Source organism: Mesorhizobium sp. M2A.F.Ca.ET.043.02.1.1 (genome assembly GCF_003952405.1).
Classification (GTDB): domain Bacteria; phylum Pseudomonadota; class Alphaproteobacteria; order Rhizobiales; family Rhizobiaceae; genus Mesorhizobium.
This window is the reverse complement of the sequence record NZ_CP034445.1, coordinates 2,420,930-2,477,529: the sequence shown is the minus strand read 5'-3', so window position 1 is coordinate 2,477,529 and position 56,600 is coordinate 2,420,930. Positions and strand designations below refer to the sequence as shown.

The window sequence follows — 56,600 nt, the reverse complement described above, 5'->3', positions numbered from 1 at the left end:
GGAGTTATCATGGCTGACCTGAAACTTGGAAAACTTCCGGACCGAACAGCTTCGAAGATCACCATTACCGTCAGCGCGGAGCTGAGCCAAACACTCAAGGAGTATGCTGCACTTTACCGTCAGACCTATGGTCAGTCTGAAACCGTGGCAGAACTCATCCCTTTCATGCTGGCGGCGTTTCTGGAAGGCGACCGAGCCTTTGCCAGGGCCAGAAAAGAACGTCTGCCGACGGAGCTTGCCGGAAAATCGTGACTCCTCCGCTAGGGCAGCTGGAACATTGCCTAGCTGTCGCGACCTACCTGCTCCTCGCGAAGCATAGGATCAAACCCCTTGGAATGTAGGTATGCGCAAGAGAGGATGTGGAAGGAGATACCGCGCAACAGCCTAAGTTTGCATTTTCGATTTGATGCGGTAGTCGCCTATGAGCGGTCAAAACGAACGCAGCTGGTTCGCCGATCGACCAAACGGCGAGCGCACTGTGCTTTGCTCAGACCGCCACCGAGTGCCTCGCCGTTCCCCCTTTGAAATATGTATCGAACTTGGCCGCGATGGTTCGAATGAAGGGGCGACTTTCAGTCCGTACGAGGAAACTGTCACCATCGAATTCAAGCGCTCGGGCAGGATCGTGGAGTGCGATGGACCTCGAGCGATGAAGGAGCTGCTCGCCGGCTTTGCCGAACCGCTCCACCAGATCGACTGCCGAGAAGGCAAAATCACACATCAGCCGCTCGATGATCCAGCCACGGACGCGATCGTCGTCGGAAAGGGCAACGCCGCGGACGGCAGCCAACCCGCCATCCGCAACCATGCGCCCGTACCCGGCAGTCGAAGCCATGTTTTGCACGTAGCCTTGGCGAAAACGACCGATGGACGAAGGGCCAAGTCCGATCAGTGTCGGGCAGCGATCCTCAGTGTAGCCCTGAAAATTGCGATGCAAAACCCCTGCGCGGGCCGCTATGGCCAGCGCATCGTCGGGCTTCGCGAAATGATCGAGTCCTATTGCCTCATATCCCTTGGCGACAATTGCCCGCGCCGCGAGTTGAGATTGGGCGAAACGCTCAGTGGGACTCGGCAGCCATGCCTCGTCGATCATCGTCTGATGCTTCTTGAACCAGGGCACATGTGCGTAGCCGAACAGGGCCATCCGGTCTGGCTCCAAGGTCAGTGCCTGCGCCACCGTGGAACAGATCGTCTCGCGTGTCTGATTCGGGAGCCCGTAGAGCAGGTCCAGATTGACCGATTCGACGCCCCGCGAACGAACCCCGTCGACGACTGCCTTGGTCTGCAAAAAACTCTGCTCACGATTAATTGCTTTTTGCACTTGCGGATCGAAATCCTGCACGCCGAGGCTCGCCCGGGTTACGCCGATTTGAGCAAGTGCATCAAGGCGCGCCTTGTCCATGTCGTTGGTTTCGATTTCGATGCTGACCGTAGCATCCGGGAGAAAGTCGAAGCTGTCCCGCAAGGCCGCTCCAAGAGCAACCATATCATCGGGCCTCAGAATAGTTGGCGAACCGCCACCGAAGTGGATTGCACGGACATGTGCCTTGCCGCTCAGCAGACCGGCAATCGTGACGATTTCGGCATTCAGCGAGCGCAGATAAGCGGCCACCGGCTCATATTGGTGCGTCTGCTTGGTGTGGCAGGCGCAGAACCAGCAGAGCTTGTCGCAGTAAGGAATGTGCAGGTACAGCGAGATTTCGTCGCCGCTTTCCAGCGTCTCCAACCAGCCACGGTAAATGGCAGCATCGATCCCCGAATGGAAATGCGGCGCCGTCGGATAGCTGGTGTAGCGTGGGACGTTCTCGCTGAGTTTGACAGCTATTTCCGATTGCATCTCGCGTTCACCGTGTTGCCCGCCGGAACACTGCACGCATCGCTGAAGCAGACCCTGATCTCGATCAGCCGCGCTCATGGACAAACCGCCGCAGGATTTCTCTACCCTGGATGGGTATCCTGCCGGCAGTTAGGATCGGGTAAGGCGAACGCATGACCTTTCGGCAAGACATTCATAGTTCCGGCATTCCTGTTCTTTGCTTCCCTTGCGAGGCACGGCGTCGCGGTGTCTGCGGTGCGCTCGATCCAGACAATTTGGTTGGGCTCGCCAAGACTTGCTCGCGTCGCCGGATCGAGTCAGGAATGGAGTTGACCGGCGAGGCACAGAACGTCGACAGCTACTCCAACGTGCTTTCAGGCGTTGTAAAGCTATCAAAGAGCCTGTCGGATGGGCGCCAGCAGATCGTCGGTCTCCAGTTTGCACCGGATTTTCTGGGACGTCCTTTCAAGGTGGAAAGCTCGATCAATGCGGAAGCGGCAACAGCAGTCACGCTGTGTTCGTTTCCGCGAGCGGCCGTCGAACGGATGATGAAGGCGTCACGGGAATTCGAGCATCGCCTGCTCAAACAGACGCTGAATGAACTCGATGAGGCGCGCGAGTGGATGGTGACGCTGGGGCGCAAGACAGCTCCGGAAAAGGTAGCGACTTTTCTCCTCATGATGGCCCGGAATATCGATTCCAGTCTCGATGCGGCTTCCGGGTCGGCGTCCTTCGATCTGCCGCTGACGCGTGTCGAAATGTCTGATTTCCTTGGAATCACCAACGAGACCGTGAGCCGCCAACTGACGCGATTGCGGGCTGACGGGGTGATTCGGATTGAGAACGCACGCCATGTGACGGTGGACAGCATAAGCCGTCTGGAGAAGCGCTGTGGCGGCGGACGCGAGCGGCCCTAAGCGGCGAGGCCATGTCGCATGACTCCGGGGCGGGCCGTGTTTGCCTTTTAATGCGATGTTGCCGCGCCTTCGACGAAGCGGCGTCACGGTCGAGACAAACAGCTTTCGGGCTTTGATAGGAACGTGACCAATCGCCAGGTGTGTTTCGGCACATACCGGCGAAGCATGGTCCTTAATCTGCCACGGCTCGGCGGAACGATCGCGTTCGTTTCCAATGGGATCCGAACAACGTTTGGCAGGGCATCGGCAATAGCATCCAACGCGCGCAGGGCCTCAGCTTTCGCCTCAGCGATCGCGTCTGCGCCCGCCCAACCCAGGGAACGCCTTCCATGAGGGGGGTGAGCCCGCGCTGCGTTCCTCGTTCATTCGCCACCTGCTGATTGCGCCGCCGACACAAAATCTTGCGGCCTGACATAGATCAGGGCGAGGGGGCGGCGGCTGCGCGATTAGTGCGCTGCGGATTTGGCATCCACCAGATTCGAGATCGGGATCTGCAATGAAATTCGGCACAGAGATCGTCCTTCTAAGCGTGTTCGCTTTTGCGGCCCTGGTGGCCGCCGGCTTCGGCGTGGATGAACCTTTCCGCCGACACATGTGGGTGTTGTTCTTCGCAGTGGCTGGTTTCACTGCGATCCTGTTGCGCAACACGGAGTTCAAGCCAGCAGCTCCGATTGACCCATCCGCTTACATGGATGGTCCGATCCGCTACGGCGCGATCGCCACCGTGTTCTGGGGTGTCGTCGGCATGCTGGTCGGCGTGGTGATCGCGCTGCAGCTCGCCTACCCCGATCTCAACATCCAGCCCTGGTTCAATTTCGGTCGTTTGCGGCCGTTGCACACATCCGGTGTCGTCTTCGCCTTCGGCGGCAACGCGCTGCTTTGCACGTCTCTGTATGTCGTGCAGCGCACCTGCCGCGCCCGCCTCTTCGGCCGTGATCTGGCCTGGTTCGTCTTCTGGGGCTACCAGCTGTTCATCGTCATGGCCGCGACCGGCTACCTGCTCGGCATCACCGAGGGCCGCGAGTACGCCGAACCCGAATGGTATGTGGATGTCTGGCTGACCATCGTCTGGGTCGCCTACCTCATTCTGTTCCTTGGCACGATCCTGAAGCGCAAGGAACCGCATATCTACGTGGCCAACTGGTTCTACCTGTCGTTCATCGTCACCATCGCGATGCTGCATGTGGTCAACAACCTGTCCATACCAGTCTCGTTCCTGGGCTCCAAGAGCTACTCCGCCTTTTCAGGGGTCCAGGACGCCTTGACGCAATGGTGGTACGGCCACAACGCGGTCGGCTTCTTTCTCACCGCCGGCTTCCTCGGCATGATGTATTATTTCGTGCCCAAGCAGGCGAACCGGCCAGTCTATTCGTACCGGCTGTCGATCGTCCATTTCTGGGCGATCATCTTTCTCTACATCTGGGCCGGGCCGCATCACCTGCACTACACCGCCTTGCCCGATTGGGCGCAGACGCTCGGCATGGTGTTCTCGATCATGCTGTGGATGCCGTCCTGGGGCGGCATGATCAACGGCCTGATGACGCTGTCCGGCGCCTGGGACAAGCTGCGCACCGATCCGATCATACGCATGATGGTGATGGCCGTCGCCTTCTATGGCATGTCGACCTTCGAAGGCCCCATCATGGCGATCCGGGCGGTCAATTCGCTGTCGCATTATACCGACTGGACGATCGGCCACGTCCATTCGGGCGCGCTCGGCTGGGTTGGCATGATCTCGTTCGGCGCAATCTACTACATGGTGCCGAAGCTCTGGAACCGGCAACGGCTCTACTCGTTGCGGCTGGTCACCTGGCATTTCTGGCTGGCGACACTTGGTATCGTTGTCTACGCCGCGGTGATGTGGGTATCCGGCGTCATGCAGGGCCTGATGTGGCGCGAATACGACGAGCAGGGCTTCCTGGTCTACTCCTTCGCCGAGACCGTCGCCGCCATGCACCCCTACTATGTCATGCGCGCCATCGGTGGGGCCATGTACCTCTCCGGCGCGCTGATCATGGCCTGGAACATCACCAGGACCATCCTCGGCCACCAGCGCGAGGAGGAGCCGATGCCGAGCCCCGTCGCCATCCGACCTGCGCGATCAGGAGCCAGGTAATGGGCTTGATGGACAAACACGCAATCATCGAGAAGAACGCCACGCTTCTTCTCGTTGGCTCGCTGCTCGTGGTGACGGTCGGCGGCATCGTCGAGATCGCGCCTCTCTTCTATCTCGACAATACGATCGAGAAGGTGGAAGGCATGCGCCCCTATTCGCCGCTCGAACTTGTCGGGCGCAACATCTATATGCGCGAGGGCTGCTACCTCTGTCATAGCCAGATGATCAGGCCGTTCCGCGACGAAGTTGAGCGCTATGGCCACTACAGCCTAGCTGCCGAGTCCATGTACGATCACCCCTTCCAGTGGGGATCGAAGCGCACCGGGCCGGATCTCGCCAGAGTTGGCGACCGCTACTCGAATGCATGGCATGTCGCGCATCTTACCGACCCGCGCTCGGTGGTGCCGGAATCGATCATGCCGAGCTATGGGTTCCTGAAAGACACGCCGATCGACGTGAAGGATTTCTCAACGCATCTGGTCGCCAACAGGCTTGTAGCCGTCCCTTACACCGATGACATGATCGTCCACGCCAATGCGGATCTGGCGGCGCAGGCCGATCCCAATGCCGACACATCAGGCCTTGAGGCGCGTTACCCAAAAGCCAAGATCGGCGACTTCGACGGCAACCCGCAACAGGTCACCGAAATGGATGCCCTGCTCGCCTACCTGCAGATGCTTGGCACACTGGTCGACTTCAAAAATTACGACGAAGCCGCCGGCTACCGCTGAGGAGAACGCTGATGACCTACAATTTGATGCGGGCGTTTGCCGACAGCTGGGGCCTGGTTGCGATGGCGCTGTTCTTCGTGGGGTGCATCGCCTTTGCCCTACGCCCCGGCAGCCGAAGGCTGGCCGACGAAGCGGCCCGCATTCCGCTCGAGGACGAGTGATCATGAGCGACGAGCATATCGATGAAATCTCTGGCGTCTCGACCACCGGCCACGAATGGGATGGCATCCGGGAGCTGAACAACCCGCTTCCCAGATGGTGGGTTATCACCTTTTACGTCACCATTGTCTGGGCGATAGGCTACACCATCGCCTATCCAGCATGGCCTCTGTTGCACTCGGCGACGAAGGGTGTGCTCGGCTATTCCAGCCGCAACGAGGTCAGGAACGAGCTGACTGCGGCTGAGGCCGCCAAGGGCAAATATATCTCGGCGGTGGAGTCCAAGAGCGTCTCGGAGATCTCCGCGGACGACGGCCTGCGCGAATTCGCAATCGCCGCCGGTGGCGCCGCTTTCAAGGTCAATTGCGTACAATGTCACGGCTCCGGCGCCCAAGGTTCCAAGGGCTTTCCCAATCTCAACGACGACGACTGGCTATGGGGCGGCAAGGCCGAGCAGATCCAGCAGACGATTACGCACGGCATCCGCTTCGCATCCGATCCGGACACGCGCCTGTCGGAAATGCCGGCCTTCGGCGACATCATTACCGCCGACCAGATCGCACAAGTCAGCGCCTACGTGGCCAGCCTTTCCGGCAAGGTCCGCGATGCAAGTCTGATCCAACCCGGCGCCAAGGTCTTTGCCGAGAACTGCGTCGCCTGTCACGGCGACAATGCAAAAGGCAACAGGGAATTCGGCGCCCCCGACCTGACCGATGCGATCTGGCTCTATGGATCCGGTGAGACAGCCATCGCCGCACAGGTCCGTGCGCCAAAACAGGGCGTCATGCCGGCCTGGGTTGGCCGTCTCGGCGAGATCAAGGTCAAGGAACTTGCAGTTTATGTCCATTCGCTTGGCGGCGGAGAATAGGAATGGAAGTCCTATTCTTCGGTCCCCCCTGCCAAGCGGACGAGGCCCGGCGTGAGCCGGGCCTCGACACCATCCCTAATGCGATCTGCACAACCCGGCAAGGCTATCCTACCGCGAGGCTTTACGACAGGTGCCCCTGACATTGGCTGGGAAAGTGGAGTTGCACATGCGTGATAAGACGCAGTTGACACGGCTCGAAACAGAAACTGTCAATTCCGCCAAAACCCGCAAGCCGCTTTATGCCGCGCGTCAAAAGATCTTTCCGAAGCGCGCCTCGGGCAACTTTCGTCGCTTCAAATGGCTGGTGATGACGATCACACTTGGCATCTACTACCTGGCTGCGTGGCTGCCTTGGGCTCGCGGTCCATTTGCCCCGGACCAGGCAGTCCTGCTCGATCTCGCGAACCGGCGCTTCTACTTCTTCTTCATCGAGATATGGCCCCAGGAATTCTTCTATGTGGCCGGCCTCCTGGTCATGGCGGGCGTCGGTCTTTTCCTGATCACCTCGACTGTCGGCCGTGCCTGGTGCGGCTATGCATGCCCTCAGACGGTGTGGGTCGATCTGTTCCTCGTCGTCGAACGTGCGATCGAGGGGGACCGCAACGCCCGCATGAAACTTGACGCAGGTCCCTGGACCGCGCGCAAGCTCATGCTGCGTGTGTCCAAGCACACCATCTGGCTGGTCATAGGGGCGGCGACTGGCGGCGCCTGGATCTTCTACTTTGCCGATGCACCGACGCTGCTCGGCGAGCTCTTCACCGGCACTGCGGCGCCCGTCGCCTACATCACTGTCGCCGTCCTGACGGCTACCACCTACACGTTCGGCGGTCTGATGCGCGAACAGGTCTGCACCTATATGTGCCCGTGGCCCCGCATCCAGGCGGCCATGCTCGATGAAAATTCCCTCACTGTCACCTACAATGACTGGCGCGGCGAACCGCGTTCGCGCCACGCCAAGAAGGTGCTGGCCGCAGGCCAGCCCGTGGGCGACTGCGTCGACTGCAATGCCTGTGTCGCGGTCTGCCCGATGGGGATAGACATTCGCGACGGCCAGCAGCTCGAATGCATCACTTGCGCGCTCTGCATCGACGCCTGTGACGGCGTCATGGACAAGCTCGGCAAGGAGCGTGGGCTGATCGCCTATGCGACGCTCTCCGACTACAACGCCAACATGATGCTGGCGACTGCAGGCGGGTCCAGCTCAGTCAATCCATCGCTGATCAGGACCGCTGATGGCCTGTTCTCCGACAAGGTGGCGCATTTTCACATCCGCAAGATCTTTCGGCCGCGCACCTACGTCTACATGGGCTTGTGGTCGCTGATCGGCCTCGGCCTGCTCTATTCGCTGCTGACGCGCGATCGGCTCGAACTGAACGTATTGCATGATCGCAATCCCCAGTTCGTCACGCTGACCGACGGATCCATCCGCAATGGCTATACCGTCAAGCTGCTCAACATGATCCCCGAGCCGAGGACGATCGTCGTAACCATGCAGGGCCTTGAAGGCGCTGACATGGTCGTCGTCGGCGACGACATCCCCGCAGGCCGTTCCTTCGCCATTCCGGTCGAACCCGACCGCCTGAAAATGCTGAGGGTCTTCGTTCGCCAGCCGGCGGACCAGATCCGCGCTCCGGCACAGACCTTCAAGTTCCGCGTCGAGGACAGAGCCAGCTTTGAGTCGAACGAGTACACCGCCACCTTCAACGCGCCGGAGCCCCTCAGATGACTGCCAATGTACAAAAGCCTCGTGAATTCACCGGCAGGCACATGCTGGTCATCATCCTGGCCTTTTTCGGCGTGGTCATCGCAGTCAATCTGACCATGGCAACGCTCGCCAGCACAAGCTGGACTGGCCTCGTCGTCGAAAACACCTATGTGGCGAGCCAGCAATTCAACAAGAAGGCCGAGGAAGGACGGGCGCAGGCAGCACTTGGCTGGACCGGCAAGCTGACCATCGCATGGGGCGAAGTTCGCTATGGCCTCGCCGACGTCGCCGGCAAGCCGGTTCCCTTGCACGGCGTCAAGGTGCTGTTTCGCCATCCCGCGTACGAGAAGGAGGACAAGTCGGTCACCCTCGCACCCGCCTCGGGCCAGGAATTCGCAGCCCAGCACATGCCGAAGGACGGCGTCTGGATTGTCGAAGTCGACGCCGACGCCGGTCTGGACAAACCGTATCGCGACGTCCGCCGGATCATGATTTCCAATGGAGCGCTGCAATGAGTTGTTGTGCACCGGGCGCCGAAATGGCGCTTGATCTGGTCAACACCGGATCGGTCCTGCCGTCCAGCCAGGAGATCAGGCTGGCGAGCCGATCGCTTGGCGATGATCTTCACCAGACCGATCTTTCAGTACCGACGGTTCATTGCGCAGGCTGCATCCAGACGATCGAGACGGCGCTGGGAAAGCTCGATCGCGTCGAGAGCGCCCGCGTCAACCTGTCGACGAAACGGGTCTCTGTCCGGTGGCGTGGTGACGAGGTCCCACCGTTCGTCGTCGCGCTTGGGCGGCTAGGCTACCAGGCGCATCTCTTCCCTTCCGAGGTCGGCGACAAGGACAGGACGTTATCGGATTTGATCCGCGCGGTCGCGGTTGCCGGCTTTGCGGCGGGCAACATCATGCTGCTTTCGGTCTCGGTCTGGTCCGGCGCCGAAGGTGCTACCCGCGACCTGTTTCACTGGGTCTCGGCGCTGATCGCCATTCCTGCCCTCGCCTTCGCCGGCGGCATCTTCTTCCGTTCGGCCTGGAATGCTTTGCGCCATGGCCGCATGAATATGGACGTGCCGATCGCGGTCGGTGTTTCGCTCGCCTACGCCATGAGCCTCTACGAGACGATCAACCATGGCGATCACGCCTATTTTGACGCGTCGGTATCGCTGCTGTTCTTCCTGTTGATCGGCCGCACGTTGGATCACGTGATGCGCGAACGTGCCCGGACCGCTGTGAAAGGCCTGTCCCAGTTGGCCGCACATGGCGCCATGGTGCTGCGCAGCGACGGCGCGCGCGACTATTTGCCGGTCGGCGAGATCGAACCAGGCATGCGGTTGTTGATCGCAGCCGGTGAGAGGATCCCCGTCGACGGCAAGATCATCCAGGGAACGTCGGATCTCGACTGCTCGCTGGCCTCAGGCGAAAGCACGCCGAAAAACGTGGCGCCGGGCGAAGCAGTTCAGGCCGGCGTGCTCAATCTTACCGGCCCGCTGACGATTGAGGCGACAGCCGCCGCGAAGGATTCGTTTCTGGCGGAAATGGTTCGTCTTATGGAAGCCGCAGAGGGCGGCCGCGCGCATTATCGCCGGATCGCCGATCGCGTTTCAGCGCTCTATGCCCCGGTGGTTCATCTCACAGCCTTCGCGACGTTCCTTGGCTGGATGGCGGTGACCGGCGACTGGCACCGGGCGATAACCATCGCCATTGCCGTTCTGATCATCACCTGCCCGTGCGCGCTCGGCCTCGCCGTACCGATCGTTCAGGTGGTCGCCGCGCGGCGCCTGTTTGAGAACGGCATCATGGTAAAGGACGGTTCTGCCATGGAGCGCCTGGCGACGATTGATACAGCGGTGTTCGACAAGACCGGAACGCTCACGCTCGGCCAGCCCCGGCTGGTCAATGCATCGTCGATCGATCCGGCCATGCTGGCAGTCGCGGGAGACATGGCTACGCATTCCCGCCATCCTTTTTCAAAGGCCATAGCCGGTTTTGCCCATCCCGGCGGGCAGTACAAATTTGATGCCGTCACCGAGCATCCAGGGTTTGGAATCGAAGCCACTGGAGCCGGAAGCACCTGGCGGCTAGGCCGACGCGGATGGGCTGGATGGAGAGCCCGGACCGGTGGTGAAGGCAAACATGGCGGAACCGTGCTGACAAAAGACGGGTTCATTGTCGCGACCTTCGATTTTGAGGACGCGCTGCGCGCAGACGCCAAGGCGGCGATCGGGCAATTGAGCCATGCCGGGGTGTCAGTGGAAATGCTGTCGGGCGATACTGCGGGTGCCTGCGGTGAAGTCGCAGAAATGCTGGGTGTCAAGGACTTCGTTCCGTGCCTGCTGCCATCCGGCAAGGTCGAGCGCATCGAGACCCTGGCGAAAGACGGACACAAGGTTCTGATGGTTGGCGACGGCCTCAACGACACGCCGGCGCTCAGCGCGGCGCATGTCTCGATCGCTCCAGCTACCGCCGCCGACATTGGCCGCAATGCCGCCGACTTCGTATTCCTGCGCGAAAGCCTTCTGGCAGTGCCTCTCGCGCTGGACGTCTCGCGCAAGGCGGGACACCTGATCCGCCAGAACATCGCGATTGCGATCGTCTACAATGCGGTGGCAGTACCAATCGCCATCCTCGGGCACGCCACGCCTTTGTTAGCGGCGATTGCCATGTCTGCCTCATCGGTGCTTGTTATTGGAAACGCATTGCGCTTGCACGGCTTCGGGGCGAATGCGACGCTGCAAGTTATTCAAAAAGTCGGACGCTCCGCAGTCAGCTATTCGGCATAATCCTCGTGACGACGTTGCTCTATCTCATACCAGTGGCCCTTTTTCTGGGTGCACTGGGTGTGTCCGGCTTCGTCTGGGCATTGCGAAGCGGTCAATACGAAGATCTCGACGGAGCCGCCGAGCGGATACTAATTGATCGGGACGACAAACCGGAACGCTGATTTCAATCCGCTGTGCATAAGATGCGCGGATCGCGCTCGTCAGTCGAGCCGGCTCGGTCGGGAACAAGCTGTCCATGCTCCATGCTCCATGCTCCATGACCATCTTGACCTAAGCTGCACACTACATTTGTGAAAAGCCTCTGTCGTGCGAAGGACTGCCTCCCATTGCACCCAGTATGAGGCGGCTGATGCCACGAGAGTACCTCGCGTGGCCGGACGAGAGCTTGGCCATGTGCGCACGGGTTCCAAAGTGGAACGTCACGGTCGATCACCTGACCGTGAACCGCCAGTGCCGATTGGTCATGTCTGGCTGATCCAGATCAGGGTCATACTCATCGGTGTGTTCTATTGACCAGTCTTCGACGGAGAAATGCATGACTTACGGAAAGATTGGTCGTCATTATCAGCACCTTCACGGTTCTGGGTTTTCTGTCGTGTGGTCGGCCATGCCTTGTGCTTACGGCGCAGCCATTAGCTGACCGGCGTCGTGTGTATCTCGCTTGCTGGCTGACCATCCGCGTGGCTGCGCGGACACGGGGGCCGATCAACAGCTTTCGCCTTTGATGGGTTGTGTGCGTCGAAAGTGGCCTTCTTTGGGCTGACTTCGTAGAAATGTTCCAGGGCTCGCATCCAGCGCCGAAGATCCTCGTGATGTCAACGTGCTGCGGAGCATCATCGGGGTTGGGACGTGCGTTTTCGAGATCGATCAACCGTCCGAAGTTGATCATTGGTTCGAGTGACGCGCGCTATTTCGACGACTATGTCGCCGCGTGGGCTTTGCTCTATCGGCGACTGAATTGCAAGGACATCGACATCGAAGCCATGCAGCAGGTTCTTGATGAGATATGCGCGGTCGTGGATAAAAGTTTCCGCTACCTTGGCTGGGATGACGAGAGAGAGCGCTACGTTCGATACCCTCGCAAGAGAGCCCGCTTCGACGTCGTGGAGCGTGAGTAGTATGCGCAAGGGTTCCAGGTGGAATGTGGCGATCGATGCGGCGCGGCCGTGGCTGACCAGCGTCGCGAGTGTCTCGCTTGCTGGCGGCGATCTGCGCGGCTGCGCGGCCAAAGGGCGGGATCGGTTAGCCGCATCCACCTCTGAGCGCTTTGAGTGCTTCGTTGCCGATCGATGCGAATCTCCCGGCCCAGCGCCTTTAGGCAATGCGGCGGCCACGGAGCTCATGTCACTCGGCTCAGTTCCACCGTTACACGAGGATAGGCGACCGGATGGCGGCACGCTGATGGGCTCTGACGATAATTTTGACATCGTTGTCGTTGGAGCCGGCCCGGTCGGCCTTTCGTTCGCTGCGTCGCTTGCCCAAAGCGAACTCAAGGTGGCAGTTGTTGAACAGAACACATTCGATAGTCTGGCGAATCCGGCTTTCGATGGTCGCGAAATCGCGCTGACCAACGCTTCGATCAGAACCCTTCGCGAGCTCGGCGCCTGGGATGTCATCCCGGCTTCGGACAAATCAGCACTTCAAGGCGCGCGCGTGCTCAACGGCTCGAGCGCATTCGCTCTTCGTTTCGATCCTCCCAGCAACTCTGGAGAACCGCTGGGGGTTTTGGTTCCAAATTGCCGGATCCGCGAGGCGCTGTTCAAAATCGTCCGCTTGCAGGATCGCGCCCGGCTGTTGTGCGGCCACTCGGTCGTCGATGCAACAAACAGCCAAGAAGGAGCAGTCGTAACGCTCTCTAATGGCGCGCGTTTAACTGCTCGGCTGGTTGTTGCCGCGGATTCGCGTTTGTCCGCCACGCGTGATCTGCTAGGCATCGGCGCCGATATCAACCGGCTTGGCCACTCGATGCTGATTTGCCGAGTGAGGCACGAGCGCGCCCACCACCAGATCGCCATCGAATGGTTCGATCACCATCAGACGATAGCGATGTTGCCCCTCGCGGAGGGCATGTCGTCGCTGCTGCTCACATTGCGCTCAAACGAGGCCTATAGACTGCTTGCCTTCGATGATGATTTGTTCCTGTCGGAGTTGACGAAACGGTGTCGAGGGCGCCTTGGAAAAATGACCTTGGCAAGCAAGCGCCACACCTATCCGCTGGTCACGACCTGGGCGCACAAATTCCGGGCGCCGAGCGCCGCACTCATCGGCGACGCTGCCATCGGCATGCACCCGGTGACCGCTCACGGATTCAACATCGGTCTCAGCAGCCAGAAGCAACTCGCCCGTGGAATCATGACTGCGTGCCGCGACGGCCGCAATGTTGGCGACCCCGACATGCTGCATATATACGAAAGGCGGCTGCGCCTGTCGGCGGCGCCGCTCTACCATGCAACGAACATATTGATTGGACTCTACTCCAGAGACCACCTGGCGGCACGGCTTGCAAGGCATCTGGGGCTTCGCTTTGCCCAACATGTTCCCCTTGTCCGGCATGGGATATCGGCGGAGCTCCAGCGGTGATACTGCACCAGCAGTCGCATTTTTGCGCGTGCTGGGCGAGCGATGGGAGAGAGTGCATGATGCACCGGAGTAATCCTGCTCCCCGACGCTGATCTCCGATTGAAGAATTAACCCGTCCTTCAGGGGGCTGCATAGGCTGCGGACAAGCAGGAGTAAGCAAGCTGACCCGTCCAGCCTTGGAAAAGAAGATCCGCTGGAGGCGAGAATCCTTCAGGACCAGCTCGCTGATCTGAGGGCAGGCCTTTTCGTCTCAATGCCGATAAGCATTGTGCTGTCCGGGCTGATTTTGACCGTGCAGGCCCTTTCCGGGAACGGTCTTGCTGGCGCGGCCTGGTTTTCGGTCGTTAATGCGATAAATGCCGCCCGCCTTGCACTCGCCCGTCATCAGCTGAAGGAACCCGGAGTCCAGGATGATCTGACACGGGTTTGGCTGCGGCTTCGCTGGTTTGGCAGGCTTGCTCTTCTGGCGGGATTCACCTGGTCATTCCTTGCCATCCTAACGGCTGGATACACGACGTCTCAAGCATCGCTGCATCTAATAATTCTGGCGGGCATTTCAGCTGGCGCGGTCACGTACGGCAGCTCATATGCTGCGGCAGCGATATGCTTCATCACACCGCCACTCCTCATTGCCGCCGCATGTTTGCTGACGAAGGGAGCCCCGGAAAACTACATTCTGGCTTTTGCCGTCCTGCTTTTCGAGGGCGGCCTGGTTCGATCCTCGTTCGTTGGACAAGCGCGCTTCCGTGACGCGAGCCGCCTGAGACATCAAGCCGAGCGGCTTGCCGCGGAAATGGAGCGCAATTCCAGGGAGGACCATCTTACCGCGCTCCTCAACAGGCGGGGCCTCGAACATGCAATCGATCAGTTTGAGAACACCGATGGACCCTTTGTGGCCATGCTGATTGATCTGGACGGGTTCAAATCTGTCAACGGTACCTACGGTCACAGAACGGGTGACGAGCTGCTTGCCAGGATCGCCCGCCGAATAGAGGAAGAAGCACCGGAGGGCTCAACGCTCGCCCGCATCGGTGGGGATGAATTCGTGCTGGTTTTTTCTTCGCGAAAGAATTCTCCTTCTCCCACCAATCTCGCGTCCAATCTCATAGCCAAGCTTGCTCGCCCCTATCCTGGGATCGCATCCGTCCGCATTGGAGCGTCTATAGGAATCTACTTGGCTGAAAACCCCGGACTGACGGAAATGTTGTTGCGGGCCGACATCGCCCTTTACACAGCTAAGCGCCGCGGCAGGAATGAATTTTGTCTGTTCGGTGCCGAGCTAGCCCGGGAACTGCAACGCCGCCAGTCAATCGAACGCGATCTTCATTCGGCGATAACGATGAGAAGCTTGGTCGCTTGGTTTCAGCCAATCGTAAGACTCGAAACTGAAGCGTCGTCGGTTTTGAAGCCTTGCTAAGATGGTCTCACCCGCTTCACGGTCCCATTTCTCCGCCCGAGATCATGACAGCGGCACGCGAAACTGGAATGCTTCAGCTGCTAACTCAAACGGTATTCGCCGACTGTTGCGCTCTTATCGAGGGCTTGGTCAAAGCTGACCGTCGTGATGTTCGTGTGGCGATGAATGTTTCACCGCGCGAGTTGGAAGCTGGCGATATTGACGAGATGATTCTTAATGGTCTGGCGGCAAAAGACCTCCCTGCAACGATGTTCGACATCGAGATTACCGAAGAAGCCCCAGTGGATCCGGACAGAGTGGATGAAAAGCTCGGCCAGCTTTCACATGCTGGCATTTCTATCGCGCTCGAGGACTTCGGCACCGGTTTTTCGACGTTGGCATCGCTCAAGGACAGTCGGATCAGGAAAGTGAAAATAGATCAGGGCTTCATTCGCGGCTTAGCCAAGTCCCGGGAGAATCGGCTGCTTGTCAAAGCGGTGATTGACCTTGGTAGGACGCTCGGGATCGAGGTCATGGCCGAGGGCGTTGAAACAGAGGCAGATCGGCAAACTCTGTACAAGCTTGGCTGCAGAACCGCGCAGGGCTTCCTGTTCTCTAAGGCAGTGCCTCTCCATTTGGCACTTGATTCGGTAGTAAAAGAGCACGCGAAGGAGTTGTGACCGGCCTCTCCGTCCGTGCTGCTCGCGGAACTTTCATGTGGGGTGGACCTGACGCGCGAAAGCCGTTTCGGACGGTAGAGTTATTACGGGGGCGAAACTGAGCACGTGGTTTGGATAGCAGCAATCCGGTCCACCGGCGCACATGCAGCGGCTTCATACAAGCGTTCAAGTTGCGAGATGAGCTTGAGTGAACGACGTCGGAGAATTGCGTCCCTTGGACGCTGGTTTCGCGGTTCCCGTAGGATTCGATTACGGGAAGCGTTCTTGGCTGCTTCTCGGCTCAGCGCTCATCTGGATGAACAACGTACCCGCGGTCAAGGTTTTCGCGACCTCAACCCAGTCACCATCCCGCAACAGCAGCGGTCGGGTCCTGATCAAGCGCTCAGCCTCAGCACAGGTGCTGGAGCAACGGTAGAGCGCGGAAAACGTGTATCGGAATGCGCTGGCTCACCATAGGAAGCTGCCACGGCATGTCGAATGTCCCCAGGGGGCGGGACCGTTCCCTTGCATTTGTCTCGATGACGGGCTCTCAAAGCTAAAGCCAAGAGAGCTTTATAAAAATCGCACCCGATCGGCTGCGCAACGACGACCAGCTGAGGCCCGATCGGGTGCTAAGGTCGTGCCAAAAAAGGCGCGTCACTGTCGCATTTCTAGCCGGCTTGCGATCGGACGTCATCTCTTGGCGATCGTTGCCCCTTCTCTCAAATGCGCTTAGCGGCGCCGACGGCGAATAGCGCAAGCTTTTCCACCCGTTTCTACTCCACTACCGAGACTCGTCACCAACCTCCTTTTATTCGCTTCCATATGGCCCATCCTGTCTCCAATCGAGGAGGAGCGCGAACATGGGCCAAGCCGTAGAACGTCTCAGTCTCGGGAATTCTTCTGCTCGCCAAACTGCCGTTGTCACCGGCACCATATTTGGCAGGGTGACAGTGAACGACAAGATATCAGGCGTTCTTGTCTGGGCTGAACTATGCTTGCAAGCCATAACCCAAAAATCGCCGATCCCTTTGAATTCGAGCCGGATGAATGGGTGTTTCAAAATTTTTGGCGGTTTTAGGCAGAACCCTCCGATGGCCCGCGTACCGGTCAAGCTTCGTGAGCACTTTAGGTTCGTCGATCAGGCATAGGTTTGTATCCCATGCCACATGCTGGCCGTTTGCCTAGTTCGGAAGCCCTCGAGAGGCGTTGCTCGTCTTGGTATGGCGTCGCCCCTTTTTCCGATCCATCGGCCACGGAGCTAGAATGCTGTCTAGCTGTTGCCGCCTACTTGGTCATCCGGCATGGAGATGCCTATATACCGACCTTCGAAAGGCTGGAATACGAGGTCGAACAAATGCGGCGGAAGCTCGGAAATCGCGAGCGAGCGCAGCGCGTGCTGGCCACGCTCAACCTAAATGGCTCGGACAGCTGGAGCCGTGAGGTTGGTTCTCAAGGCCTGGATGGCGCCGCAATCACATTCGCCCGGGCGGGGTAAAAGCGATTTTTTGAAGCCACTCGCGCTTTTGCGCTAACGAAGGTCCCGCGCCGTATTTGGGCCGGATCCATTTGTGGCCCATCAGAGAAGCAATTACCTTCTCCGGCGCCTCAACTGCCGTCAGCCGGTCCTCGAAAGTGTGTCGCAGGCTATAAAGACTATGCTCGGAAGTCGGCAGAAGTTCCTTGCTGGCGAGCACCTTGTTGACGAGCGCTGAAAGTGACGCGGCCTTGTCGCGATAACGAGGAAAGCCGTCCGGATGGAGCTTGATGGCTGCAAGTGCGCCGCCAACCAAGGGAATGTCACGGGCTGAATGACCGGTCTTCAAGCGACGGCCATTGGGGCGCACCCGCACATGCGGGATTTCTTGATCGAGGTGGATTGTTTCGGTGGTGAGGTTTGCCGCTTCAGAAAGCCTGAGTCCGGTATCGGCAATCACATAGATTAGATGGCGGGCTTCGTCATTGAGTCCGTCGAGCGCGCCTTCAGCGAGTATCTTCTCCTGAATGAACTCCGCTGTGAACGCAGCGCGTTGCCCGGGGACGGCGCCGGAAAGACGCAGGTTTCGAAAAACCGGCTCCAGCTTGAGCTGGTGAGTCAGATCGACGACGCGCAGCATTTTCGAAACATGGCCGATGTCCTTGTTGGCCGTACCGATATCAAGTCCATCCTCAACGATCCGCTTTTGCCACCACTCGCGGAACGCGATTGCGTCGTCCCGAGTGAGGCTTGCGATCTCCTTGTCGCCAATGACTCCAACCAGATTGGCAACTGCGCGCTTTTTGGGGTTACGCCATTTCTTGATTTGGTTAGGCGACATGGTCAGCAAGTTCTGTTGCTCGATCGTCTCGAATTCCTTGATAAGACCGCTCAGGCGGACCGCTGGCCGCTTCTCCCCACCCATGACGGCCGAGACGTCCTGCGCGTCCTCGATCGATTTTTTGTCGAGGAGCAGCTTGATACGGGCCATGAGTTCGTCGAGCGGCCCCGCTGCTAGTTCCTCGTTAGAGCGATAGGCCAATCCAAATGACCGCGCGCGCTTCCTCGCGGCTTCGAAACGCAGCCCCGCCTCGGCGGATTGGCCTTCCCGCAGTCTACGCCAATACGCCTCCAGCCCCGCGCCGAGGCTTTGCACTGCATCTCGCGCCCGTACACCGCGGGGATCGTCAGCCACGGCGACGCCCGTGGAAATGCGTACTAGGCAGCGGCGATCAAACGCCGCGAATTCCTTCGGCACCCTGCGGACGAGATACCAGATGCCTTCACGTTTATGCGGCTTTGGCGCTGCGGAACGTCGCATTATCTTTCTCTAATGTTACACAGTTTGTTACACAGTCTAAGATAAGTTTCGCTTCGCGCTGGTCAAGCGCAACAAGGAAGCTTTTGAAAGGAAACGATTATTATGGAAGCTAAATGGCGGAGAGGGAGGGATTCGAACCCCCGATACCCTTGCGAGTATGCCGCATTTCGAGTGCGGTGCATTCGACCACTCTGCCACCTCTCCGCGAGGTCATGGTCGGCCGTTGCCGGCGCGGCGCACTAGATAACGGCTGACTGCTGGAGTTACAAGGCCCTATTCGAGCGAATTCCAGCTTCCGCGAAAAGCAGAGGCGACGGCACACCCGCCTCCTTTGCTCGGCGTGTCGTCCGGGGCAGGCCTGTTTGCCTTGACTCCATCGCAACCTTCGGTTAGGGACAGCCCGCATTCGGCGTGGAGGCTCTTCCGCGCCGCTTGTTTTTTGAACCCGCAGACTGACAAAAAGACGGCCGAACCGCCAGAGGCGGTTCATCGAGGCCGACCGAACAGCGAAAGGCAAAAAATGTTCGCAGTCATCAAAACGGGCGGCAAGCAGTATCGCGTCGCCGCCAACGATCTCCTGAAGATCGAGAAACTCGAAGCCAAGGTCGGCGATATCGTCGAGATCGGCAATGTGCTCGCGCATGGCGAGGGCGAGAATGTCACCTTCGGCGCGCCGTTCGTCGATGGAGCCATGGTCACGGCGGAAGTCGTCGAGCAGGGCAAGAACCGCACCGTCATCGCTTTCAAGAAGCGCCGCCGCCAGAATTCGCGCCGCAAGATCGGCCATCGCCAGCTGCTGACCACCGTCCGGATCGCCGAGATCCTGCTGGGTGGCGCCAAGCCGTCGAAGAAGGCTGCCGCGAAGCCGGAAGCCAAGGCAGAGGCGAAGGCTGAAGTCGCCGCCGAGGCGAAGGCCGAGGTGGCTGTGAAGGAGCCGAAGGCCAAGAAGGAAACCAAGGCCGAGGCCGCTGCCGGCGAAGAGGCCAAGGCCGCGCCGCTGTTCAAGGCGCCGAAGGGCGAGCCGGACGACCTGACCGTGATCAAGGGCATCGGCCCGGTGGCGGCGAAGGACCTCGCCGAACAGGGCATCATCACCTTCGCGCAGCTCGCCAAGCTCACCGACAAGGATGTCGCCAAGATCGACGAGCACATGCCGTTCAGCGCCGACCAGATCAAGGACTGGCGCGAGCAGGCCAAGGAACTGGCGAAGAAGTAATTTTTCCGGCGACGATCGTCGCCGGTACGGACTTGAAACGGAACGCGAACGCGTTCATAAGACCATTCAAGCGCCTCAGGGCGCATCGGAGTTAGTCAAATGGCACACAAGAAAGCTGGCGGTTCGTCGCGCAATGGTCGCGATTCGCACTCCAAGCGTCTGGGCGTGAAGAAGTTCGGCGGCGAAGCCGTCGTCGCCGGCAACATCATCATTCGTCAGCGCGGCACGCAATGGCATCCGGGCACCAATGTTGGCATGGGCACGGACCACACCCTTTTTGCGCTCGAAGCCGGCGCAGTCACCTTCAACAAGAAAGCCAACGGCCGAACCTACGTATCGGTGAACCCGATTACCAAAGCAGCGGAGTAGCCGGTTCCGCACCATAACACCGGCGCCCATCTCGGGAACCGGTGTCCGGCTAGGCCAGGAAAAGGATCAGGAGAGATGGGCTCGCCCTCTCTCCTTTTTCATTTTTTCTTGCCCTGGAGGACTAAAATGGTTGCCGAAGCGGAAGACACCGAAGACGAAAGTTATGCGATCGATTGCCCGGCGCTGGCCACAGAGCGGCTGGTCATGCGCGCCCCGCGCGAGAGCGATCTCGAGCAACTCGTCACGCTAGCCGACAACCGACATGTCGCCGAAATGCTGGCCCGCATGCCGCACCCCTATGGCGAGGCCGAGGGCCGCACCTTCCTTGCCATGGCGGCGTCGCGGCGCGCCGGCATCGTCTATGCGCTGACGCTCAGGGAGAGCGACACTTTCGTCGGCTGCGCCGGCCTGAACACGACCGACCGCGGCCTGGAGCTCGGCTACTGGATCGGCGAGCCCTATTGGAAGCGCGGCTACGCCACCGAAGCCGCGCATGCACTGGTCGACCTCGCCTTCCAGCGGACCTCTATTCAGGTGCTGCATGCCTCGACCCGGGTGATCAATCCGGCCTCGCGGCGGGTGATCCACAAATGCGGCTTCCAGTATGCTGGCCAGGGCATGCTGAACTCAATCGTCGCCGGCCAGGTGCCGGTCGAGCGTTACCGCTTGGATCGCAAGACGTGGAACAGTCTTCGCAACTGGATCCATTATTGATGGGTGCTTCGGAAGGTTGAGCGGCGCGCCTCACCGGATTGCCAACCGAATTGCGAAGGGCAATTCGGGTCAATCCGACCGGTCTCCAAGGGGGAGAGGAGCAGGTAAGCGCCGGCGCCAACCTCTTCTCCCCTCGGGGAGAAGGTGGCCGCGTAGCGGCCGGATGAGGGGGAGTCCCGCGACTCAGCCCAGTTCGGCCCAGAGCGGGAGGTGGTCGGAGCCGACGGCGTCCCGGTCGGACCACAGGCGCTGCAGCGATCTGGCGAGCGAGGCGCTGGTAAAGATGTAGTCGATGCATTTGTGGCGGCTCTTGTCGTCGGGCCGCTCAGGATCGACCCAGGTGATGAGGTCGGCGACCGCCAGACGCTGGGCGACGTCGACGGCGAGATCGGCGGTCAGCGGCATGCCGAACTCATGATCCGGCCGGCCGGCAAGCTCGACATATTCGGGCGAGCCCGGCAGCATGTTGAAGTCGCCCATGACGATGAAGGCTTCCGGGTAGGGCAGGTCCGGCAGGCCGATCTCGGGGATGCCCGACAGGCCGCCGCCTTCCAGCGCATAGTTCAGGAGGCGCTGGCGCAGGAAACGGATCTGGCCCTGGCGCTCGACCGGGCTGCGGTGGTCGAGATGGGTGGAATAGAAGCGGATGAAGCCAAGCGGCGTCTCGATCAGCGCTTCCAATGCGCCACGCTGGAAGTTCATGGTCTCGAGGCTGCGGCTGCGCGGCAGAAGGAGATTGCGCGACAGATGAATGGGCGTCTTCGACAGCACCATGTTGCCGAGTTGGAAGGTCCGGGTGACGGCGCGGCCGGCGTCCACGCGCGAGCCGACATTGACCTCGAAATTGCTGCCATAGGCGGCAAAATAATCGGGCAGCGCCTCGCTGATCTCGGCCACCATGTCGCGGTCGCCGTTGCGCGGGTTGTTGCGGGTCACTTCCTGCAGCGCGATGACATCGGCGCCGCGCACCGCGTCGGCGATGCGCCCGACATCGTATCTACCGTCGAGGCCGATGCCGTACTGGATGTTGTAGGTGACGATCTTCATTTCCGCGCCCCTCCAATCACGTCCCCGCAACAGTGCTATCGCGTCCCCGGCTAAAGGGCATCAGGCGCTTTAGTCGCAAAACGGGCCTCGCCCTTAGCTCCGCCTTGGTTTAAGGCATGCCTTAGAGCAATCGCTCATGGACATCAGCAGAAACTTGAAAATCCGATGAAATTCCTCGACCAGGCCAAGGTTCACATACGTTCCGGCGACGGCGGCGCCGGATCGGTGTCGTTCCGGCGCGAGAAATTCATCGAGTTCGGCGGTCCGGACGGCGGCGATGGCGGCCGCGGGGGCGATGTCTGGGCGGAAGCGGTCGACGGGCTGAACACGCTGATCGACTATCGCTACCAGCAGCATTTCAAGGCCAAGACCGGCATGCACGGCATGGGCCGCAACATGACCGGCGCCAAGGGCGCCGACATCACGCTGAAAGTGCCGGCCGGCACCCAGATCTTCGCCGAGGACAATGAGACGCTGATCTGCGACCTGACCGTGGTCGGCCAGCGCTTCCTGCTGGCCAAGGGCGGCAATGGCGGCTTCGGCAACCAGCATTTCAAGACTTCGACCAACCAGGCGCCGCGCCGCGCCAATCCCGGCCTGCCTGGCGAGGAGCTCAGCATCTGGCTCAGACTCAAGCTGATCGCCGATGCCGGCCTGGTCGGGCTGCCCAATGCCGGCAAGTCGACTTTCCTGGCCGCCGTCACCGCGGCCAAGCCGAAGATCGCCGACTATCCGTTCACCACGCTCTATCCCGGCCTTGGCGTCGCCCGCATCGACGGCCGCGAATTCGTGCTGGCCGACATTCCAGGCCTGATCGAGGGCGCGCATGAGGGCGTCGGCATCGGCGACCGCTTCCTCGGCCATGTCGAGCGCACGCGCGTGCTGCTGCACCTGGTGTCGGCGCAGGAGGAAAATCCCGGCAAGGCCTACAAGACGGTGCGCGCCGAGATCGAGGCCTATGGCCATGGGTTGACCGACAAGGTCGAGATCGTTGCGCTTTCCCAGGTCGATATTCTCGAAGCGGAGGCTCGCAAGAAGAAGGCGGCCTCGCTGAAGCGCGCCGCCGGCCGCGCGCCGCTGCTTCTGTCGGCCGTCACCGGCGAAGGCGTCGAGGCGGTTTTGCGGGCGCTGATGGCGGTGGTTGCCGAATCTCGCGACGCCGTGCCGGCTCCCGTCGAGACGCGCTGGCAGCCATAACGATGAAGTCGCTCAAATCCTACAAACGCATCACGGTGAAGATCGGCTCGGCGCTGCTCGTCGACCGAGCGACGGGCTTGAAGCGCGACTGGCTGACCTCGCTTGCCGGCGACATCGCTGTGCTTGCCGAGGCCGGCGCGGAAGTGCTGGTCGTTTCTTCAGGTGCGATCGCGCTGGGGCGCACCCTTCTCGGCCTAGGCAAGCGCGCGCTGAAGCTCGAGGAGAGCCAGGCCGCCGCCGCCGTCGGCCAAATCGCGCTTGCCGGCGCCTGGTCGGACGCGCTCGGCAAGGATGGGCTGAAATCCGGCCAGATCCTCCTGACGCTTGGCGACACCGAGGAGCGCCGCCGCTATCTAAACGCGCGCGCGACGATCTCGACGCTGCTCAAGATGAAGGCGGTGCCGGTCATCAACGAGAACGACACGGTTGCGACCTCGGAAATCCGCTATGGCGACAATGACCGGCTGGCGGCTCGCGTTGCGACCATGATGGGCGCAGACCTTTTGGTGCTGCTCTCCGACATTGACGGGCTCTACACGGCGCCGCCGGCCAAGGACCCCAGGGCCAAATTCATTCCGGTGGTCGATCGCATCACGCCCGACATCGAGGCGATGGCGGGCGCTGCCGCGTCCGAATTATCGCGCGGCGGCATGCGGACAAAACTCGACGCCGGCAAGATCGCCAATGCCGCCGGCACGGCGATGATCATCACCTCGGGCACCAGGCTCTCGCCGCTGATGGCGATCGAGCGCGGCGAGCGCGCGACCTTCTTCAAGCCGAGCGCCAATCCGGTGAAGGGCTACAAGAGCTGGATCGCCGGGCAGCTCGAGCCGGCCGGCCGGCTCACCGTCGATACCGGCGCCATCGGCGCGCTGAAGTCCGGCAAGTCGCTGCTGCCGGCCGGCGTGAAACTGGTCAGCGGCAATTTCTCGCGCGGCGACACGGTGGCGATCCTGTCGCCGGAGGGTCGCGAGATCGCGCGCGGGCTGGTTGCGTATGACGCCGCCGATGCCGTAAGGATCGCGGGTCTGAAGACGGCCGAGATCGAAAACGTGCTCGGCTACGAGGCGCGTTCGGCGATGATCCATCGCGACGACCTTGTGGTAAGCGTCGCCGGCGACCACGTATTGGCCGACGACTAAGTATTGACTGACGACGAGGCGGAGGATGACCATGCTGAAGCTGCATGAAAAATCCGGCGAAGACACGATTGTGCTGATGGCCGATATCGGCCGTCGCGCCCGCGCCGCCGCCCGACCGTTGGCTATCGCCTCCACCAAGGCCAAGAATGCCGCGCTCGCCGCCATGGCTGATGCCATCCTGCGCAACGAGCGGGCGATCCTCGACGCCAACGCCATCGACATGTCGAATGGCGAGGAGGCGGGGCTGTCCGGCTCCTTCATGGACCGGCTGAAGCTTACCCCCTCGCGCATCAAGGCGATGGCCGACGGCATTCGCGAGATTGCCGCGCTCAAGGATCCTGTCGGCGACGTCATCGCTGAATGGGACCGGCCGAACGGGCTGCATATCGAGCGCGTGCGCACGCCGCTCGGCGTTATCGGCGTCATCTATGAGAGCCGGCCGAATGTGACGGCGGATGCCGGCGCGCTTTGCCTCAAGGCCGGCAATCCGGTGATCCTGCGCGGCGGCTCGGATTCGCTCAATTCGTCGTCAGCTATCCATGCCTGCATGGTCGAGGGGCTGAAGGCGGCCGGCCTGCCGCAGGATGCCATCCAGCTGGTGCCGACCACCGACCGTGCCGCCGTCGGCGAGATGCTGAAGGGCTTGAGCGGCAATCTCGACGTCATCATCCCGCGCGGCGGCAAGAGCCTGGTCGGGCGCGTGCAGACCGAGGCGCGGGTGCCGGTCTTCGCGCATCTCGAAGGCATCTGCCACCTCTATATCGACCGCTCGGCCGATCTCGACATGGCAGTGAAGATCGCCGTCAACGCCAAGATGCGGCGCACCGGCGTCTGCGGCGCGGCCGAGACGCTTCTGGTCGACCGCGCTGTGGCCTCCAAGCATCTGGTGCCCATCCTCGAAGCGCTGCGGGCCGCCGGCTGCGAGATCCATGCCGATACCGAGGTGATGAAAGCCTTCGCCGGCGCCAGTCCGGCGACCGATGCCGACTGGGTGACGGAATATCTCGACGCCATCATCGCGGTGAAGCTGGTCGACGGCGTCGGCGAGGCCATCGAGCATATCGAGACCTTCTCCTCGCACCATACCGAGGCGATCATTGCCGAGGACGCGCAGGCGGTGGAAAAATTCTTCAACGAGATCGACTCGGCGATCCTCCTGCACAATGCCTCGACACAGTTCGCCGATGGCGGCGAGTTCGGCATGGGCGCCGAGATCGGTATCGCCACCGGCAAGATGCATGCGCGCGGGCCGGTCGGCGTCGAGCAGCTGACCTCGTTCAAATACCGCGTGCGCGGATCGGGACAGGTGAGGCCTTGACCTTTTTCGCCCGGCAGGCCTGAGGGAGGCCAAGGCGAATGCTTTCGCAAGCCGAGCAGACTGTCCCGGCCCGTTACTTTCGCATGCCGCACGCCGCCAGGGGCCTGACGGTCGGGCTGTTCGGCGGATCGTTCAATCCGCCGCATGCCGGCCATGCGCTGGTCGCCGAGATCGCGCTGAGAAGGCTGGCGCTCGACCAGCTGTGGTGGATGGTGACGCCTGGCAATCCGCTGAAAAGCGCGCGGGAACTCGCGCCGCTCGCCGAGCGCATCGAGCTCTCCGAAAAAATCGCCAGGAATCCCAGGATGAAGGTCACCGCCTTCGAGGCAGCGCAGCATGTGCGCTATACCGCCGACACGCTGGCTCTGGTCAAGGCGCGCAATCCGGGTGTCGATTTCGTCTGGATCATGGGCGCGGACTCGTTGCGGGATTTCCACCGCTGGCAGCGCTGGCGCGAGATCGTGCTGACCTTCCCGATCGCGGTCATCGATCGCCCGGGCGCGACGCTCTCCTTCCTGTCGTCGGTCGTCGCCAAGACCTTCGACTATGCCCGCATCGACGAGGGCGACGCGCCGCTGCTTGCCCGCATGCAGGCGCCGGCCTGGACCTTCATCCACGGGCCGCGCTCGTCGCTGTCCTCCACGGCGATCCGCAAGGCCGCGAAGGGCTGAGCGCCCTCCTTCTCCCCTTGTGGGAGAAGGTGGATCGGCGCGTAGCGCCGAGACGGATGAGGGGTGCTCCAGCTTGGCCAACGCGCCCGTCCAAAGCCATAAACGCCGGCGTATCGCTGCGCTGGAACACCCTCATCCGTCTTGCCGCTTCGCGGCAATCCACCTTCCCCCACAAGGGGGGAGGGAGGCGTGCGATGTCGCTTTTGCGGCGGCCCTTAGCTCTCCGGTAAGCGATGCTGACAAGCGATGCTGGAGAAAACCCCCACCACGACCGACGCCGTCCGCGCCGAACAACCGGCGCCGCTGATCGCGATTGCCAGCGTCATCGTGTCGATGGCGCTGATCGCGATCGGCAATGGGCTGATGTTCGCCTACATCCCGGTGCGGCTCGGCGCCGATGGCTTCGACCCGACCTGGGCCGGGCTGATCGTCACCGGGCTTTCGGCGGGCGGACTGGCCGGCTGCATCCTGACCGGGCCGCTGGTGCGGCGCGTCGGCCACGCCCGCGCCTTCATGGTGCTTTCGGCGCTGATCGCGCTTTCCAACGCGGCGATCGGCGCCGGGCCGATCCCGCTTTTGTGGATCGCCGCGCGGGCGCTTTACGGCTTCGCCATCTGCGGGCTGTTCATCGTCGCGCAGAGCTGGCTGAACGATGCCTTGCCGAATTCGATCCGCGGCCGGGTGATGGCAGTGTTCTATGTCGCTTATATTGCCGGGCTGGGCGTGGGTTACGCGACGCTCGCCTTGGTCGACATCCACTCGGCCGCCGCGTCGCTGATCGGCATCACCTTCACCGCGCTCTCCATCCTGCCGGTCGGCATGACCAGGCTTGCGCAGCCGCCGGCGCCGCAGGCGGCGTCGGTCGCGCTGCGCCGCGCCTGGCGCATCTCGCCGGTCGGCGTCGCCGGCATGCTGGCGGTTGGCGGCCTGTCGATGATCGTTTCCGGCTTCGCGCCGATCCACGCCACCGCCAAGGGCTACAACCAGGCCGATGTGGCGCTGCTGTTGTCGGCCATGCCGGTCGGCACGCTGATCCTGCAGATTCCGCTCGGCTGGATTTCGGACCGCACCGACCGGCGCTACGTGCTGGCCGGGGCGGCGGCGCTGGCGGTCGTCGCCAGCACCTTGGCCATCGTCTTCGACGGCGGCGCGCTGGTGGCGCTGGTGGTGATCTATCTGATCTGGGACGGGGCGTCGGAATCGATCTACGCGCTGTCCAGCGCGCATGCCGCCGACCGGGCCGCCAAGGACGAGCTTCTGGCGCTGTCGAGCTCGATGCTGTTTGCCTGGTCGCTGGCCGGCTTCATCGTGCCCGGCATCGTGACGGCGCTTTCCGCCGTCTTCGGCACCGCGACCTTCATCTATGTCGGGATCGTGATTGCGTCGGCCTTCTGCCTGTTCGTGCTGTGGCGCGTGGCGGCGGGCCGGCCGACACCCGCGGCCACAAGCGGCAGTTTCGCGCCGATGTCGGCGCAGACGCCGCTGCCGGTGGAACTCGCCTTCGCGCCGGACGATAAGCCCCGCCAGGATTGAGCCGCTACTGCTTGCGCGCTTCCGGCGCCGGCACTTCCGGCGGCGGCAGCGGGATCGAGATGCCTTCCCTGTCGAAGGCCTGCTTGGCGCGCTTGGTCATGTCGATCTGTGTCGAGAAATAGTCGGCGGCCGATGTCCAGTAGCGCAAGGTGAGCGAAACCGTCGCGTCGCCGACACTGGCGATGAAGGCGATCGGAGGCGGTTCGCGCCGGATGCGCCTTTCGGCGCCGGCGATGGCAAGCAGCGTCTTCTGCCCGCGGTCGATATCGTTCCACGAACCGATGCTCAAGGTCACGTCTGTGCGGCGCACGCCGTTGCGGGTGAAGTTGCGCACCGGCTGGTTCCACAAAGTCGAATTGGGCGCCAGTATGTAGACGCCCTCGGCGGTGCGCAGCTTGGTGGCGAAGAGGCCGATCTCCTCGACAGTGCCCGCAATCGCGCCGACCTCGACATTCTCGCCGATGCGGAAGGGCCTGAGCGCCAGAAGCATGATGCCGGCGGCGATGTTCTGCAGCGTGCCCTGTAATGCCAGTCCGATGGCCAGGCCGGCGGCGCCGATCGCGGCGATGATGGAGGCCGTCTGCACGCCGAACTGGCCAAGCACCATGATGACGACAAGGATCAGGATAGCGTAGCGCACGACCTGGGAGAAGAAATGCCGCAAGGTCTCGTCGAAGCCGTGGATGTGGCCGAGGCCGGCATAGATCGACCGTTCGGCAAGCCCGGCGACGAGGTAGCCGAGAACCAGCAGGATCACGGCGCCGATGGCCGAGAAGGAATAGGAAACGATCAAGGTGCTGAGCTGCGCGAGCCCGGCCTGGATGGTGATGAGGGCGCTTTGCGGGTCGGTGGGCATGGCGGGGATCCCGTTGGTCGGTGCGCCGATAACCCGCGCATTCCGGATCAGTTCCCGCTTTTCAGGCACTGCTAAAACAGCGGTCCGGACCAGGCGCGGCCGAGCAAAAGCGGCCGTCGTCTTGAAACTGCAATGGAACTCTGCCTATCTAAGTGGTGTCACCTGATTTGCATGGTGATTTGGTTGTTCTTGTTGGGAAAGGAAACACACTGAGAACAGCACTGCGGAAGAAGGCTGATATCATGCCTTCGCCGGCCGGGATCAGCGGCAACGCCGCCGCTAGCCTCGCCATCGACACAGTCCTTGCCAGTCTGGAAGACTCCAAGGCCGAAAACATCGTCTCAATCGACATCCAGGGAAAATCGAGCCTCGGCGACTATATGGTCATCGCCTCGGGCCGATCGCACCGTCATGTCTCGGCTGTCGCCGATCATCTCCTCAAGGCGCTGAAAGATGCCGGTCTCGGCAATGCGCGCGTCGAGGGGTTGGCCAGCGCCGACTGGGTCCTGATCGATTCGGGCGACATCATCGTCCATGTCTTCCGCCCCGAAGTCCGCGAATTCTACAATCTCGAAAAGATGTGGCAGGCGCCGGACCTCGAGGAAGAGACCTTGCACTGAGCCTTGATCCGCGTGCCGTGAACCATCACGGTATGCGCTGAGACAAGCTCGCCGGGGCGAGGATGAAGATCACCGTTCATGCCGTGGGCCGGATGAAGACCGGCCCCGAGAGAGAACTCGCCGACCGCTATTTCGAGCGCTTCGCCAAGAGCGGGCCCGCGGTCGGGCTGGAATTTGCCGGCATTGTCGAGGTCCCCGAAAGCCGCGGACAGAGCGCCGACGAGCGCCGCCGCGAGGAAGCCCAGAAGCTTCAGGGCCTGTTGCAGGCCGGAACCGTCCTCATCCTGCTTGATGAGCGCGGCAAGTCGCTTTCGTCGGAGGACCTTGCCGCCCGCATCGGCCAGTTGCGCGACGGCGGCCGCAAGTCGCTGGTCGTCGCCATTGGCGGCGCCGATGGCCATGACAAATCCTTACGCGAGCAGGCGGACCTGGTGCTGTCGTTCGGCGCGCTGACCTGGCCGCATCAGTTGGTGCGCGTGATGCTGGGCGAGCAGCTCTACCGGATCGGGACGATCCTGGCGGGTCATCCCTATCATCGGTCGTGAATGGCGCTTGCCATCTCCAAAAGCTGGGGATTGCTTATCCCGGCTCGGATTTTCGCCTCAAAGGCTGAACATCACTGCTGGAGTAGGGCGCTTCCAACATGGTTGATGGTTCGTTAACGAAGCGGCGGATAGGTTAGGGGCCTGATGTCTGAAGGCTGGTACCCGATCATACGCGCCTGGCGCAGCCGCTGCGGCTTGACCCTTGTCGCCGCCGTGGTCGCGCTCGGGCCGGTCCGGGCGACCGAGAACACGCTGGACGCGGCGCCGGATCCCGATCAGAGCCGGACCGAATACGAGCAGGTCTCCAAGGAGATCACGCTGTCATCGGAGCGGCTGGCCAAGCTCGCCGCCGACATCGCCTCGGTGCGCAAGGATTATGCCTCGATCACCGCGGCGCTGATTCAGTCGGCTATGACGGAGCAGAAGCTTGGCCAGGACATCGAGGACATCGGCGCCAAGCTCGAAGGGCTGAAGGACGAGGAACAGAAGCTGCGCGCTTCACTCATGGCGCGGCGCGACGTGCTGGCCGAAGTGCTCGGCGCGCTGCAGCGCATGGGGCTCAATCCGCCGCCGGCGATCCTGGTCAAGCCGGAAGACGCGCTGTCGTCGGTGCGCAGCGCCATCCTGCTCGGCGCCGTGGTGCCGGAACTGCGCCAGCAGACCGACCGGCTGATGGCCGATCTCAAGGAGCAGACGCGGGTGACGGCCTCGATCGAGGCGGAACGGGCGCGGCTCACCGCCGCCGTCACGGACCAGACGGCGGAGAAGAAGCGGCTCACCATGCTGCTCGAGGCCAAGAAGAAGCTGCAGGCCGATACCCAGACCGCGATGGCGGCCGAGCAACGGCACTCGCAGGAGCTGGCGGCGAAGGCGAGCAGCCTCAAGGACCTGATCGCTTCGCTCGAAGCCGACAAGGCGCAGGACCAGGCCAAGGCGGGCGAGCGGAAATCGACCGACAGCGACACGATGGCCTCGACGACCGAGCTCGCCGCGTTGCCGGTGCCGGAGGCCAACCGCCTCACGGGGTCGGCGCCGTTTTCGGCCTTGCAAGGCCAGATCGCGCTGCCGGTCATCGGCAAGATCAAGCGGCGTTTCGGCACCGACGATGGCAATGGCGCGGCGATGCAGGGCGACATGGTTGCGACACAATCGGGGGCCATCGTCACCGCACCGGCGGATGGAAACGTGCTTTATGCGGGGCCGTTTCGCAGCTACGGTCAACTCTTGATCCTCAATGCGGGCGATGGGTATCATGTCGTCCTGGCGGGGATGAGCAGAATCAGCGTCGCGACCGGACAGTCGGTGCTCGCAGGAGAGCCGATCGGCGCGATGGGAGAGGCCCGGGTGGCAAGCACCTCGGCCTCGCGGAATGAAAATTCGGCGTCGGAACTCTATGTCGAGTTCCGCAAGGATGGAAAACCCGTCGATCCGGCCCCATGGTGGGCGGATCGATTCTCTGGAAGGACGTGAAATGATGCGGAAACTGTCGCTTCTGTTTGCCGGCGCGCTGATGGGCGCATCGGCAATGAGCCTGGTCTACGGCACACCGGGTTCGGCGGCGAATGCTGCGGGTTCGGAAACCTACAAGCAGCTGGCGATCTTCGGCGACATCTTCGAGCGCGTGCGCGCGAATTATGTGACGCCGCCGGACGACAAATCGCTGGTCGAGAATGCCATCAACGGCATGCTGGCCTCGCTTGACCCGCACTCCTCCTACATGAATGCCGAGCAGGCGCAGGACATGCGCGTGCAGACCAAGGGCGAGTTCGGCGGCCTCGGCATCGAGGTCACCATGGAGAACGACCTGGTCAAGGTGATCACGCCGATCGACGATACGCCGGCCGCCAAGGCGGGCGTGCTTGCCGGCGACTATATCGCCAAGATCGACGGCGAAGAGGTTCGCGGCCTGACCCTCAATGACGCGGTCGAGAAGATGCGCGGGCCGGTCAACACGCCGATCAAGCTCACCATCCTGCGCCAGGGTGCCGACAAGCCGATCGAGCTGACGGTGGTGCGCGACATCATCAAGGTCAAGGCGGTGAAGTACCGGGTCGAGAACGACATCGGCTACATGAAGATCACCTCCTTCACCGAAAAGACCTATGACGATCTCGAGAACGCCATCGAGAACATCAAGAAGCAGGTGCCGAACGACAAGCTGAAGGGCTATGTGCTCGACCTGCGCCTCAACCCGGGCGGCCTGCTCGACCAGGCGGTGAGCGTGTCGGACGCATTCCTCAAGCGCGGCGAGATCGTTTCGACGCGCGGCCGCGATCCGAAGGACGTCACCCGCTTCGACGCCAAGCCGAAACAGGTCGACGACATCAACGGCAAGCCGATGATCGTGCTGGTCAATGGCGGTTCGGCAAGCGCCTCGGAAATCGTCGCCGGCGCGCTGCAGGATCTGCGCCGCGTCACGGTGGTCGGCACGCAATCCTTCGGCAAGGGCTCGGTGCAGACCATCATCCCGCTCGGCGAGAATGGCGCGCTCCGGCTGACGACCGCGCTCTATTACACGCCGTCGGGCAAGTCGATCCAGGGCAAGGGCATCACGCCCGACATAAAGGTCGACCAGCCGCTGCCGCCGGATCTGCAGGGCCGCGACCTGACTCGTGGCGAATCCGACCTCAAGGGCCACATCAAGGGCGCCGACGAGAGCTCGACCGGCTCTGGCTCGGCCGCCTATGTGCCGCCAGATCCGAAGGACGATCTGCAGCTGATCTATGCCGAGCAGCTGCTGCGCGGCGAGAAGACCGATCCGGCCTTCCCTCCGAACCCTGACAAGGCCGTGCTGAACCAGTAAGGCCGTCACGGCCGGAGCAAGGCTCTGGCCCGCCAAGCGAAGCAATGCGATGCTGCCGGGACCGCGAGGTCCCGGCAGTTTGATTCGGGGACCGCGGCTGGGGCGCCACGCGTCTGGGGTATCGCGCCGAGGATTGCGCAGGATTTCACGTTTAACGTGACATTCACGGGCGTGTTGGGAACTTAACTTGGCAGACATCGGCAAGGATATCGAACGCCCGCTTGGACAGAAGCTCCAGCCCAAGCGGCGTGCTTCTCGCGGCATCAGCGGCGGCACGCTTGCCGCTGTGCTGGCCGTGCTTGCCGTGATCGGCGTTTCCGGCGCGATCGCGTTGCGCGACAAGCCGTTCCGTAAACCGCAAGACGTGGCGGTTTCCACGCCGAAGGTTGTCGCGGCCCCCACCACACCCGCGCCGCCTGCCGCACCGGCTCCGGTTGCGGCCGCGACGCCGCAGGCCAGCACCCCGATGAAGAGCGGCGGGCCGCAGATCATCCACGTCCAGACCGAGGAAGGCGACAGTCCGCCGAAAGCGGCGATCGTCATCCGCGATCCGTCGACGCTCGGCCAGAACCTCAAGGTCGCGCATATCCCGGACGGGGCGCTGATCGAGGCCAGCGAGACCGGTCCGCTGCCGATGCGCTCCGCCGATGGCAGGCGGCCCTTCGACGTCTATGCCCGGCCGTGGTCGGGCGCGCGCGGCGCACGGGTGGCGATCGTGATCGGCGGGCTCGCCGTCTCGCAGACCGGCACGCAGGCCGCGATCGCCAAGCTGCCGGCCGAGGTGACGCTGGCCTTTGCGCCGCAAGGCAACAGCATCGGCCGCTGGATGCAGGCGGCCAGGCAGAGCGGGCATGAGATCGTCATGCAGGTGCCGCTCGAGCCGTTCGATTATCCCAACGTCAATCCCGGCCGCAACACGCTGACGGTGTCGGCCAGCGCGGACGAAAACCTGAAGAGCCTGCATTGGGCGCTGTCCAGGACCACGAACTATACCGGGGTCATGAACTATATGGGGGCGCGCTTCTCGGCCGATGCCTCGGCGATGGAGCCTTTCATGGCTGAGCTCGGCAAGCGCGGCCTTGCCTATATCGATGACGGCTCGTCTTCGCGCAGCGTCGCGCCTGACCTGGCGCTGAAGGACGGCATGCCGTTCGTCGCCGGCGACATGGCGATCGACGCCGTGCAGGACCGCGGCGAAATCCTCAAGAAGCTGGACAGCCTCGAAGCCACGGCGCGGGCCAAGGGCAGCGCAGTCGGCATCGGTTCGGCCTTCGACATCACCGTCGACACTGTGACGTCCTGGATCGCTGAGGCGAAGAAGCGCGGCATCGAGATCGTGCCGATCTCGGCTGTGGCCATAGATCCGCAAAAGGGCTAACGCTACCCGCCTCGCTGCATTCAATCCTGGAACGCTGACCCATGGCCAAGACGATCGATCCCGAAACGCTGCCTTACCGTCCCTGCGTCGGGCTGATGATCCTCAACAGAGCCGGCCTGGTCTGGGTCGGACACCGCATCGCCGAGCCGGACAGCGAGTTCGCAGGCACCACGCAGCTCTGGCAGATGCCGCAAGGCGGCATCGACAAGGGCGAGGAGCCGATCGAGGCCGCGGGCCGCGAGCTCTATGAGGAAACCGGCATGCGCAGCGTGTCGCTGCTTGCCGAGGCGCCGCGCTGGATCAATTACGACCTGCCGCCGCATCTGGTCGGCGTCGCCTTCAAGGGCCGCTATCGCGGCCAGACGCAGAAATGGTTCGCCTACCGCTTCGAGGGCGATGAGAGTGAGATCGCGATCAATCCGCCGCCCGGCGGCCACACGGCCGAATTCGACGAATGGGCCTGGCGGCCGATGCGCGAGCTGCCCGAGCTGATCGTGCCGTTCAAGCGCAAGGTTTATGAGCAGGTGGTGGCAGCGTTCCAGCATTTGACTCGCTAGACGTGGCAGGCTTGCTTCCAACTACGTTCGGCAAGCGAAGAGGTTGGCACCGTAGTCGAGATCATGCTTTGTTAATGCGGATGCGCCGCAGGCAAAGAGGCAAACATGAACCACGCGCGGCAAGCGCACTTTAGCGGAGCGTCGGCGCTGCCCCTCATCGCCCTGCCGGGCACTTCTCCCCGTATGGTGACGGGGAGAAGGGGCTGGCCGCAGCCTCGGCGCGCTTCTTGCGACGTTGGTGATTGGCGAAATCGGCGGCGACAGCGCCCCTCTCCCCGTCACTATACGGGGAGAGGATGCCGGCAGGCAGGTGAGGGGCGGCGCCAGCGTCCAAAGTCGTGCGTCGCCGCAACAATTGCAAACCGCCTGCGACGATTGCCTTGATGAGTGATGCCGAAGTGACTTCGCTGCAAACAGTCGCTGCCAATGGTTCGACGGTCAGCGAGGCGGCCGCCGGCGCGATCCTGACGATCGATCTTGGCGCCATCCGGGAAAACTATCGCCGGTTGAAGGCGCGGCTGGGCGGCGTTCGCTGCGCCGGCGTGCTCAAGGCAGACGGCTATGGACTTGGCGCCGCCCAAGTGGCCTCGGCGCTGGCGAAAGAGGGCTGCGACATCTTCTTCGTCGCGCTGCCCGACGAGGGCATCGCGCTGCGCAACGCGATCGGGCCCGGACCTGACATCTTCGTGCTGAACGGACTGCCTCCGGGTTCGGAACCGGAAGCGCAAGCGGCCGGACTTTGCCCGGTCGTCAACAGCGCCGTCCAGCTGAAGGCCTGGCGCCAGGCCGCGCGGAGCGCGGGCCGGAGCCTGCCTGCCGCCATCCAGGTCGATAGCGGCATGGCCCGGCTCGGCATGGCGCCGACGGACGTCGAGGCGGTCGCGGGCGAGGCCGGCGCCTTCGACGGCATCGACATCCGTTTCGTGATGAGCCATCTCGCCCGCGCCGACGAGCCCCAACAGGCGGCCAACGAGAAGCAGCGGCACGAATTCGACCGATTGCGCAAGATGCTGCCCGCGGCGCCCGCCTCCCTGGCCAACTCGTCGGGCATCTTTCTCGGACCTGCCTATCATTACGATCTCGCCCGTCCCGGAGCCGCGCTCTACGGCGTCAACCCGACACCCCACGAAGCCAATCCGATGCTGCCGGTGATAAGGCTGGAAGCCAAGGTGGCGCAAACGCGTGAGATCGGCGCCGGCACAGGCATCGGCTATGGCCACACCCACCAGGCGGACGGGCCGCTCAGGCTGGCGACCATTTCGCTGGGCTATGGCGACGGCTGGCACCGGCGCGCCGCCTCGGCCGCCTGGTTCGAGGGCGTGCGTTTGCCCTTCGTCGGGCGCGTGTCGATGGATTCGATCATCCTCGACATTTCGGCGCTTCCGGCAGGCAGGCTCGGCGAGGGCGACCTCGTCGAGCTCATCGGCCCCTCGCAAAGCGTCGACGACGCGGCCGGCCACGCCGGCACCATCGGCTACGAGATACTGACCAGCCTGGGCACGCGCTTCCACCGCCGCTACGTCGGCGCCTGACCGCGCCCCTTGGCGGGCGCCGCAAAATCCGGCACACAGATGAACGAGCCACAGCGCCTCCGCGTGCACGGCCCTTGAGGGAGATAGAATGAAAGTCATCGTGCTGGGCGGCGGCGTGATCGGGGTCACCACCGCCTACTTCCTCACCGAGGCCGGTCATGAAGTGACCGTCTACGATCGCCAGCCGGGGCCGGCGCTCGAAACCAGCTTCGCCAATGCCGGCGAAGTGTCGCCGGGCTATGCCTCGCCCTGGGCCGGGCCGGGCGTTCCGATCAAAGCCGTCAAATGGCTGTTGACGAAATACGGCCCGCTGGTGGTGCGGCCGGCGTTCGACCCGAATATGTGGACCTGGCTGCTGAAGATGCTGCGCAACTGCACGGCCGAGCGCTATGCGCTCAACAAGTCGCGCATGGTGCCGCTTGCCGAATACAGTCGCGACACGCTGAAGGCACTGCGCGAGGCGACCGGCATCACCTACGACGAACGGGCCAAAGGCACGCTGCAGCTCTTCCGCAAGCAGAAGCAGCTCGACGGCACCGGCGGCGACGTCGAGGTGCTGAAGAAATACGGCGTGCCCTACGAGATCCTCGACCGCGACGGCTGTGTCGCCGCCGAACCGGCGCTCGCCGCCGTGCGCGACAAACTCGTCGGCGGCCTCAGGCTTCCGGGCGACGAGACCGGCGATTGCAAGATGTTCACCGACAAGCTTGCTGAGCTCTGCGTGGCGCGGGGCGTGACCTTCGAATACGGCTCGACCATCCGGAAAGTCGTCAGGAACCGGAACCGCCTCACCAATGTGCTCACCGACAGCGGATGGAAATCCGCCGACGCCTTCGTGATGGCGCTGGGCAGCTATTCGGCGCAATTCATGCGCAAGCTGGGACGACCCATTCCGGTCTATCCGGTCAAGGGCTATTCGATCACCGTGCCGATCACCAATGCCGAGGCCGCGCCGGTGTCGACCGTGATGGACGAGACCTACAAGGTGGCGATCACCCGGCTCGGCGACCGCATCCGCGTCGGCGGTACGGCGGAGATTTCGGGCTATGATCTTCGCCTGCATGAATCGCGCCGCCGCACGCTCGAACACTCGGTCGGCGATCTTTTCCCCGGCGGCGGCGATCTCAAGGCGGCGAGCTTCTGGTGCGGCTTGCGGCCGATGACGCCGGACGGACCGCCCTTGGTCGGACTGAGCGAGGTCGCCAATCTCTATCTCAACACCGGCCACGGCACGCTCGGCTGGACCATGGCCTGCGGCTCGGCCAAGGTGCTGGCCGACATCATGTCCAACCGGGTCCCGGAGATCAACGCGCGCGATCTGAGCCCGGAGCGGTATCTGAAACCTATTTAAGCGCGCTGCTCGGTATGGAATCGAGACGGCGCGCTTCAATCCCTCAGAACGCCTCTCTGACCCAATTGTCGCTGAACAGCAGGCGGTAGGCCCAGCCGATCGTGACATTGGTGGCGACCGGCCGTGAATGCGCAACGTAATCCTGGTAGATCGGCTTCATCCTGGCGTAGAAGGCCGGATCGAGCACGACCATGCCGTTCTCCGAGTCATGGAAGAAGCTGCGGTTGTTGAGGTTGACCGATGAGATGGCGACCAGCCTTTCGTCGATCATCATGATCTTGGAATGCAGCACGACGTCGGGCGCCTTGAACTCGCGGATGTCGATGCGATCGCCATATTTCTCGACGAACAGCTTGTTGAGCGCAGTGAGGAAGCGGCCACCGATATCGCCCTTGAGGTCGATGCGGCCGACGACGTCGATCTTCACGCCCCTGGCCAGCGCCCCGTCGAAGGCGCGGGCGATATCGGGCGTCAGGTTGAGGTAGGGATTGACGATCTCGATGCGATGCTCGGCGGTGTCGATCAGCTCGACGAAATAGGCCTCCAGCGCGTGCCCATCCTCATAGGGCACGGAAATGAAATGCCGCGCCACGCCGCGCGGGGCCGCCCGGGAACGGACCGGAATGGAGAACGGCCGCGACAGGTTGGTGTCGGCGTCGCGCAGCCAGATGGTCGACAGATGCGCGGCCAGCGTCTCGACCGTCGCCGGGTCGGCGATCTCCATATCGAAGTCGCTCCAGTTGGAATAGTAATTCAGCGAGAAGCCGTCGGTCTTGCCGTATTGCTCGAGGTCCGGATAGCGGGTCAGGTCGACCGGCCGATGGAACAGGAAGCCGTCATGGATGTTGCGGCCGCCGATGATGACGCGCGAGCGCCCGGGCTGTTCGGCCAGCGTCGCCAGCATCTTGACGTGATGGGTCTTGTGCAGCTGTGAAATCTGCTCGTCGAACGGCGCGCCGTGATCGGCCTGCCAGCGATATTCCTGCAATTCGACATTGGGAAACTCCGATGCCAGGCGGTGGAGCATGGCGTCGTCCTTCTCCCGCTCGAGCACGTCGGTCACCAGGATGCGCACCTTGGTGCCGAGCGCTGCGTGATGGCGGATCAGCCGCTCCATCACGCGGCCGGAGAAATCCGCCTTGAATTCCAGTGACGACAGATAGATCAGCCTGAGTTTCGGGGCGTGGGAGAAATCGAGCGGCAGCTCTGGGTCGGCTTTGTCGAAGGCGCTGTCCGGCAGCCTCTTGCCGAGCAGGGCCTCGACCTTGGCATTGAAGCCGTCGCGCGACTTGCGCAGCAGGGTCGGCGATCCCAGCGGCAGCGCGCAGGTCTGCGACAGCCAGCGGCTCGCATAAAAGACACGGTCGAGTTCTTCCATCCCCGCCGGATCGGGCACCGGGCAGCGGTCGTAGCGGCTGTCCAGAGCCGTGATCCAGGGATCGGCGGTCTCCTCGCGCAGCAAGGTCAGCGGCGCGCCCGCCGGCGCCAGGGCGGAGCCGACGCGCAGATCGCAGCGGGTCAGTGCCTGGTCCGGAAACAGGCTGACGGAGGTTTCGGCGACCGGGAGGCTCAAATGGAATGGCGCGGCCGCGGCGACGGTCATGGATCGGCCTGGTGCGCGGATCGCGAGCCGGCCGTTGCAGGTGCCGCCGATGTCGACAGGCTGCTGGCCTGCCTGGCGCAGCACGATCTCGACCGAGCGCGCCTGCAGGCCGGAGAAGCTGAAGGTCTTGGGCGCCGAGGGCCGCGCGGCGGCATCGAGATAGAGGGTCTGGCGAGACATGCGCCAGCGCCCCGCGAAATGGGCTTGGCCCGGCTTGCCTGGGGTGGGCGCGAGTTCCGTGTCGTCGAGCGGCCTCGCTAACCCTTGCAGCGCCGGATAGGTCGCATGGAAGCCGCTGTTCTGGACATCGCGCCAGTCGCGGCCGAAGCGGCCAGTGCCGTTGGCGCGGTCGAGCGCATCGAGACGGCTCTGGGCGAGCAGCGCCTGGAACCGTTTCTCGTAGGCGCTGTTGCCGTCGCTGGCGAAATAATGCGCTGTAGCGATCCCGGCGCCGGTGCTGTCCGCCGAGACGGGCAGGCGGTCGCAGGCGTCGTCGCCCGGAAAGAAGGCGCAGGCCGAATGTCCGGGCATGCCGGCGCAGCCGGCCAGCACCGTCAGCGCCAGTCCAAGCAATGCCTTGGCGACGGCAGACCCGAGGCTCATCCGGCTGCTCCGCTCACGGCTTTGAGCTCGGCGGGGTCGCGCGGCGGCAGGAAGCCTTGCGGAAAGATCCGGCAGACGGGAAAGGCGAAGGTGGCGATCAGAAGTTCGGCCTCGTTGCGCATCTTGCGCGGCGCCGTCCTGTCGTCTCGAATTTTCCGCGCTGAAGCGACCAGCTCGCCGTCGCAGTCGCAATGATTGTGTCTTGCAATGTAGCAGGCGTCATGGACCCGGCACGCGGCATCGAGGCGGTCGACGGGCCTTGCCGACAGATCGCCGGTGCGCGTGCCCGGGCCGCAATAATTGCCGATGACGAAAGGCGAGGGCCGCGACATGGCATAGCGGACCGGCTTCGGCAGCTCCGCCTCCGGAACCTTCGCCCAGGGATTGGCGCAGTCCGACAGAAAAAGCAGCGGCAGAATGGCAAGAACGGCTCGCATTTCCCCGCCGGCGTTTCGAAGATTATCCCCAGAGCGTTTCACCGTTTCACCGTTTCACGGAAACGGCGAACCGCTCTATCTTTTTGTTCTGACGCAATTCCTAGAATTGCTTTGGCGCCCGGTCACGGCATGACCAGGCGCGCAGGTGCCACAGTGGCTGAATTTGTGGCGCAGGCAAGGCGGCAACGACCAACTGCCTGTGATAAGATCGGCGGCAGCGAGGGGACTTTGCAATGCGTCTTTTTCCAGTGGCGGCGACCGCATATCTGGCCTGCGCCGCGGCGGCGCTTGCCGCGGACAAGACCTTTCATGATAGGGAACACGGCTTTTCGCTGACCTATCCCGAGGAATGGGCGAGTGAAACCGCCTTTGACAACACCATCCGGCTCAAGCTCAAATCCGGCGAAAAAGGCCTGACCTGCAGGGTTTCGCAAAATGCCTACGATCCGACCGCTCCGGACAATCCGCCTGATGTCAGGGCGTTCATGGAGAAAGACTGGCAGATGAGCAACTGGCAGACCACGGTCGGCGTCGCCTATCAGTCTGCCAGCTTCAGCCAGGACAGGCTGGCGCATTTCGCGGACGGCTATCCGGTGCGGATCGCCGATATGGATTTCCACTATGCCGATGACAATGTCAGCTTCTACGGCCATTCCCGCATCGCGCTGACGTTGCGCAGCTCGCATTACGGCTTCATCGATTGCGGGGTCACCGGCGACAGCGCCGATGAGGCGACGCGCAAATGGGCGCCGCTTGCGGATCAGGCCGACAAGATCGTGAGCTCGTTCGTGCTCGACGCGGATTAGGCGAACAGGCCGCGTTCGCGTTCCACCGCCTTGGTGATGAAGTTGGCGACGAGCTGGACGCGGCGCAGCGGTCGCACCGATTCATGATAGACCAGCCAGTAGGCGCGGCGGATCGGCGCGACGATGTCGACCGGTACCAGCTCCGGCATCGAACGGGCGACGAATGTGTGCAGGATGCCGATGCCGGCGCCGGAGCGCACCGCTTCGGCCTGGCCGAGCGCCGAGGAGATGGCGAAGCTGGTGCGCCATTCGGGGCTGAATTCGGCGGCATAGTCGAGCGAAGGGCTGACGATGAGGTCCGGCACATAGCCGATCAGTGTGTGCCGGGCGAGCTCGGCCGGCGTTTTGGGCAGGCCATTGGCCTCGGCATAGGCGCGGGAGGCGAAGAGGCCGAGCGTGTAATCGACCAGCTTGCCAGCCACCAGCCGGCCTTCTGTCGGCCGCTCGACGGTGATCGCGATATCGGCTTCGCGCCTGGACAGCGAGAAGGAGCGCGGCACCGGCACAAGCTGGATGGTGAGCTCACGGTGCTGCGCGGTCAGTTCGCCCAGCCGCTTTGCCAGGAAGGCGACGCCAAATCCGTCGGGCGCGCCGATGCGCACGGTTCCCGAAACGTCGTCGCCCTCGCCGGCAATGGTCGAGCGCGCGGCGATCATATCTCCTTCCATGCGCTCGGCGATGTCGAGGAAGCGTTCGCCGGCCGGCGTCAGCTCGCTGCCGGTGGTCAGGCGGCGGAAGAGCTTTGTGCGAAGCGCCTCCTCGAGCGCGGCGATGCGGCGCGAGACGGTGGCGTGGTTGAGCTCCAGGCGTTTCGCTGCGCCAAGGATCTGGCCGGCTCGCGCCACGGCGAGGAAAATGCGGACGTCATCCCAGTTCATGGGGGTGGTCCTGGTGATAACAACCAAGGCCGCGTTCTGTCGCGCCCCCCTCTGTCCTGCCGGACATCTCCCCCACGAGGGGGGAGATTGGATGCCGCGCCGGCTTTCGCCAATCACCAGCGTTGCAGGAGATGGTGCCGGCGGCAAAGCTGCTGATCTCCCCCCAAGTGGGGGAGATGTCCGGCAGGACAGAGGGGGGCGCGAAGGAACTCAATCTGTCGTCCTTGCGCGGATATCTTGCGGTGCTGTCATTTGCGACAATTAATGCACACTTCACTGCCGCTGTCTATTTTCCGCACAACGGTTGCGATCTTCCTCGCGTTGCCATCGCCGCCGCAAAGGCAGACAATGGAACCATCACCAAATCCAGGGAGAGAAACATGATCGAATACGGTCATTTCATCGGCGGCAAGCGTGTCGCCGGCACCAGCGGCCGCAAGCAGGATGTGATGCAGCCGATGGACGGCTCCGTGCGCGGCACGGTGGCGCTGGCCTCGCAGGCGGAATTGCGCGCCGCGGTCGAGAACGCCAAGGCGGCGCAGCCGAAGTGGGCAGCCACCAACCCGCAGCGCCGCGTGCGCGTGCTGATGAAATTCCTCGAGCTGGTCGCCCGCGACTATGACGAATTGGCCGACATCCTGGCGCGCGAGCACGGCAAGACCATCGCCGACGCGCGCGGCGACATCCAGCGCGGCCTCGAAGTGGTCGAGGTCTGCATCGGCGCGCCGCACATGATGAAGGGCGAGTACACCGACGGCGCCGGCCCCGGCATCGACGTCTATTCGATGCGCCAGCCGCTCGGCGTCGTCGCCGGCATCACCCCGTTCAACTTCCCGGCCATGATCCCGTTGTGGAAGATCGCGCCGGCCATCGCCTGCGGCAACGCCTTCATCCTGAAGCCGTCCGAGCGCGACCCGGGCGTGCCGCTGCGTATCGCCGAGCTCTTCATCGAGGCCGGCCTGCCCGAGGGCGTCCTCAACGTCGTCAACGGCGACAAGGAAGTGGTCGACGCCATCCTCGACGATCCAGACATCAAGGCCATCGGCTTCGTCGGCTCGACACCGATCGCCCACTACATCTATTCGCGCGGCACCGCATCGGGCAAACGCGTGCAGTGCTTCGGCGGCGCCAAGAACCACATGATCATCATGCCCGACGCCGACATGGACCAGACGGTCGACGCGCTCATCGGCGCCGGCTACGGCTCGGCCGGCGAGCGCTGCATGGCGATCTCGGTGGCGGTCCCGGTTGGCAACGACACCGCCAACCGGCTCATGGAAAAGCTGGTGCCGCGCGTCGAAAGCCTGAAGGTCGGCCCCTCGACGGATTCTTCCGCCGATTTCGGCCCGCTGGTGACGGCCCAGGCGCTGGAGCGCGTGAAGGGTTACGTCGATATCGGCGTCAAGGAAGGCGCCAACCTCGTCGTCGACGGCCGCGGCTTCAAGATGCAGGGCTATGAGAACGGCTACTATATGGGCGGCTGCCTGTTCGACAACGTCACCGCCGACATGCGCATCTACAAGGAAGAAATTTTCGGGCCGGTGCTCTCGGTGGTGCGCGCGCCGCGCTACGAGGATGCCATCAAGCTCGCCAACGACCACGAGATGGGCAACGGCGTTGCCATCTTCACCCGCGATGGCGACGCGGCGCGTGACTTCGCCAGCCGCGTTCAGGTCGGCATGGTCGGCGTCAATGTGCCTATCCCGGTTCCGATCGCCTATTACACGTTCGGCGGCTGGAAGGCGTCTTCCTTCGGCGACCTCAACCAGCACGGCCCGGACGCGTTCCGCTTCTACACCAAGACCAAGACGGTCACCTCGCGCTGGCCGTCCGGCATCAAGGACGGCGCCGAGTTCGTCATCCCGACGATGAACTAGCCGGACGGTTTCCTGCTTGCGCGTCCTCGCCTTCGGCTGCGGGCGCGCTGGCGGGCATCAAGGACGGCGCGGAGTTCGTCATTCCAACGATGAACTGAGCGGACGGTTTCCTGATTGCGCGTCCTCGCCTTCGGCTGCGGCGCGCGGCAGGCATCAAGGACGGCGCGGAGTTCGTCATTCCGACGATGAACTAGCCGAACGGTCTTCTAAGAGACTTCAATGAAGCGCGGCGCCAACCGCGCTTTCTTTTTATGCTGCGTCGACCCTCTCGCTTCTCGGTTCCATGTCCAATCCAGGGCATTATTCCAAGAACGGCACGTCGAGAGCGTATCCGCGCCTTCCAAAATTCCATCGCCGTGTGATGGAACCAACAGACCGGTATCCGCCTTAGGCTGTATTCCTGCCATGCGTGCAGGCAACCGAACAGCGCCGGTGGCAGCCGGGGTTCTCGTCTGGCGCGAGGAGGTGTCAGATGACACGATTTGTTGTGGCGGCAATGTTGGCGACGGCGGCGATCACCCTTGGAGCCGCCCCGGCAAGCGCGGCGGCGCAATGCGCGGCCCGCGCCGACATCATCAAGGCGCTGGGCGACAAGTTCCACGAAACCGAGGCCGGGCGCGGCCTGATCAATCCGAACGTCGTGCTGGAGATCTTCGTTTCCGATCAGGGCAGCTGGACGGTTCTTGCCTCCGACACCAAGGGGCAAAGTTGCGTTCTCTCGGTCGGCGAGGGCTGGGACAGCCCGACGATCAGGGCGGCGATGCCGGGCGCCTGAACGAAGGCTGTGCCGCAGCGAGCCTGGCGGCGGGATGCCGCTCAGACCGTCGGTATCGTACCGCCGTCAATGACATATTCGGCGCCGTGGATCGCCGATGCGCGATCCGAAACCAGGAAGGCGACCAGCTCGGCGATCTCCCGCGGCCATGCCGGCCGGCCGATCGGGATGCCGCCCAGTAATTGCCTGAGACTATGCCCGCTACCCGCCATGCGTTGCCATTGGCCGTCGCGTCGGCGACTTCGACCGTCACCCGGTATTTGCGCGTAGTCCTTTCCATCCAGGCCAGGATAGCGGCCGATCCGCGATGTACCTCGCCTTCGTCCCGGACCGTGGCATCCGTCGAGAACGGGAGCAGCATGCCGTCGATGTCGTGACGGTTCTTGGCGGCTAAATAGATCGTCAGCGGCCTGGGAAGGTCTATGGCCATGGCTTGTCTCCGTGTGTGTTGCCGGCGCCGTTCGAGGCGCGTGGCGCTTGCTCGGCCGTTAAGATGAGGTATGCTGTGGAAATGACAAGAACCGACAAAAAAGTAAGGTACTTACCTGAAAGTGAGCCCGAGCTTCTGACGCCTTCGTCCGGGGCGATCGGCGTCGAGAACGTGCTGCGCATTCTCGAAGGCCGGTGGAAGCTGGTGATCCTGTTTCACCTGTTCGGCGGCAAGGTGCTGCGCTTCTCCGATCTCGAGCGGGCCATTCCCGCGATCTCGCAAAAGATGCTGATCCAGCAACTCAGGCAGATGGAAGCCGACGGCATCGTGCGCCGCATCGTCCATCACCAGGTGCCGCCGAAGGTCGAATACTGTCTGACCGACTGGGGTCAGGCGCTGTGCCCGGCTCTCGATGCCCTGTTGAAGTGGGCGGCTCGGAAGGAGCCTGCCGAAGGCTGATCGATCGCCTCACCGCGACTTGGCCGCGGCGACACGCGCCGCGAAGGGGTTGTCGGCGGCGATGGCCAGCGCTTCATAGAGCGCCTTGTTTACGAGGCGGAGCTTCACCATATCGAATCCAGGGAGTGATGATCTCCCGACGACAGACCGGAAACCAGAAGGAGCGACGTGATGAAGACGTCTGATCCGGCCTGGAGCCTTCCGGCACACTGAGGCGGCCGAATGTGCCTCCCTTGCCGGAATGCGAAGGCGAAGGAGGTGCCCCATGGCACGCGATTTTTCGTTTAAATGGATCATGCTTGTAGCCGTTGGCGCCCTGATGGCGATATCGGCAGTTCCGGCGCGGGCGCAAATCATCTGCGGCGGCCACAACTATCTGGTCGCGAGGCTGGCGGAGGCGTTCGAGGAGAAGCGGCTGGGCTATGGCGTGGCCGGCCAAGTCGCCATTTTCGAGGTGTTCGTCTCGGCAAGCGGAACCTGGACCATCCTGATGACCGACGTCAAAGGCCAGAGCTGCATCCTGGCAGCCGGCGAGGGATGGGAGGATACGCTGGCGACCGCGGTCGGGCAGCCGGGCGGCTGAGGACGCCTCGAGCAGGTGCTGTCCTGCTCAACGCGTCGCGGCGACCTCGGCGTGGCCGCGCAGCAGCGCCATCAGTTTCTTGGCGTCCTTGGCGGCGCCTTCCTCGTCGCCGTCGAGGATCGAGCGGATCAGCGCGACGTGGTGCTCGGCTGATTCGGCAAGACCGGTGTCGGCCTTGTAGCGGAACCAGAAGCGGCGGCTGTGGCTCTGCAGGGGGGCGGCCACTCGCGCCGCGAAGGGGTTGTCGGCGGCGATCGCCAGCGCTTCGTCGAGCGCCTTGTCGGCCTGGATGAAGGCAAGCACGTTGCCCGAGATCACCGCCTTCTGCATCGCGAGCGCCGCCTCGTGAAACAGGTCGGCGGCCTCGCGGGTGACGAAGCGAGCGGCCGAGCGGGCGAGCACGACCTCGATGCCGCGCCTGGCATCGAGCACCCGCAGCCAGTCGCCGGCGTGAAGCGGCGCGACTGCGATGCCGGCGCGGGGTCTTATGTCGAGAAGCCCTTCCCAGGCCAGCCGCTGGATCGCCTCTCGCACCGGCGTGCGTCCGAGACCCAGGCGATCGATCAGCGCGCCTTCGGTGACGAAGCTCGACGGCGCCAGCTCGAGCGTGACGATCATGTGCTCCAGCGCGCGATAGGCCTTGGTCGCCGCCGGCTCGAAGGGGGCGTTCGCATCAGCGGATATCAGCGGGGAGATCAATAGCAGGCTCCTGATATATTTTTCATATATCATAACGGATTCAGCGTTGACACGCCAATTCTTAATAGATATACGACTGATATATCAGAGGAGAAGTTGCCATGTGGACCGGAGTTTTCCCAGCGGTCACGACCAAATTCACCGCCGACGACCGCCTCGACCATGCCGAGATGGAGCGCTGCTACTCCCTGCAGATGGAGGCCGGCTGCGACGGCATCATCGTCTGCGGTTCGCTGGGGGAAGGGCCGATGCTGTCGCCTGACGAGAAGATCGAAGTGCTGAAGACGGCGCAGAAGGTCGCCGGCAAGAAGCCGGTGCTCTTGACCGTCAACGAGCCGGGTACCCGCGAGGCGGCGAGCATCGCGAAGCGCGCCGCCAGGGAAGGCGCCGACGGCCTTATGGTGGTACCGAGCCCGATCTACCACACCAATCCGGAAGAGACCGTCGCCGCCCTTCGTGCCGTAGCGGAAGCCGGCGACCTGCCAGTGATGATCTATTCCAACCGGCTCGCCTATCGCGTCGACGTCACCGTCGACCTGATGGAGGAGCTGGCGACCGACAAGCGCTTCGTAGCCATCAAGGAATCGTCCGACGACATCCGCCGATCGACCGAGATCATCAATCGCTTCGGCGATCGCTACGACCTATTCACCGGCGTCGACAATCTCGCCTTCGAGGCGCTCTCGGTTGGCGCCATCGGCTGGGTCGCCGGCCTGGTCACCGCCTTCCCGCGCGAGACCGTCGCGATCTACCAGCTGATGCGGCAGGGCCGCCGCGAGGAGGCGCTGGCGATCTACCGCTGGTTCCGGCCCCTGCTCGACCTCGATGTCTCGACCTATCTGGTCCAAAACATCAAGCTTGCCGAAGTGCTGGCGATCGGTACGAATGACCGCATGCGCATGCCGCGCCAGCCGCTGTCGGGCGAACGCCGCAAGGCGGTCGAGAAGGTCGTCCGGGACGCGCTGGCGGTGCGGCCGACGCTGCCGTCGCTCCAGACGTCTCCTCGATCGACTGACAGGCTGGTGGCGGCCGAATAAGGGACAGCCTTTCACGTGCAGCAAAATTCCAAAGAGGGGGGCGGCCCGTCATCCGCCCTTCGGGCATCTTCCTCCCGTTCACGGGGAGAAGCGGAAGACATCGCCATTATCGGCGGCGGCATCATCGGCATCTGCGCCGCGACCCTGCTCGCGGAAGCGGGGCGCAGCGTCATCGTCTTCGACCGGACCGGCGTGTGCGAGGAGACGAGTTCCGGCAATGCCGCCGCTTTCGCCTTCTCCGACGTGCTGCCGCTGGCGCATAAGGGGATGATCCGGCAATTGCCGAAATGGCTCGCCGATCCGCTCGGGCCGTTGGCCATTCCGCCGGCCTATCTGCCGAAACTTCTGCCTTGGCTGATCCGCTTCTGGCGGGCGGGCGCGGCGAAGCATTACGAGACGAGCCTCGCCACGCAGGCCGGCATGATGAAGCTTGCCGAGGCCGAGTGGATGGGCCTGCTCGACCGCTCCGGCACGCGGCCGATGCTGCGCGAGGACGGCTCGCTGGAGTTCTATGAGAGCGAGGCGGAGTTCCGCGCCTCGCTGCGCGGCTGGGCCGAGCGGCAGCGTTTCGGCATCGGCTTCCGCCACGTCGAGGGCGAAGAGATGGCGGCGCTGCAGCCTGGTCTTTCGCCGCGCTTCGTCAAGGGCACCTTCGTGCCGGGCTGGAAGACGGTCGCCGATCCGAAGCTGCTCGGCAAGGCGGTCTGGACCTATGCGGAAAAGCTTGGCGCCCGTTTCGAGCATGCGCGGGTCGAACGCGTGGAGTCAGGCGCGAACGGCCCGACGATCGTGCTGGCCGATGGCACAAGGCGAACGGCAAGCAAGCTTGTGATCGCCGCCGGCGCCTGGTCGCATCTGCTGGCGAAAAATCTCGGCGAGCGGATCCCGCTCGAAACCGAGCGCGGCTACAACACGACGCTGCCGGCGTCGGCTTTCGACGTGAAGCGGCAGCTGATCTTTTCCGGGCACGGCTTCGTCATCACGCCGCTGCAAACGGGCCTGCGCGTCGGCGGCGCCGTCGAGCTCGGCGGGATCGACCGGCCGCCCAACTTCGCCCGTTCCAAGGCGATGCTGGAGAAGGCGAAGCGTTTCCTGCCTGGGCTCGACCCGTCAGGCGGCCGCGAGTGGATGGGTTATCGCCCGTCGCTGCCGGACTCATTGCCGGTGATCGGCGCGGCGCGCGCGCCAAATGTCTATTATGCTTTCGGCCACGGCCATCTTGGCCTGACCCAATCGGCGGCCACCGGCCGCTTGATCCGCGATCTCATCCTCGGGCAGACTCCGCCGCTCGACCTCACCCCTTTCCGTGCGCAACGGTTCTGAGTCTCTTTGTTTTGACGCAATTCCGGACGGAAAACCGCTTCACACTTTTCCCGAAATTGCTCTAGGAGAGCAACCATGGCTAAGAAATCCTTCTTCTGCATCGACGGCCACACCTGCGGCAATCCGGTGCGTCTGGTCGCTGGCGGCGGGCCTTTGCTCCAGGGCTCGACAATGATGGAGCGGCGGGCGCACTTCCTCGCCGAATATGACTGGATCCGCACCGGGCTGATGTTCGAGCCGCGCGGCCATGACGTGATGTCGGGCTCGATCCTCTATCCGCCGACGCGCGATGATTGTGATATCGCCATCCTGTTCATCGAGACGTCGGGCTGCCTGCCGATGTGCGGCCACGGCACGATCGGCACGGTCACGATGGCAATCGAGCATGGGCTGGTGAAGCCGAAGACGCCGGGCGTGCTCAGGCTCGACACGCCGGCCGGCCTCGTCATCGCCGAATACAAGCAGGTCGGCGAATATGTCGAGGAAGTGCGCATCACCAACGTGCCCTCCTTCCTCTATGCCGAAGGCCTGACCGTCGAATGCCCGGTGCTCGGCGAGATCAGCGTCGATGTCGCCTATGGTGGCAATTTCTACGCCATCGTCGAGCCGCAGAAGAACTACCGGGACATGGCCGACTACACGGCGGGCGACCTCATCGCCTGGAGCCCGGTGGTGCGGCAGCGTCTCAACGAGAAATATTCCTTCGTGCATCCGGAGAATCCCGGCATCAACCGGCTGTCGCACATGCTATGGACGGGCAAGCCGAGGAACGCGGAGGCCGATGCGCGCAACGCCGTGTTCTATGGCGACAAGGCGATCGACCGCTCGCCCTGCGGCACCGGCACCTCGGCGCGGATGGCGCAGCTCCACGCCAAGGGCAAGCTCAAGGAAGGCGACAGTTTTGTCCACGAATCGATCATCGGCTCGCTGTTCAAGGGCAGGGTCGAAAAGGAGGTCAGCGTTGCCGGCAAGCCGGCGATCATCCCTTCGATCGGCGGCTGGGCACGGATGACGGGGTTGAACACCATCTTCATCGACGACCGCGATCCGTTCGCGCACGGCTTCATCGTGACGTGACCGTCAGCCGGAATATCCATCCGGCTTGCGGTCAGGCCTCGGCCTTGACCGAAACCTGATCGCGGAACCATTCGGCGAACCTGGCCTCGGCAGACGAGGGCTGCGCCGACATGGTCAGGAAATAACCCTTGTCGTCGTCGGTCGAAACATCGGAGAGGACGACGAGGTCGCCGCGCCTGAGCTCCTCGCGAAAAACCTCGACCGGGCACAAGGCCACGCCGTGGCCGGCAATGACCGCCGTCGCCAGTATGTTGAAATCGGCAAAAACCGGGCCGCTCCCGACATCGCGCTCTTCGACCCCGGACTTGGAAAACCATTCCTGCCAGCCCTGGCGCGTCTCGTCATGCAACAGGTCCGCCGCCGCGATGGCCGCCGCTGTTTCCAGCCGCCCCTTGCGCGCAAGATAGTGCGGACTGCAGGCGGGTCGGCTTATGCGGGAAAACAGCTTGAGGCTCGTGACATGCGGCGAGGGATCGGCGCCCAGCGTGATCAGGATGTCGTGGTCGTCCTCGAGCCGATCCTCGGCCTTGGCGTAGGCTACACGGATCGCGATCTCGGGATGGCGCGCCGTGAAATCCGACAGGCGCGGCACCAGCCAGCGGCTGGCGATCGAGGGAATGCAACCCACCGACAGCGATGCCTGGGCGGCGCTTCTGCGAATGCGGCGACAGGTCGCGCCCAGCTCCGCCAGCGCCGCGCTCGCGGACGCCTGCAGGATCAGCCCGGCCTCCGTCAGGCGCACCTTGCGGGCGTCGCGATGAAACAATGCGACGCCAAGCCACTCCTCCAGCCGTCTGATCTGGTGACTGATGGCAGGGTGAGTGACATGCAGTTCCTCGCCGGCCGCGGAGAAACTGAGATGGCGAGCGGTCGCCTCGAAGGCCCGGATCGCATTCAGCGGCAGATAATCCATCTGTAAAATTCTCTAACAGAAAGTGCCAAAATCCATCATTTGAAGCACGATACAACCTGAGTCATTGATCTGGACTGACGGCGCAAAATCTAACCGGGCGAGACCAAAAAGTCGAATGCCTGCCGCCGAATTCGAGGCGCGCCGCCGCTTCTCAAACCTGGTTTCATGGAAAGACGACGATGTTCACCAGACAATTGGCTGATGTAGAAAAAACTGACTTCTTTGTCGATTGGGGCAACGGCACCAGCCATCGGCTGCTGACAAGCCACGACGGCATGGGCTTCACCATATGTCACACGGTGGTGCGCGCCGGCAGCGAATCGCGACTGCAGTATCGGCGGCACCTGGAGGCCTGCTACTGCATCTCCGGCACCGGCGAGGTCGAGGACATGACCGGCACCGTCCATCGCGTCGAGCCGGGCACGGTCTATGTGCTTGATGCCCATGACGACCATTTCCTGCGCGCCGACAGCGCCGGCGACATGGTGCTGGTGAGCGTCTTCAATCCGCCGCTCAAAGGCACTGAAAAGCACAATCTCAATGGCGAGGGAGGCTCTGCTTACTGAGACGTCGCTTCGAGCATTCTGTTGTGGCGCGGCGCCTTCGGCCGAAGGGCGCCGCACCGTCACATGCCCGTCACAGATGACGGAATCCTGACCTAGCGGAAGGTGCGGTGACGGGAAACCGGGCGCTTCGGTTGGCGCAAGGATTCTTCTCATCAACATATTTTGACGCTGGTTTCTTCGACACGAGGCCCATCATAGGGTTGAATCGTCAAAGACATTGCGTTGTGCCAATGCTAGGGTCCGCGATAGTCCAGGGGTCGGGTGTGAAAAAACGGGCAATCGGACCGCGTGCTTCCAAACCACGCAGAGCGATTGAAAAATCACGTTGCAATCCGGGCTCGAAACTTTACGACTAGGGGAAATACGACAAGGAGTGCGATCCGAAAACGGGCGACATTCCAGGGGAGCCGCGTAAATATGCAGTACTTCGTCCAGCAGCTTATCAATGGGCTGACGCTGGGATCTATCTATGGGCTGATCGCGATCGGCTATACGATGGTCTACGGCATCATCGGCATGATCAATTTCGCCCATGGTGACATTTTCATGGTCGGTGCCTTCACCGCGCTCATCGTCTTCCTGATCCTCGGCGCGTTGTTCTATTCAGTGCCGGTCGTGGTGGCGCTTCTGATCATGATGATCGTGGCGATGCTTCTGACCAGCCTCTACAACTGGACGATCGAGAAGGTGGCCTACCGGCCGCTGCGCGGTTCGTTCCGGCTGGCGCCGCTGATCACCGCCATCGGCATGTCGATCGCGCTCTCCAACTTCGTGCAGGTCACGCAAGGTCCGCGCAACAAGCCGATCCCGCCGCTGGTCAGCCAGGTCTACACGATCGACGGCATCAGCATCTCGCTGAAGCAGATCATCATCGTGATCGTCACCATCGCGCTGCTCGCCGTCTTCTGGTACCTGGTCAACAGGACGGCGCTCGGTCGCGCCCAGCGCGCCTGCGAGCAGGATCGCAAGATGGCGGCGCTGCTCGGCATCGACGTCGACCGCACCATCTCCATCACCTTCATCATGGGCGCCGCCCTTGCCGCCGTCGCGGGCACGCTGTTCCTGATGTATTACGGCGTCGTGGTGTTCTCCGACGGCTTCGTGCCGGGCGTTAAGGCCTTCACCGCGGCCGTGCTCGGCGGCATCGGCTCGCTGCCGGGCGCGGTGCTCGGCGGGCTCTTGATCGGCTTCATCGAGAGCATGTGGTCGGCCTATTTCTCCATCGACTACAAGGACGTGGCCGCATTTTCGATCCTGGCGATCGTGCTCATCTTCCTGCCCTCCGGCATCCTCGGCCGGCCTGAAGTCGAAAAGGTCTGATCCTCATGGCCGTTACCGTGTCCTCGGAGCGCGACGCCGTCGCCACTCCCATCCAGCGCGCTTTTCGCGAAGCGTTCTATGCCGGCGCCATTTCGCTCGGCCTGTTCGTGCTGTTCATCGGTCTCAGGACAGACCAGAACATCAGCAACGAACTGATCCTGGTGCAGCGCTGGGTCTTGCTCGCCATCGTGGTCATTGCCGTCACGCTCGGCCGCTTTGTCTATGTGGCCTATGCGGTTCCGGCGATGGAGCGGTCGAAAGCCGAAAGGGCGCAGGCGCCCGCCGCCGTCGTCGCCGAACCCGGCTTCCTGAAGCGGAACTTCAACAGGATCGGCCTTGTCGTCCTACTGCTCTATCCAATCGCGATGGTGCTCCTGTTCGGCTTCCAGGGGTCGCTCAAATGGGTCGACAATTTCGGCATCCAAATCCTGATCTATGTGATGCTGGCCTGGGGCCTCAACATCGTCATCGGGTTGGCCGGCCTGCTCGATCTCGGCTACGTCGCCTTCTATGCCGTCGGCGCCTATGCCTACGCGTTGCTTGGCACGCATTTCGGCCTGTCGTTCTGGATCCTTTTGCCGGCCGCGGGCTGCATGGCGGCCTTCTGGGGCGTCATGCTCGGCTTCCCGGTGCTCAGATTGCGCGGCGACTATCTGGCGATCGTGACCCTTGCCTTCGGTGAGATCATCCGCCTGGTGCTCATCAACTGGCGTGAAGTCACCAATGGTTCGGCAGGCATCTCGGGCATTCCGAAAGTGTCGTTCTTCGGCCTGATGTCTTTCAACGTCTCCGACCCGAACTACATCGCCAAGGTTCTGCACATTGCCCAATCAGGGGCCTACTACAAGATCTTCCTCTACTATCTCGCCCTGGCGCTCTGCCTGCTCACCGCCTTCGTCACCATAAGGCTTCGTCGCCTGCCGGTGGGACGCGCCTGGGAAGCGTTGCGCGAGGACGAGATCGCCTGTCGCTCTCTCGGCATCAACACCACCACCACCAAGCTGACGGCGTTCGCCACGGGCGCCATGTTCGGCGGCTTTGCCGGCTCGTTCTTCGCAGCCCGCCAAGGCTTCGTCAGCCCTGAATCCTTCGTCTTCCTCGAATCGGCGATCATCCTTGCCATCGTCGTTCTCGGCGGCATGGGTTCGCTGGGCGGCATTGCCGTGGCGGCGCTGGTGATGATCGGCGGCACCGAGATCCTGCGCGAACTCGACTTCCTCAAGGCCGTGTTCGGACCCGACTTCACACCGGAACTCTACCGCATGCTGCTGTTCGGCATGGCCATGGTCATCGTCATGCTGTGGAAGCCGCGCGGCTTCGTCGGCAGTCGCGAACCCACGGCCTTCCTGAAAGAACGAAGAGCGGTCTCAGCGTCCTTCACCAAGGAGGGGCACGGCTGATGAACGCGCAAGCTTCCGCAAACGACTTCATCCTGCAGGTCGAGCATTTGTCGATGAAGTTCGGAGGCCTGGTCGCCATCGGCGACCTGTCCTTCCAGGCCAGGCGCGGCGAGATCACCGCGCTGATCGGGCCGAACGGCGCCGGCAAGACGACGGTGTTCAACTGCATCACCGGTTTCTACAAGCCGTCGGAAGGCATGCTGACGCTGAACCGGCGCGACGGCTCGACCTACCTGCTTGAGCGCCTGCCCAACCACGAGATCCCGGCGCGCGCCAAGGTGGCGCGCACTTTCCAGAACATCCGCCTGTTCTCCGGCATGACGCTCTTGGAAAACCTTCTGGTGGCGCAGCACAACAAGCTGATGAAGGCTTCGGGCTACACTTTCCTTGGCCTGTTCGGCTTCCCGAGCTATCGACAGGCGTCCGCCGAGTCGATCGACCTTGCCAGGCACTGGCTGGAAAAGGCCGACCTCGTCGATCGCGCCGACGATCCGGCCGGCGATCTGCCCTATGGCGCGCAGCGGCGCCTGGAGATCGCGCGTGCCATGTGCACCGGGCCGGAGCTTTTGTGCCTGGACGAGCCGGCCGCCGGCCTCAACCCGAAGGAATCGGCGGCACTGAACGATCTGCTGATGGACATCAAGAACAACACCGGCACGTCTATCCTGCTCATCGAGCACGACATGTCGGTGGTCATGCAGATTTCCGATCACGTCGTGGTGCTCGAATACGGCCGCAAGATTTCCGACGGCAATCCGCAATCGGTCCGTACCGATCCGCGCGTCATCGCCGCCTATCTCGGCGTCGACGACGAAGAGGTCGAGACGGTGCTGACCGAAGTCGGCGACGAGGATGTCATCGAGCAGCTCGATACGGGCCCCGACTCCGCGCACGGCCCGGGCAACTCCGCTTCGATGATGGCGGGACCGGTTTCCGACAGTGTCGAGCACGCGGACGAGGGCGAGCGGGTCACCGTGTCCAAGGGCGCGTCGAAAGCGGCGCAAGTCGACGCCCGCGCCGCTTCGATCGCCAGCAAGCCCCAATCGGCAGCCAAGCCGGCCGCGAAATCCGGCGCAGCGAAAACAGCGCCTAAAAAGCCGGCCGCCAAGGCTTCAGCCGCGAAAGCCGGCAGCGCTTCGAAGGGCAAGGAAACCGCGGCCAAGCCCACAGCGGGCAAGCCTGGAGGGCGCAAATGATGGCCGGCACAACGCTGCTCGACATCAAGGGGATCGAGACCTACTACGGCAACATCCGGGCGCTGAACGGCGTCGATGTCAGCGTCAACCAGGGTGAGATCGTGGCGCTGATCGGCGCCAACGGCGCCGGCAAGTCGACGCTGATGATGACCATCTTCGGGGCCCCGCGCGCCCGCGCCGGCACCATCACCTTCGCCGGCACCGACATCACCAAGATGCCGACGCATGAAATCGCGCGGCTGCGCATCGCGCAATCCCCGGAAGGCAGACGCATCTTCCCGCGCATGACGGTGATGGAAAATCTGCAGATGGGCGCCAGCCTCGACAATCTCAAGCATTACGACGAGGACGTCGAGAAGGTGTTCACGCTGTTCCCGCGCCTGAAGGAGCGCATCGGCCAGCGCGGCGGCACGCTTTCAGGCGGCGAGCAGCAGATGCTGTCGATCGGTCGCGCGCTGATGGCGCGGCCGAAGCTCCTGCTGCTCGACGAGCCGTCGCTGGGTCTCGCGCCGTTGATCGTCAAGCAGATCTTCGACGCCATCCGCGAGCTCAACAAGACGCAGGGGCTGACCGTGTTCCTGGTCGAGCAGAATGCCTTCGGCGCCCTGAAGCTCGCCGACCGCGGCTATGTCATGGTCAACGGCAATGTGACCATGAGCGGCTCCGGCAAGGAACTGCTCGCCAATCCGGAAGTGCGCGCCGCCTATCTCGAAGGCGGTCATCACTAAGAGAGGTCTTCATCATGCAAGGTATTCTCTACGAAGAAGCCTCGATCTGGCAGTTCCTGTTCGTCACCTGCCTGCTCGGCGGCTGGGCGGCATGGATGACCGGCAAGGCGGCGGCGCAGACCTGGAGCAGCCACGTTCAGCTGTTCTTCTACATGCTCGGTCTCGGTATCGGCATCCGGTTCATCCATCACGCGCTGTTCGGCGGCACGATGTTCTCGCTGCATTACTATATCGTCGACACCATCGTGCTGATGGTACTGGGCTTCCTCGGCTATCAATACACGCGCACCAACCAGATGGTGACGCAGTATAACTGGCTCTATGAAAGAGCTTCCTTATTAAGCTGGAAGCCGAAGGTTTGACGTTTATGATTAACGCCTTTTCGGGGATGAATTGGCGTGACAAGTGCCTGAAAATCGGCATTCTATGCTTTCTGCGATAAGGGTGGGCATCGCATGAAAGCATCATCCACGCCCACTCCGTAAATGGGAGCGTTTCAATGAAAAAATCA

At 62.8% G+C, this 56,600-nt stretch carries 53 protein-coding genes, 1 tRNA gene and 3 pseudogenes (1 of these 57 cut by a window edge); 45 read left to right on the top strand and 12 right to left on the bottom strand.

Annotated features, from left to right (window positions below):
• Positions 1-9: 9 nt before the first annotated feature.
• Positions 10-252, top strand: a complete 243-nt coding sequence (locus EJ068_RS11855; RefSeq protein WP_126057786.1) for a DUF2274 domain-containing protein — start codon at positions 10-12, stop codon at positions 250-252.
• A gap of 235 nt (positions 253-487) precedes the next feature.
• On the opposite strand, the gene hemN is transcribed toward EJ068_RS11855, so the two are convergent.
• Positions 488-1,837 (bottom strand): oxygen-independent coproporphyrinogen III oxidase, encoded by a 1,350-nt coding sequence (hemN, locus tag EJ068_RS11850; protein ID WP_126059321.1) that lies wholly within the window; start codon positions 1,835-1,837, stop codon positions 488-490.
• A gap of 152 nt (positions 1,838-1,989) precedes the next feature.
• Here hemN and EJ068_RS11845 point away from each other — a divergent pair, with 152 nt between their 5' ends.
• From EJ068_RS11845 to EJ068_RS33190, 13 genes are all read left to right on the top strand, one after another.
• Positions 1,990-2,733 (top strand): Crp/Fnr family transcriptional regulator, encoded by a 744-nt coding sequence (locus EJ068_RS11845; RefSeq protein ID WP_126057787.1) that lies wholly within the window; start codon positions 1,990-1,992, stop codon positions 2,731-2,733.
• A gap of 496 nt (positions 2,734-3,229) precedes the next feature.
• Entirely contained in the window at positions 3,230-4,849 is a 1,620-nt protein-coding gene (gene ccoN, locus EJ068_RS11840) for a cytochrome-c oxidase, cbb3-type subunit I (RefSeq protein WP_126057788.1), read from the top strand.
• Entirely contained in the window at positions 4,849-5,580 is a 732-nt protein-coding gene (gene ccoO / locus EJ068_RS11835; protein ID WP_126057789.1) for a cytochrome-c oxidase, cbb3-type subunit II, read from the top strand. Before ccoN ends, ccoO begins: the two co-directional genes overlap by 1 nt.
• 11 nt (positions 5,581-5,591) lie before the next feature.
• Complete coding sequence (locus tag EJ068_RS11830) at positions 5,592-5,741, top strand: cbb3-type cytochrome c oxidase subunit 3 (protein WP_024502864.1); 150 nt, start codon at positions 5,592-5,594, stop codon at positions 5,739-5,741.
• Positions 5,742-5,743: 2 nt separating this feature from the next.
• Complete coding sequence (gene ccoP, locus EJ068_RS11825; RefSeq protein WP_126057790.1) at positions 5,744-6,607, top strand: cytochrome-c oxidase, cbb3-type subunit III; 864 nt, start codon at positions 5,744-5,746, stop codon at positions 6,605-6,607.
• A 166-nt stretch (positions 6,608-6,773) separates the two neighbouring features.
• Positions 6,774-8,333 carry a cytochrome c oxidase accessory protein CcoG gene (gene ccoG / locus EJ068_RS11820; RefSeq protein WP_126057791.1) on the top strand — a complete coding sequence of 520 codons (1,560 nt, stop codon included), beginning with the start codon at positions 6,774-6,776 and terminating at the stop codon, positions 8,331-8,333.
• Positions 8,330-8,827: a FixH family protein gene (locus EJ068_RS11815; protein WP_126057792.1), complete on the top strand. Its 498-nt coding sequence runs from the start codon at positions 8,330-8,332 to the stop codon at positions 8,825-8,827. The genes ccoG and EJ068_RS11815 overlap by 4 nt, the downstream gene beginning before the upstream one ends.
• A complete protein-coding gene (locus tag EJ068_RS11810; RefSeq protein WP_126059322.1) occupies positions 8,824-11,097 on the top strand; it encodes a cation-translocating P-type ATPase in 2,274 nt (757 codons plus the stop codon). Before EJ068_RS11815 ends, EJ068_RS11810 begins: the two co-directional genes overlap by 4 nt.
• A 5-nt stretch (positions 11,098-11,102) precedes the next feature.
• Positions 11,103-11,258, top strand: coding sequence for a cbb3-type cytochrome oxidase assembly protein CcoS (gene ccoS / locus EJ068_RS11805; RefSeq protein WP_081714250.1), 156 nt, complete (start codon positions 11,103-11,105; stop codon positions 11,256-11,258).
• 681 nt (positions 11,259-11,939) lie between these two features.
• Positions 11,940-12,215 (top strand): hypothetical protein, encoded by a 276-nt coding sequence (locus tag EJ068_RS11800; RefSeq protein WP_126063931.1) that lies wholly within the window; start codon positions 11,940-11,942, stop codon positions 12,213-12,215.
• Between the two features lie 280 nt (positions 12,216-12,495).
• Complete coding sequence (gene ubiM / locus EJ068_RS11795; protein WP_185928959.1) at positions 12,496-13,677, top strand: 5-demethoxyubiquinol-8 5-hydroxylase UbiM; 1,182 nt, start codon at positions 12,496-12,498, stop codon at positions 13,675-13,677.
• 253 nt (positions 13,678-13,930) lie between these two features.
• Complete coding sequence (locus EJ068_RS33195) at positions 13,931-15,094, top strand: GGDEF domain-containing protein (RefSeq protein ID WP_245455339.1); 1,164 nt, start codon at positions 13,931-13,933, stop codon at positions 15,092-15,094.
• A complete protein-coding gene (locus tag EJ068_RS33190; RefSeq protein ID WP_245454739.1) occupies positions 15,088-15,753 on the top strand; it encodes an EAL domain-containing protein in 666 nt (221 codons plus the stop codon). The genes EJ068_RS33195 and EJ068_RS33190 overlap by 7 nt, the downstream gene beginning before the upstream one ends.
• Before the next feature lie 1,454 nt (positions 15,754-17,207).
• Here the strand turns inward: EJ068_RS33190 and EJ068_RS11785 are convergent.
• Both EJ068_RS11785 and EJ068_RS11780 read right to left on the bottom strand, forming a co-directional pair.
• Complete coding sequence (locus EJ068_RS11785) at positions 17,208-18,530, bottom strand: integrase (RefSeq protein ID WP_126057794.1); 1,323 nt, start codon at positions 18,528-18,530, stop codon at positions 17,208-17,210.
• 114 nt (positions 18,531-18,644) lie between these two features.
• Positions 18,645-18,734: transfer RNA gene (locus EJ068_RS11780), tRNA-Ser, on the bottom strand.
• Between the two features lie 316 nt (positions 18,735-19,050).
• Between EJ068_RS11780 and EJ068_RS11775 the strand changes: the two genes are divergently transcribed.
• The 3 genes from EJ068_RS11775 to EJ068_RS11765 all read left to right on the top strand — a co-directional run bounded on the left by EJ068_RS11775 (position 19,051) and on the right by EJ068_RS11765 (position 20,829).
• Positions 19,051-19,746 carry a 50S ribosomal protein L21 gene (locus EJ068_RS11775; RefSeq protein WP_127249847.1) on the top strand — a complete coding sequence of 232 codons (696 nt, stop codon included), beginning with the start codon at positions 19,051-19,053 and terminating at the stop codon, positions 19,744-19,746.
• A 99-nt stretch (positions 19,747-19,845) separates the two neighbouring features.
• Positions 19,846-20,115, top strand: coding sequence for a 50S ribosomal protein L27 (gene rpmA, locus EJ068_RS11770; protein WP_040991608.1), 270 nt, complete (start codon positions 19,846-19,848; stop codon positions 20,113-20,115).
• Positions 20,116-20,241: 126 nt separating this feature from the next.
• Positions 20,242-20,829: a GNAT family protein gene (locus EJ068_RS11765; protein WP_127249846.1), complete on the top strand. Its 588-nt coding sequence runs from the start codon at positions 20,242-20,244 to the stop codon at positions 20,827-20,829.
• 183 nt (positions 20,830-21,012) lie between these two features.
• On the opposite strand, the gene EJ068_RS11760 is transcribed toward EJ068_RS11765, so the two are convergent.
• Positions 21,013-21,876 carry an endonuclease/exonuclease/phosphatase family protein gene (locus EJ068_RS11760; protein ID WP_127249845.1) on the bottom strand — a complete coding sequence of 288 codons (864 nt, stop codon included), beginning with the start codon at positions 21,874-21,876 and terminating at the stop codon, positions 21,013-21,015.
• 165 nt (positions 21,877-22,041) lie between these two features.
• Here EJ068_RS11760 and obgE point away from each other — a divergent pair, with 165 nt between their 5' ends.
• The 5 genes from obgE (at position 22,042) to EJ068_RS11735 (ending at position 27,737) form a co-directional block, all read left to right on the top strand.
• On the top strand, positions 22,042-23,073 hold the full coding sequence (gene obgE, locus EJ068_RS11755) for a GTPase ObgE (RefSeq protein WP_127249844.1): 1,032 nt from the start codon (positions 22,042-22,044) through the stop codon (positions 23,071-23,073).
• Between the two features lie 2 nt (positions 23,074-23,075).
• Positions 23,076-24,215: a glutamate 5-kinase gene (gene proB / locus EJ068_RS11750; protein WP_127249843.1), complete on the top strand. Its 1,140-nt coding sequence runs from the start codon at positions 23,076-23,078 to the stop codon at positions 24,213-24,215.
• A 31-nt stretch (positions 24,216-24,246) separates the two neighbouring features.
• Complete coding sequence (locus tag EJ068_RS11745; protein WP_127386097.1) at positions 24,247-25,533, top strand: glutamate-5-semialdehyde dehydrogenase; 1,287 nt, start codon at positions 24,247-24,249, stop codon at positions 25,531-25,533.
• Between the two features lie 83 nt (positions 25,534-25,616).
• Positions 25,617-26,204, top strand: coding sequence for a nicotinate-nucleotide adenylyltransferase (locus EJ068_RS11740; RefSeq protein ID WP_127249849.1), 588 nt, complete (start codon positions 25,617-25,619; stop codon positions 26,202-26,204).
• Positions 26,205-26,450: 246 nt separating this feature from the next.
• Positions 26,451-27,737, top strand: coding sequence for an MFS transporter (locus EJ068_RS11735; protein WP_129554538.1), 1,287 nt, complete (start codon positions 26,451-26,453; stop codon positions 27,735-27,737).
• A 4-nt stretch (positions 27,738-27,741) separates the two neighbouring features.
• Here the strand turns inward: EJ068_RS11735 and EJ068_RS11730 are convergent, their stop codons facing one another.
• A complete protein-coding gene (locus EJ068_RS11730; protein ID WP_127253371.1) occupies positions 27,742-28,593 on the bottom strand; it encodes a mechanosensitive ion channel family protein in 852 nt (283 codons plus the stop codon).
• Positions 28,594-28,835: 242 nt separating this feature from the next.
• On the opposite strand from EJ068_RS11730, the gene rsfS reads away from it, so the two are divergent.
• The 8 genes from rsfS to EJ068_RS11685 all read left to right on the top strand — a co-directional run bounded on the left by rsfS (position 28,836) and on the right by EJ068_RS11685 (position 37,379).
• Positions 28,836-29,213: a ribosome silencing factor gene (gene rsfS, locus EJ068_RS11725; protein WP_126080694.1), complete on the top strand. Its 378-nt coding sequence runs from the start codon at positions 28,836-28,838 to the stop codon at positions 29,211-29,213.
• A gap of 62 nt (positions 29,214-29,275) precedes the next feature.
• Positions 29,276-29,758, top strand: a complete 483-nt coding sequence (rlmH, locus tag EJ068_RS11720) for a 23S rRNA (pseudouridine(1915)-N(3))-methyltransferase RlmH (protein WP_126080695.1) — start codon at positions 29,276-29,278, stop codon at positions 29,756-29,758.
• A gap of 144 nt (positions 29,759-29,902) precedes the next feature.
• Complete coding sequence (locus tag EJ068_RS11715; RefSeq protein ID WP_127253372.1) at positions 29,903-31,228, top strand: murein hydrolase activator EnvC; 1,326 nt, start codon at positions 29,903-29,905, stop codon at positions 31,226-31,228.
• A 1-nt stretch (position 31,229) separates the two neighbouring features.
• A complete protein-coding gene (locus EJ068_RS11710) occupies positions 31,230-32,561 on the top strand; it encodes a S41 family peptidase (protein ID WP_042645671.1) in 1,332 nt (443 codons plus the stop codon).
• Positions 32,562-32,748: 187 nt separating this feature from the next.
• On the top strand, positions 32,749-33,939 hold the full coding sequence (locus tag EJ068_RS11705; RefSeq protein WP_127253373.1) for a divergent polysaccharide deacetylase family protein: 1,191 nt from the start codon (positions 32,749-32,751) through the stop codon (positions 33,937-33,939).
• Between the two features lie 41 nt (positions 33,940-33,980).
• A complete protein-coding gene (locus EJ068_RS11700) occupies positions 33,981-34,496 on the top strand; it encodes an RNA pyrophosphohydrolase (protein WP_127253374.1) in 516 nt (171 codons plus the stop codon).
• Positions 34,497-34,879: 383 nt separating this feature from the next.
• Positions 34,880-36,028: an alanine racemase gene (alr, locus tag EJ068_RS11690; protein ID WP_127386117.1), complete on the top strand. Its 1,149-nt coding sequence runs from the start codon at positions 34,880-34,882 to the stop codon at positions 36,026-36,028.
• Positions 36,029-36,116: 88 nt separating this feature from the next.
• Complete coding sequence (locus tag EJ068_RS11685; RefSeq protein ID WP_127249648.1) at positions 36,117-37,379, top strand: D-amino acid dehydrogenase; 1,263 nt, start codon at positions 36,117-36,119, stop codon at positions 37,377-37,379.
• A gap of 43 nt (positions 37,380-37,422) precedes the next feature.
• Here the strand turns inward: EJ068_RS11685 and EJ068_RS11680 are convergent, their stop codons facing one another.
• Both EJ068_RS11680 and EJ068_RS11675 read right to left on the bottom strand, forming a co-directional pair.
• A complete protein-coding gene (locus EJ068_RS11680; RefSeq protein WP_127249647.1) occupies positions 37,423-39,585 on the bottom strand; it encodes a phosphatidylserine/phosphatidylglycerophosphate/cardiolipin synthase family protein in 2,163 nt (720 codons plus the stop codon).
• Positions 39,582-40,022, bottom strand: coding sequence for a hypothetical protein (locus EJ068_RS11675; RefSeq protein WP_127249646.1), 441 nt, complete (start codon positions 40,020-40,022; stop codon positions 39,582-39,584). Before EJ068_RS11675 ends, EJ068_RS11680 begins: the two co-directional genes overlap by 4 nt.
• Before the next feature lie 233 nt (positions 40,023-40,255).
• Between EJ068_RS11675 and EJ068_RS11670 the strand changes: the two genes are divergently transcribed.
• Positions 40,256-40,828: a hypothetical protein gene (locus EJ068_RS11670; RefSeq protein ID WP_128314703.1), complete on the top strand. Its 573-nt coding sequence runs from the start codon at positions 40,256-40,258 to the stop codon at positions 40,826-40,828.
• Here EJ068_RS11670 and EJ068_RS11665 read toward each other — a convergent pair.
• Positions 40,825-41,706 (bottom strand): LysR family transcriptional regulator, encoded by an 882-nt coding sequence (locus tag EJ068_RS11665; RefSeq protein ID WP_127249644.1) that lies wholly within the window; start codon positions 41,704-41,706, stop codon positions 40,825-40,827. The two genes, EJ068_RS11670 and EJ068_RS11665, sit on opposite strands and share 4 nt — an antisense overlap.
• Before the next feature lie 380 nt (positions 41,707-42,086).
• On the opposite strand from EJ068_RS11665, the gene EJ068_RS11655 reads away from it, so the two are divergent.
• On the top strand, positions 42,087-43,583 hold the full coding sequence (locus EJ068_RS11655; protein ID WP_127249643.1) for a CoA-acylating methylmalonate-semialdehyde dehydrogenase: 1,497 nt from the start codon (positions 42,087-42,089) through the stop codon (positions 43,581-43,583).
• A 472-nt stretch (positions 43,584-44,055) separates the two neighbouring features.
• A complete protein-coding gene (locus EJ068_RS11650) occupies positions 44,056-44,358 on the top strand; it encodes a hypothetical protein (protein ID WP_126080706.1) in 303 nt (100 codons plus the stop codon).
• Between the two features lie 41 nt (positions 44,359-44,399).
• Here EJ068_RS11650 and EJ068_RS33825 read toward each other — a convergent pair.
• Together EJ068_RS33825 and EJ068_RS33820 are read right to left on the bottom strand one after the other, a co-directional pair.
• A pseudogene (locus EJ068_RS33825) lies at positions 44,400-44,537 on the bottom strand (SDR family oxidoreductase); the annotation flags it as partial.
• A pseudogene (locus EJ068_RS33820) lies at positions 44,525-44,719 on the bottom strand (nuclear transport factor 2 family protein); the annotation flags it as partial. The pseudogenes EJ068_RS33820 and EJ068_RS33825, both read right to left, overlap by 13 nt.
• 150 nt (positions 44,720-44,869) lie before the next feature.
• Here EJ068_RS33820 and EJ068_RS11635 point away from each other — a divergent pair.
• Entirely contained in the window at positions 44,870-45,247 is a 378-nt protein-coding gene (locus EJ068_RS11635; RefSeq protein ID WP_127249642.1) for a winged helix-turn-helix transcriptional regulator, read from the top strand.
• A gap of 265 nt (positions 45,248-45,512) precedes the next feature.
• A complete protein-coding gene (locus tag EJ068_RS11630; protein WP_127249641.1) occupies positions 45,513-45,830 on the top strand; it encodes a hypothetical protein in 318 nt (105 codons plus the stop codon).
• A 27-nt stretch (positions 45,831-45,857) separates the two neighbouring features.
• On the opposite strand, the gene EJ068_RS11625 is transcribed toward EJ068_RS11630, so the two are convergent.
• On the bottom strand, positions 45,858-46,562 hold the full coding sequence (locus EJ068_RS11625; RefSeq protein WP_245463402.1) for a GntR family transcriptional regulator: 705 nt from the start codon (positions 46,560-46,562) through the stop codon (positions 45,858-45,860).
• 68 nt (positions 46,563-46,630) lie between these two features.
• Here EJ068_RS11625 and EJ068_RS11620 point away from each other — a divergent pair, with 68 nt between their 5' ends.
• The 3 genes from EJ068_RS11620 (at position 46,631) to EJ068_RS11610 (ending at position 49,966) form a co-directional block, all read left to right on the top strand.
• On the top strand, positions 46,631-47,566 hold the full coding sequence (locus EJ068_RS11620; RefSeq protein ID WP_127249640.1) for a dihydrodipicolinate synthase family protein: 936 nt from the start codon (positions 46,631-46,633) through the stop codon (positions 47,564-47,566).
• A 99-nt stretch (positions 47,567-47,665) separates the two neighbouring features.
• On the top strand, positions 47,666-48,889 hold the full coding sequence (locus tag EJ068_RS11615; RefSeq protein ID WP_127249654.1) for an FAD-binding oxidoreductase: 1,224 nt from the start codon (positions 47,666-47,668) through the stop codon (positions 48,887-48,889).
• Between the two features lie 75 nt (positions 48,890-48,964).
• Complete coding sequence (locus tag EJ068_RS11610; RefSeq protein WP_127249639.1) at positions 48,965-49,966, top strand: 4-hydroxyproline epimerase; 1,002 nt, start codon at positions 48,965-48,967, stop codon at positions 49,964-49,966.
• Between the two features lie 31 nt (positions 49,967-49,997).
• Here EJ068_RS11610 and EJ068_RS11605 read toward each other — a convergent pair whose 3' ends face one another.
• Positions 49,998-50,879 (bottom strand): LysR substrate-binding domain-containing protein, encoded by an 882-nt coding sequence (locus EJ068_RS11605; protein ID WP_127249638.1) that lies wholly within the window; start codon positions 50,877-50,879, stop codon positions 49,998-50,000.
• A 179-nt stretch (positions 50,880-51,058) separates the two neighbouring features.
• Between EJ068_RS11605 and EJ068_RS11600 the strand changes: the two genes are divergently transcribed.
• From EJ068_RS11600 to EJ068_RS11570, 7 genes and pseudogenes are all read left to right on the top strand, one after another.
• A complete protein-coding gene (locus EJ068_RS11600) occupies positions 51,059-51,445 on the top strand; it encodes an ectoine synthase (protein ID WP_127249637.1) in 387 nt (128 codons plus the stop codon).
• Between the two features lie 417 nt (positions 51,446-51,862).
• The gene (locus tag EJ068_RS11595) at positions 51,863-52,765 is read left to right on the top strand and encodes a branched-chain amino acid ABC transporter permease (RefSeq protein WP_042645691.1); all 903 of its coding nucleotides are present in this window, start codon (positions 51,863-51,865) and stop codon (positions 52,763-52,765) included.
• A 5-nt stretch (positions 52,766-52,770) separates the two neighbouring features.
• Positions 52,771-54,165, top strand: a complete 1,395-nt coding sequence (livM, locus tag EJ068_RS11590) for a high-affinity branched-chain amino acid ABC transporter permease LivM (protein ID WP_127249636.1) — start codon at positions 52,771-52,773, stop codon at positions 54,163-54,165.
• Positions 54,165-55,292: pseudogene (locus EJ068_RS11585) on the top strand (ABC transporter ATP-binding protein); the annotation flags it as partial. The gene livM and the pseudogene EJ068_RS11585, both read left to right, overlap by 1 nt.
• A 68-nt stretch (positions 55,293-55,360) precedes the next feature.
• Entirely contained in the window at positions 55,361-56,089 is a 729-nt protein-coding gene (locus EJ068_RS11580) for an ABC transporter ATP-binding protein (protein WP_042645693.1), read from the top strand.
• A 14-nt stretch (positions 56,090-56,103) separates the two neighbouring features.
• Complete coding sequence (locus tag EJ068_RS11575) at positions 56,104-56,451, top strand: DUF6867 family protein (protein ID WP_126063959.1); 348 nt, start codon at positions 56,104-56,106, stop codon at positions 56,449-56,451.
• Positions 56,452-56,588: 137 nt separating this feature from the next.
• Positions 56,589-56,600 carry the beginning of a branched-chain amino acid ABC transporter substrate-binding protein gene (locus EJ068_RS11570; protein ID WP_127249635.1) on the top strand. It continues 1,107 nt past the right edge of the window, so 12 of the gene's 1,119 nt are visible here — the first part of the coding sequence; its start codon is at positions 56,589-56,591; the stop codon falls past the right edge of the window.

Coding starts and splice junctions, on each gene's coding strand:
- EJ068_RS11855 (WP_126057786.1), top strand. CDS start 10: ATGGCTGACCTGAAACTTGGAAAACTTCCGGACCGAACAGCTTCGAAG.
- hemN (WP_126059321.1), bottom strand. CDS start 1,837: ATGCAATCGGAAATAGCTGTCAAACTCAGCGAGAACGTCCCACGCTAC.
- EJ068_RS11845 (WP_126057787.1), top strand. CDS start 1,990: ATGACCTTTCGGCAAGACATTCATAGTTCCGGCATTCCTGTTCTTTGC.
- ccoN (WP_126057788.1), top strand. CDS start 3,230: ATGAAATTCGGCACAGAGATCGTCCTTCTAAGCGTGTTCGCTTTTGCG.
- ccoO (WP_126057789.1), top strand. CDS start 4,849: ATGGGCTTGATGGACAAACACGCAATCATCGAGAAGAACGCCACGCTT.
- EJ068_RS11830 (WP_024502864.1), top strand. CDS start 5,592: ATGACCTACAATTTGATGCGGGCGTTTGCCGACAGCTGGGGCCTGGTT.
- ccoP (WP_126057790.1), top strand. CDS start 5,744: ATGAGCGACGAGCATATCGATGAAATCTCTGGCGTCTCGACCACCGGC.
- ccoG (WP_126057791.1), top strand. CDS start 6,774: ATGCGTGATAAGACGCAGTTGACACGGCTCGAAACAGAAACTGTCAAT.
- EJ068_RS11815 (WP_126057792.1), top strand. CDS start 8,330: ATGACTGCCAATGTACAAAAGCCTCGTGAATTCACCGGCAGGCACATG.
- EJ068_RS11810 (WP_126059322.1), top strand. CDS start 8,824: ATGAGTTGTTGTGCACCGGGCGCCGAAATGGCGCTTGATCTGGTCAAC.
- EJ068_RS33195 (WP_245455339.1), top strand. CDS start 13,931: ATGCCGATAAGCATTGTGCTGTCCGGGCTGATTTTGACCGTGCAGGCC.
- EJ068_RS11785 (WP_126057794.1), bottom strand. CDS start 18,530: ATGCGACGTTCCGCAGCGCCAAAGCCGCATAAACGTGAAGGCATCTGG.
- EJ068_RS11775 (WP_127249847.1), top strand. CDS start 19,051: ATGTTCGCAGTCATCAAAACGGGCGGCAAGCAGTATCGCGTCGCCGCC.
- rpmA (WP_040991608.1), top strand. CDS start 19,846: ATGGCACACAAGAAAGCTGGCGGTTCGTCGCGCAATGGTCGCGATTCG.
- EJ068_RS11765 (WP_127249846.1), top strand. CDS start 20,242: ATGGTTGCCGAAGCGGAAGACACCGAAGACGAAAGTTATGCGATCGAT.
- EJ068_RS11760 (WP_127249845.1), bottom strand. CDS start 21,876: ATGAAGATCGTCACCTACAACATCCAGTACGGCATCGGCCTCGACGGT.
- obgE (WP_127249844.1), top strand. CDS start 22,042: ATGAAATTCCTCGACCAGGCCAAGGTTCACATACGTTCCGGCGACGGC.
- proB (WP_127249843.1), top strand. CDS start 23,076: ATGAAGTCGCTCAAATCCTACAAACGCATCACGGTGAAGATCGGCTCG.
- EJ068_RS11745 (WP_127386097.1), top strand. CDS start 24,247: ATGCTGAAGCTGCATGAAAAATCCGGCGAAGACACGATTGTGCTGATG.
- EJ068_RS11740 (WP_127249849.1), top strand. CDS start 25,617: ATGCCGCACGCCGCCAGGGGCCTGACGGTCGGGCTGTTCGGCGGATCG.
- EJ068_RS11735 (WP_129554538.1), top strand. CDS start 26,451: ATGCTGGAGAAAACCCCCACCACGACCGACGCCGTCCGCGCCGAACAA.
- EJ068_RS11730 (WP_127253371.1), bottom strand. CDS start 28,593: ATGCCCACCGACCCGCAAAGCGCCCTCATCACCATCCAGGCCGGGCTC.
- rsfS (WP_126080694.1), top strand. CDS start 28,836: ATGCCTTCGCCGGCCGGGATCAGCGGCAACGCCGCCGCTAGCCTCGCC.
- rlmH (WP_126080695.1), top strand. CDS start 29,276: ATGAAGATCACCGTTCATGCCGTGGGCCGGATGAAGACCGGCCCCGAG.
- EJ068_RS11715 (WP_127253372.1), top strand. CDS start 29,903: ATGTCTGAAGGCTGGTACCCGATCATACGCGCCTGGCGCAGCCGCTGC.
- EJ068_RS11710 (WP_042645671.1), top strand. CDS start 31,230: ATGATGCGGAAACTGTCGCTTCTGTTTGCCGGCGCGCTGATGGGCGCA.
- EJ068_RS11700 (WP_127253374.1), top strand. CDS start 33,981: ATGGCCAAGACGATCGATCCCGAAACGCTGCCTTACCGTCCCTGCGTC.
- alr (WP_127386117.1), top strand. CDS start 34,880: ATGAGTGATGCCGAAGTGACTTCGCTGCAAACAGTCGCTGCCAATGGT.
- EJ068_RS11685 (WP_127249648.1), top strand. CDS start 36,117: ATGAAAGTCATCGTGCTGGGCGGCGGCGTGATCGGGGTCACCACCGCC.
- EJ068_RS11680 (WP_127249647.1), bottom strand. CDS start 39,585: ATGAGCCTCGGGTCTGCCGTCGCCAAGGCATTGCTTGGACTGGCGCTG.
- EJ068_RS11675 (WP_127249646.1), bottom strand. CDS start 40,022: ATGCGAGCCGTTCTTGCCATTCTGCCGCTGCTTTTTCTGTCGGACTGC.
- EJ068_RS11670 (WP_128314703.1), top strand. CDS start 40,256: ATGCGTCTTTTTCCAGTGGCGGCGACCGCATATCTGGCCTGCGCCGCG.
- EJ068_RS11665 (WP_127249644.1), bottom strand. CDS start 41,706: ATGAACTGGGATGACGTCCGCATTTTCCTCGCCGTGGCGCGAGCCGGC.
- EJ068_RS11655 (WP_127249643.1), top strand. CDS start 42,087: ATGATCGAATACGGTCATTTCATCGGCGGCAAGCGTGTCGCCGGCACC.
- EJ068_RS11650 (WP_126080706.1), top strand. CDS start 44,056: ATGACACGATTTGTTGTGGCGGCAATGTTGGCGACGGCGGCGATCACC.
- EJ068_RS11635 (WP_127249642.1), top strand. CDS start 44,870: ATGACAAGAACCGACAAAAAAGTAAGGTACTTACCTGAAAGTGAGCCC.
- EJ068_RS11630 (WP_127249641.1), top strand. CDS start 45,513: ATGGCACGCGATTTTTCGTTTAAATGGATCATGCTTGTAGCCGTTGGC.
- EJ068_RS11625 (WP_245463402.1), bottom strand. CDS start 46,562: ATGATATATGAAAAATATATCAGGAGCCTGCTATTGATCTCCCCGCTG.
- EJ068_RS11620 (WP_127249640.1), top strand. CDS start 46,631: ATGTGGACCGGAGTTTTCCCAGCGGTCACGACCAAATTCACCGCCGAC.
- EJ068_RS11610 (WP_127249639.1), top strand. CDS start 48,965: ATGGCTAAGAAATCCTTCTTCTGCATCGACGGCCACACCTGCGGCAAT.
- EJ068_RS11605 (WP_127249638.1), bottom strand. CDS start 50,879: ATGGATTATCTGCCGCTGAATGCGATCCGGGCCTTCGAGGCGACCGCT.
- EJ068_RS11600 (WP_127249637.1), top strand. CDS start 51,059: ATGTTCACCAGACAATTGGCTGATGTAGAAAAAACTGACTTCTTTGTC.
- EJ068_RS11595 (WP_042645691.1), top strand. CDS start 51,863: ATGCAGTACTTCGTCCAGCAGCTTATCAATGGGCTGACGCTGGGATCT.
- livM (WP_127249636.1), top strand. CDS start 52,771: ATGGCCGTTACCGTGTCCTCGGAGCGCGACGCCGTCGCCACTCCCATC.
- EJ068_RS11580 (WP_042645693.1), top strand. CDS start 55,361: ATGGCCGGCACAACGCTGCTCGACATCAAGGGGATCGAGACCTACTAC.
- EJ068_RS11575 (WP_126063959.1), top strand. CDS start 56,104: ATGCAAGGTATTCTCTACGAAGAAGCCTCGATCTGGCAGTTCCTGTTC.